The organism is Mycobacteroides saopaulense, from assembly GCF_001456355.1.
Lineage (GTDB): Bacteria > Actinomycetota > Actinomycetes > Mycobacteriales > Mycobacteriaceae > Mycobacterium > Mycobacterium saopaulense.
Genome location: NZ_CP010271.1, coordinates 3,404,584 through 3,460,912 on the forward strand (window position 1 = coordinate 3,404,584; position 56,329 = coordinate 3,460,912).

At 65.9% G+C, this 56,329-nt stretch carries 53 protein-coding genes and 1 riboswitch (1 of these 54 cut by a window edge); of the genes, 31 read left to right on the plus strand and 22 right to left on the minus strand.

Annotation, left to right across the window (positions count from 1 at the left end; all coding sequences use genetic code 11):
• The 6 genes from hglS to MYCSP_RS17085 all read left to right on the plus strand — a co-directional run.
• On the plus strand, nt 1–573 hold the 3' end of the coding sequence (gene hglS, locus MYCSP_RS17060; RefSeq protein WP_088414467.1) for a 2-oxoadipate dioxygenase/decarboxylase. 735 nt of this gene lie to the left of the window's left edge; the window shows 573 of its 1,308 coding nt (coding positions 736–1,308); its start codon lies beyond the left edge, outside the window; it ends in the stop codon at nt 571–573.
• Nucleotides 570–2,132, plus strand: a complete 1,563-nt coding sequence (gene amaB / locus MYCSP_RS17065; RefSeq protein WP_088414469.1) for an L-piperidine-6-carboxylate dehydrogenase — start codon at nt 570–572, stop codon at nt 2,130–2,132. The genes hglS and amaB overlap by 4 nt, the downstream gene beginning before the upstream one ends.
• 70 nt (nt 2,133–2,202) lie before the next feature.
• Nucleotides 2,203–2,883, plus strand: a complete 681-nt coding sequence (locus MYCSP_RS17070) for a TetR/AcrR family transcriptional regulator (RefSeq protein ID WP_070909516.1) — start codon at nt 2,203–2,205, stop codon at nt 2,881–2,883.
• Between the two features lie 36 nt (nt 2,884–2,919).
• Complete coding sequence (locus tag MYCSP_RS17075; RefSeq protein WP_088414471.1) at nt 2,920–7,467, plus strand: ATP-dependent helicase; 4,548 nt, start codon at nt 2,920–2,922, stop codon at nt 7,465–7,467.
• On the plus strand, nt 7,464–7,853 hold the full coding sequence (locus MYCSP_RS17080; RefSeq protein WP_268873092.1) for a VOC family protein: 390 nt from the start codon (nt 7,464–7,466) through the stop codon (nt 7,851–7,853). The genes MYCSP_RS17075 and MYCSP_RS17080 overlap by 4 nt, the downstream gene beginning before the upstream one ends.
• Complete coding sequence (locus MYCSP_RS17085) at nt 7,850–8,452, plus strand: pyridoxamine 5'-phosphate oxidase family protein (RefSeq protein ID WP_088414473.1); 603 nt, start codon at nt 7,850–7,852, stop codon at nt 8,450–8,452. Before MYCSP_RS17080 ends, MYCSP_RS17085 begins: the two co-directional genes overlap by 4 nt.
• Before the next feature lie 7 nt (nt 8,453–8,459).
• On the opposite strand, the gene MYCSP_RS17090 is transcribed toward MYCSP_RS17085, so the two are convergent.
• From MYCSP_RS17090 to MYCSP_RS17100, 3 genes are all read right to left on the minus strand, one after another.
• Entirely contained in the window at nt 8,460–9,353 is an 894-nt protein-coding gene (locus MYCSP_RS17090; protein WP_162266253.1) for a pseudouridine synthase, read from the minus strand.
• A 10-nt stretch (nt 9,354–9,363) separates the two neighbouring features.
• Nucleotides 9,364–11,133, minus strand: a complete 1,770-nt coding sequence (locus MYCSP_RS17095; protein WP_083016260.1) for a glycerol-3-phosphate dehydrogenase/oxidase — start codon at nt 11,131–11,133, stop codon at nt 9,364–9,366.
• A gap of 116 nt (nt 11,134–11,249) precedes the next feature.
• A complete protein-coding gene (locus MYCSP_RS17100; RefSeq protein ID WP_083016263.1) occupies nt 11,250–12,665 on the minus strand; it encodes an NAD(P)H-quinone dehydrogenase in 1,416 nt (471 codons plus the stop codon).
• Between the two features lie 104 nt (nt 12,666–12,769).
• On the opposite strand from MYCSP_RS17100, the gene MYCSP_RS17105 reads away from it, so the two are divergent.
• A complete protein-coding gene (locus tag MYCSP_RS17105; protein WP_070909509.1) occupies nt 12,770–13,246 on the plus strand; it encodes a gamma-glutamylcyclotransferase in 477 nt (158 codons plus the stop codon).
• A gap of 77 nt (nt 13,247–13,323) precedes the next feature.
• Here MYCSP_RS17105 and MYCSP_RS17110 read toward each other — a convergent pair whose 3' ends face one another.
• Together MYCSP_RS17110 and MYCSP_RS17115 are read right to left on the minus strand one after the other, a co-directional pair.
• A complete protein-coding gene (locus tag MYCSP_RS17110; RefSeq protein WP_070909508.1) occupies nt 13,324–14,496 on the minus strand; it encodes a M20 family metallopeptidase in 1,173 nt (390 codons plus the stop codon).
• On the minus strand, nt 14,493–15,698 hold the full coding sequence (locus MYCSP_RS17115; protein WP_083016267.1) for a M20 family metallopeptidase: 1,206 nt from the start codon (nt 15,696–15,698) through the stop codon (nt 14,493–14,495). Before MYCSP_RS17115 ends, MYCSP_RS17110 begins: the two co-directional genes overlap by 4 nt.
• Before the next feature lie 3 nt (nt 15,699–15,701).
• On the opposite strand from MYCSP_RS17115, the gene MYCSP_RS17120 reads away from it, so the two are divergent.
• Nucleotides 15,702–16,583 carry a purine-nucleoside phosphorylase gene (locus tag MYCSP_RS17120; protein ID WP_083016270.1) on the plus strand — a complete coding sequence of 294 codons (882 nt, stop codon included), beginning with the start codon at nt 15,702–15,704 and terminating at the stop codon, nt 16,581–16,583.
• Nucleotides 16,580–18,202: a phospho-sugar mutase gene (locus tag MYCSP_RS17125; RefSeq protein ID WP_083016273.1), complete on the plus strand. Its 1,623-nt coding sequence runs from the start codon at nt 16,580–16,582 to the stop codon at nt 18,200–18,202. Before MYCSP_RS17120 ends, MYCSP_RS17125 begins: the two co-directional genes overlap by 4 nt.
• Nucleotides 18,203–18,211: 9 nt before the next feature.
• On the opposite strand, the gene upp is transcribed toward MYCSP_RS17125, so the two are convergent.
• Nucleotides 18,212–18,853, minus strand: coding sequence for a uracil phosphoribosyltransferase (gene upp / locus MYCSP_RS17130; protein ID WP_083016277.1), 642 nt, complete (start codon nt 18,851–18,853; stop codon nt 18,212–18,214).
• A gap of 280 nt (nt 18,854–19,133) precedes the next feature.
• Here upp and MYCSP_RS17135 point away from each other — a divergent pair, with 280 nt between their 5' ends.
• Genes MYCSP_RS17135 through MYCSP_RS17150 form a run of 4 tightly spaced genes read left to right on the plus strand, consistent with a single transcriptional unit; the run spans nt 19,134 to nt 21,478 of the window.
• On the plus strand, nt 19,134–19,460 hold the full coding sequence (locus MYCSP_RS17135; RefSeq protein WP_083016281.1) for a hypothetical protein: 327 nt from the start codon (nt 19,134–19,136) through the stop codon (nt 19,458–19,460).
• A 2-nt stretch (nt 19,461–19,462) separates the two neighbouring features.
• Complete coding sequence (locus MYCSP_RS17140; protein WP_083016284.1) at nt 19,463–20,809, plus strand: C40 family peptidase; 1,347 nt, start codon at nt 19,463–19,465, stop codon at nt 20,807–20,809.
• Nucleotides 20,784–21,137, plus strand: a complete 354-nt coding sequence (locus tag MYCSP_RS17145) for a hypothetical protein (RefSeq protein ID WP_184119658.1) — start codon at nt 20,784–20,786, stop codon at nt 21,135–21,137. The genes MYCSP_RS17140 and MYCSP_RS17145 overlap by 26 nt, the downstream gene beginning before the upstream one ends.
• Nucleotides 21,137–21,478 carry a YbaB/EbfC family nucleoid-associated protein gene (locus MYCSP_RS17150; protein ID WP_005056134.1) on the plus strand — a complete coding sequence of 114 codons (342 nt, stop codon included), beginning with the start codon at nt 21,137–21,139 and terminating at the stop codon, nt 21,476–21,478. Before MYCSP_RS17145 ends, MYCSP_RS17150 begins: the two co-directional genes overlap by 1 nt.
• 11 nt (nt 21,479–21,489) lie before the next feature.
• Here MYCSP_RS17150 and MYCSP_RS17155 read toward each other — a convergent pair whose 3' ends face one another.
• On the minus strand, nt 21,490–22,233 hold the full coding sequence (locus MYCSP_RS17155) for an FkbM family methyltransferase (RefSeq protein WP_083016291.1): 744 nt from the start codon (nt 22,231–22,233) through the stop codon (nt 21,490–21,492).
• A gap of 377 nt (nt 22,234–22,610) precedes the next feature.
• Between MYCSP_RS17155 and MYCSP_RS17160 the strand changes: the two genes are divergently transcribed.
• From MYCSP_RS17160 to MYCSP_RS17170, 3 genes are all read left to right on the plus strand, one after another.
• The gene (locus tag MYCSP_RS17160; protein WP_088414477.1) at nt 22,611–23,585 is read left to right on the plus strand and encodes a GAF domain-containing protein; all 975 of its coding nucleotides are present in this window, start codon (nt 22,611–22,613) and stop codon (nt 23,583–23,585) included.
• Between the two features lie 61 nt (nt 23,586–23,646).
• The gene (locus MYCSP_RS17165; protein ID WP_088414479.1) at nt 23,647–24,645 is read left to right on the plus strand and encodes a GAF domain-containing protein; all 999 of its coding nucleotides are present in this window, start codon (nt 23,647–23,649) and stop codon (nt 24,643–24,645) included.
• Nucleotides 24,646–24,740: 95 nt separating this feature from the next.
• A complete protein-coding gene (locus tag MYCSP_RS17170; RefSeq protein WP_088414481.1) occupies nt 24,741–26,087 on the plus strand; it encodes a primosomal protein in 1,347 nt (448 codons plus the stop codon).
• Nucleotides 26,088–26,111: 24 nt separating this feature from the next.
• On the opposite strand, the gene MYCSP_RS17175 is transcribed toward MYCSP_RS17170, so the two are convergent.
• The 3 genes from MYCSP_RS17175 to MYCSP_RS17185 are packed head-to-tail and all read right to left on the minus strand — an operon-like array spanning nt 26,112 to nt 28,884.
• Nucleotides 26,112–27,200 (minus strand): adenosine deaminase, encoded by a 1,089-nt coding sequence (locus tag MYCSP_RS17175; protein ID WP_083016302.1) that lies wholly within the window; start codon nt 27,198–27,200, stop codon nt 26,112–26,114.
• Complete coding sequence (locus tag MYCSP_RS17180) at nt 27,197–28,486, minus strand: thymidine phosphorylase (protein ID WP_088414483.1); 1,290 nt, start codon at nt 28,484–28,486, stop codon at nt 27,197–27,199. Before MYCSP_RS17180 ends, MYCSP_RS17175 begins: the two co-directional genes overlap by 4 nt.
• Nucleotides 28,486–28,884: a cytidine deaminase gene (locus tag MYCSP_RS17185; protein ID WP_083016310.1), complete on the minus strand. Its 399-nt coding sequence runs from the start codon at nt 28,882–28,884 to the stop codon at nt 28,486–28,488. Before MYCSP_RS17185 ends, MYCSP_RS17180 begins: the two co-directional genes overlap by 1 nt.
• Before the next feature lie 322 nt (nt 28,885–29,206).
• Here MYCSP_RS17185 and sdhC point away from each other — a divergent pair, with 322 nt between their 5' ends.
• From sdhC to MYCSP_RS17210, 5 genes are all read left to right on the plus strand, one after another.
• On the plus strand, nt 29,207–29,545 hold the full coding sequence (sdhC, locus tag MYCSP_RS17190; protein WP_070909493.1) for a succinate dehydrogenase, cytochrome b556 subunit: 339 nt from the start codon (nt 29,207–29,209) through the stop codon (nt 29,543–29,545).
• An 80-nt stretch (nt 29,546–29,625) separates the two neighbouring features.
• Nucleotides 29,626–30,048: a succinate dehydrogenase hydrophobic membrane anchor subunit gene (locus MYCSP_RS17195; RefSeq protein ID WP_070909492.1), complete on the plus strand. Its 423-nt coding sequence runs from the start codon at nt 29,626–29,628 to the stop codon at nt 30,046–30,048.
• 47 nt (nt 30,049–30,095) lie between these two features.
• On the plus strand, nt 30,096–31,850 hold the full coding sequence (gene sdhA, locus MYCSP_RS17200) for a succinate dehydrogenase flavoprotein subunit (RefSeq protein ID WP_070909491.1): 1,755 nt from the start codon (nt 30,096–30,098) through the stop codon (nt 31,848–31,850).
• Nucleotide 31,851: 1 nt separating this feature from the next.
• A complete protein-coding gene (locus MYCSP_RS17205) occupies nt 31,852–32,634 on the plus strand; it encodes a succinate dehydrogenase iron-sulfur subunit (RefSeq protein ID WP_083016317.1) in 783 nt (260 codons plus the stop codon).
• A 110-nt stretch (nt 32,635–32,744) separates the two neighbouring features.
• Nucleotides 32,745–33,338 carry a carboxymuconolactone decarboxylase family protein gene (locus MYCSP_RS17210; RefSeq protein ID WP_083016321.1) on the plus strand — a complete coding sequence of 198 codons (594 nt, stop codon included), beginning with the start codon at nt 32,745–32,747 and terminating at the stop codon, nt 33,336–33,338.
• Here the strand turns inward: MYCSP_RS17210 and MYCSP_RS17215 are convergent.
• The gene (locus MYCSP_RS17215; RefSeq protein ID WP_088414487.1) at nt 33,335–34,243 is read right to left on the minus strand and encodes a sigma-70 family RNA polymerase sigma factor; all 909 of its coding nucleotides are present in this window, start codon (nt 34,241–34,243) and stop codon (nt 33,335–33,337) included. The genes MYCSP_RS17210 and MYCSP_RS17215 overlap by 4 nt on opposite strands.
• 34 nt (nt 34,244–34,277) lie before the next feature.
• Here MYCSP_RS17215 and MYCSP_RS17220 point away from each other — a divergent pair, with 34 nt between their 5' ends.
• Together MYCSP_RS17220 and MYCSP_RS17225 are read left to right on the plus strand one after the other, a co-directional pair.
• A complete protein-coding gene (locus MYCSP_RS17220) occupies nt 34,278–35,291 on the plus strand; it encodes an SMP-30/gluconolactonase/LRE family protein (RefSeq protein WP_083016329.1) in 1,014 nt (337 codons plus the stop codon).
• A gap of 112 nt (nt 35,292–35,403) precedes the next feature.
• Nucleotides 35,404–36,651 carry a D-alanyl-D-alanine carboxypeptidase family protein gene (locus MYCSP_RS17225; RefSeq protein ID WP_234809158.1) on the plus strand — a complete coding sequence of 416 codons (1,248 nt, stop codon included), beginning with the start codon at nt 35,404–35,406 and terminating at the stop codon, nt 36,649–36,651.
• On the opposite strand, the gene yhjD is transcribed toward MYCSP_RS17225, so the two are convergent.
• The 3 genes from yhjD to MYCSP_RS17240 are packed head-to-tail and all read right to left on the minus strand — an operon-like array spanning nt 36,648 to nt 39,609.
• On the minus strand, nt 36,648–37,676 hold the full coding sequence (gene yhjD, locus MYCSP_RS17230) for an inner membrane protein YhjD (RefSeq protein ID WP_070909485.1): 1,029 nt from the start codon (nt 37,674–37,676) through the stop codon (nt 36,648–36,650). The two genes, MYCSP_RS17225 and yhjD, sit on opposite strands and share 4 nt — an antisense overlap.
• A gap of 22 nt (nt 37,677–37,698) precedes the next feature.
• Nucleotides 37,699–38,721 carry a tryptophan--tRNA ligase gene (trpS, locus tag MYCSP_RS17235; RefSeq protein ID WP_083016337.1) on the minus strand — a complete coding sequence of 341 codons (1,023 nt, stop codon included), beginning with the start codon at nt 38,719–38,721 and terminating at the stop codon, nt 37,699–37,701.
• Between the two features lie 60 nt (nt 38,722–38,781).
• Nucleotides 38,782–39,609 carry an exodeoxyribonuclease III gene (locus MYCSP_RS17240; RefSeq protein ID WP_070909483.1) on the minus strand — a complete coding sequence of 276 codons (828 nt, stop codon included), beginning with the start codon at nt 39,607–39,609 and terminating at the stop codon, nt 38,782–38,784.
• Nucleotides 39,610–39,729: 120 nt separating this feature from the next.
• On the opposite strand from MYCSP_RS17240, the gene MYCSP_RS17245 reads away from it, so the two are divergent.
• Complete coding sequence (locus MYCSP_RS17245) at nt 39,730–40,608, plus strand: alpha/beta fold hydrolase (protein WP_070909482.1); 879 nt, start codon at nt 39,730–39,732, stop codon at nt 40,606–40,608.
• Between the two features lie 94 nt (nt 40,609–40,702).
• Here the strand turns inward: MYCSP_RS17245 and MYCSP_RS17250 are convergent, their stop codons facing one another.
• A complete protein-coding gene (locus MYCSP_RS17250; protein WP_083016459.1) occupies nt 40,703–42,949 on the minus strand; it encodes an NADP-dependent isocitrate dehydrogenase in 2,247 nt (748 codons plus the stop codon).
• A gap of 193 nt (nt 42,950–43,142) precedes the next feature.
• Nucleotides 43,143–43,292: riboswitch (SAM riboswitch) on the plus strand.
• Nucleotides 43,293–43,438: 146 nt separating this feature from the next.
• Here MYCSP_RS17250 and MYCSP_RS17255 point away from each other — a divergent pair.
• The 4 genes from MYCSP_RS17255 (at nt 43,439) to MYCSP_RS17270 (ending at nt 47,412) form a co-directional block, all read left to right on the plus strand.
• Nucleotides 43,439–44,764 (plus strand): bifunctional o-acetylhomoserine/o-acetylserine sulfhydrylase, encoded by a 1,326-nt coding sequence (locus tag MYCSP_RS17255; protein ID WP_083016341.1) that lies wholly within the window; start codon nt 43,439–43,441, stop codon nt 44,762–44,764.
• Entirely contained in the window at nt 44,761–45,915 is a 1,155-nt protein-coding gene (gene metX / locus MYCSP_RS17260) for a homoserine O-acetyltransferase MetX (RefSeq protein WP_088414489.1), read from the plus strand. The genes MYCSP_RS17255 and metX overlap by 4 nt, the downstream gene beginning before the upstream one ends.
• A gap of 23 nt (nt 45,916–45,938) precedes the next feature.
• Nucleotides 45,939–46,676: a class I SAM-dependent methyltransferase gene (locus tag MYCSP_RS17265; protein WP_070909479.1), complete on the plus strand. Its 738-nt coding sequence runs from the start codon at nt 45,939–45,941 to the stop codon at nt 46,674–46,676.
• A 67-nt stretch (nt 46,677–46,743) separates the two neighbouring features.
• The gene (locus MYCSP_RS17270) at nt 46,744–47,412 is read left to right on the plus strand and encodes a hypothetical protein (RefSeq protein WP_088414491.1); all 669 of its coding nucleotides are present in this window, start codon (nt 46,744–46,746) and stop codon (nt 47,410–47,412) included.
• A gap of 3 nt (nt 47,413–47,415) precedes the next feature.
• Here the strand turns inward: MYCSP_RS17270 and MYCSP_RS17275 are convergent, their stop codons facing one another.
• From MYCSP_RS17275 to MYCSP_RS17285, 3 genes are read right to left on the minus strand one after another with little or no spacing between them, the layout of a single operon-like run.
• Complete coding sequence (locus tag MYCSP_RS17275) at nt 47,416–47,745, minus strand: DUF3017 domain-containing protein (RefSeq protein WP_083016352.1); 330 nt, start codon at nt 47,743–47,745, stop codon at nt 47,416–47,418.
• Entirely contained in the window at nt 47,742–48,596 is an 855-nt protein-coding gene (locus MYCSP_RS17280) for a bifunctional methylenetetrahydrofolate dehydrogenase/methenyltetrahydrofolate cyclohydrolase (RefSeq protein ID WP_083016463.1), read from the minus strand. Before MYCSP_RS17280 ends, MYCSP_RS17275 begins: the two co-directional genes overlap by 4 nt.
• Nucleotides 48,597–48,618: 22 nt before the next feature.
• Nucleotides 48,619–49,269: a nitroreductase family protein gene (locus MYCSP_RS17285; protein ID WP_083016482.1), complete on the minus strand. Its 651-nt coding sequence runs from the start codon at nt 49,267–49,269 to the stop codon at nt 48,619–48,621.
• An 89-nt stretch (nt 49,270–49,358) separates the two neighbouring features.
• On the opposite strand from MYCSP_RS17285, the gene MYCSP_RS17290 reads away from it, so the two are divergent.
• Complete coding sequence (locus MYCSP_RS17290; RefSeq protein WP_088414493.1) at nt 49,359–50,537, plus strand: NADH:flavin oxidoreductase; 1,179 nt, start codon at nt 49,359–49,361, stop codon at nt 50,535–50,537.
• On the opposite strand, the gene MYCSP_RS17295 is transcribed toward MYCSP_RS17290, so the two are convergent.
• Complete coding sequence (locus MYCSP_RS17295; protein WP_070909476.1) at nt 50,509–50,931, minus strand: winged helix-turn-helix transcriptional regulator; 423 nt, start codon at nt 50,929–50,931, stop codon at nt 50,509–50,511. The genes MYCSP_RS17290 and MYCSP_RS17295 overlap by 29 nt on opposite strands.
• 88 nt (nt 50,932–51,019) lie before the next feature.
• Here MYCSP_RS17295 and MYCSP_RS17300 point away from each other — a divergent pair, with 88 nt between their 5' ends.
• Both MYCSP_RS17300 and MYCSP_RS17305 read left to right on the plus strand, forming a co-directional pair.
• The gene (locus tag MYCSP_RS17300) at nt 51,020–51,613 is read left to right on the plus strand and encodes an NAD(P)-dependent oxidoreductase (RefSeq protein ID WP_088414495.1); all 594 of its coding nucleotides are present in this window, start codon (nt 51,020–51,022) and stop codon (nt 51,611–51,613) included.
• 137 nt (nt 51,614–51,750) lie between these two features.
• Nucleotides 51,751–54,324 carry an ATP-binding cassette domain-containing protein gene (locus tag MYCSP_RS17305; protein ID WP_083016366.1) on the plus strand — a complete coding sequence of 858 codons (2,574 nt, stop codon included), beginning with the start codon at nt 51,751–51,753 and terminating at the stop codon, nt 54,322–54,324.
• A 16-nt stretch (nt 54,325–54,340) separates the two neighbouring features.
• Here MYCSP_RS17305 and MYCSP_RS17310 read toward each other — a convergent pair whose 3' ends face one another.
• Genes MYCSP_RS17310 through MYCSP_RS17320 form a run of 3 tightly spaced genes read right to left on the minus strand, consistent with a single transcriptional unit; the run spans nt 54,341 to nt 56,246 of the window.
• On the minus strand, nt 54,341–54,895 hold the full coding sequence (locus tag MYCSP_RS17310) for a pentapeptide repeat-containing protein (protein WP_083016484.1): 555 nt from the start codon (nt 54,893–54,895) through the stop codon (nt 54,341–54,343).
• Nucleotides 54,896–54,948: 53 nt separating this feature from the next.
• Nucleotides 54,949–55,299: a VOC family protein gene (locus MYCSP_RS17315; protein WP_088414497.1), complete on the minus strand. Its 351-nt coding sequence runs from the start codon at nt 55,297–55,299 to the stop codon at nt 54,949–54,951.
• Nucleotides 55,300–55,340: 41 nt separating this feature from the next.
• Nucleotides 55,341–56,246 (minus strand): helix-turn-helix domain-containing protein, encoded by a 906-nt coding sequence (locus MYCSP_RS17320; RefSeq protein ID WP_234809159.1) that lies wholly within the window; start codon nt 56,244–56,246, stop codon nt 55,341–55,343.
• Nucleotides 56,247–56,329: the final 83 nt, after the last annotated feature.

Below are 56,329 nucleotides of genomic sequence, written 5' to 3' on the forward strand. Positions count from 1 at the left end.
ATCGATGCGATCCAGGGCCCGCCCCGGTGGCATGGTCCCGATGTTCTTCTGCGGCAGACCTCATTCCGGGCGTTGGCCGAGCCACGCCGCTTCCGGACGAGTGATGGTTCTGTGCTCAGTGACACGCTGCGGGTCCGATTCGGTGAGGTCGAAGCGCGAGGCATAGCGCTCACCCCCGCGGGCCGTACCCGCTACGACAACGCGATGGCCGCCATCGACGGCGCCCAGGCAGATCCACAGCAGGCAGCGTCCATTTGGGCTGACCACTTTCCCGATACCGAAGCCGGACTGGCCGAGCAGGATCTGGCCTACTTCCGTACCGAGCTCGGTCCGCGCGGCGAGATCGTGACCAGGCCCGTCGTATACGAGGACTTCCTGCCCCGTTCTGCCGCCGGGATCTTCCGGTCCAACCTCGACGACGACGGTTCGTACGGCGACGGCGCCGACGATTGCGCCGCCGACTATTCGAAGGAATGGATGTCCGGCGCCATCGGCCGGGACATACATGATCCGTATTCGCTCTATGCCGCCATCGCCGCACAATCTGACCTCACGATAGGAGCCGATCGATGACCACCACCCTGCCCACCTCCTCTCCCGGTGTTCTGCCCTCGGCCGACGAGTTGCGCACACGAGCGCAGAACGCACTGCGCTGGATCGGCGCGGATGTGGAGCTCGACGCGGTGCCTGCGACCGGAGGTGAAGGCGTCACGGTCCGCACGCCGATTACCGGCGACGCCCTCTTCACGCTCCGAGCGAGCTCGAAGGAGGAGGTTGACAAAGCAATCACTGAAGCCGCCCAAGCATTTTCGCAATGGCGTACCACCCCGGCACCTGTGCGTGGAGCGCTGGTGGCCCGTCTCGGAGAGCTGCTGACGGAGCACAAGAAGGATCTGGCCGAACTGGTGACCATCGAGGCCGGAAAGATCGTCTCCGAGGCCCTCGGCGAGGTGCAGGAGATGATCGACATCTGTCAGTTCGCGGTCGGCTTGTCCCGGCAGTTGTACGGCAAGACCATGGCCTCCGAGCGTGCGGGGCATCGCCTCATGGAGTCCTGGCATCCCCTCGGCGTGGTCGGAGTCATCTCGGCATTCAACTTCCCGGTTGCCGTGTGGTCGTGGAACACCGCGATCGCCCTTGTCTGCGGCGACACCGTGGTGTGGAAGCCCTCCGAGCTCACGCCGCTGACTGCCGTTGCCTGCCAGGCACTTCTGGATCGCGCGGCCGCCGACGTGGGGGCGCCGCCGGAGGTCAGCCGATTGATCCAGGGTGGCCGCGAGGTTGGCGAACAACTCGTCGACGATCCGCGTATCGCGCTGGTGAGTGCGACCGGATCGGTACGGATGGGCCAGCAGGTGGGCCCGCGGGTGGCCGCCCGGTTCGGCCGGTCGCTGCTTGAATTGGGCGGCAACAACGCGGTGATCGTGACCCCCTCCGCCGACGTGGATCTGGCGGTACGGGGCATCGTGTTCTCTGCCGCGGGTACCGCGGGCCAGCGCTGTACCACCCTGCGGCGGTTGATCGTTCACCACACCATCGCCGACACGCTGGTCGAACGAATCGTCAATGCCTATGGCCAGCTGCCGGTGGGCGATCCCTTCGACGGACGCACGTTGGTGGGCCCGCTGATCAACGAGAAATCGTTCCGCGACATGCAGGACGCACTGGAAGCCGGCCGCGCGCAAGGCGGGACCGTCATCGGCGGCGAACGCCGCGAACTGGGTGACGGATCTTTCTATGTGACCCCGGCCGTGGTGCGGATGCCCACGCAAGGCGATGTGGTGCACCGCGAAACCTTCGCTCCCATCCTGTACGTGCTCGACTACGACGCCCTCGATGAGGCGATCGCACTGAACAACGCGGTTCCCCAGGGCCTTTCCTCGGCCATCTTCACGCTGGACATGCGCGAGGCCGAGCGCTTCCTGGCCGCCGACGGGTCCGATTGCGGAATCGCGAACGTGAACATCGGTACCTCGGGAGCCGAGATCGGTGGAGCGTTCGGTGGCGAGAAGGAAACAGGCGGTGGTCGCGAGTCGGGCTCCGACTCGTGGAAGGCCTACATGCGACGCGCCACCAACACCGTCAACTACTCGACGGAACTGCCCTTGGCCCAAGGTGTTCACTTCGGCTGATCGACGGGCTGATCGATCGGGCTAACCGATCTCGCCAAGTGATTCCGGGCCGGCTAGTAAAATTGGCAGGATGACCGACGACTCCGATGCAGTTCGCCCGAACGGCTCGTCGCCTCGTCGTCGGCTCACGCCCGAAGATCGGCGAGCCGAGCTCTTGGAGTTCGGGACTCAGTTGTTCGGCGAACGTCACTATGACGACGTGCGCATGGATGAGGTAGCTGAGCAGGCCGGCGTCTCGCGGGCGCTGCTGTACCGCTACTTCCCCGACAAGCGCTCCTTCTACACCGCGGTTATGCAGGCCGAGTACGACAGGCTCTACGACGCCACGATCTCGCTTGATATGGACCAGACGCTCTCGGGCTTCGAGCGGCTTCGGCGCACCCTCCTGGTATACCTGCACTACCAGGAGGACCACCCGTTCGCACCGGTGACGGTCTTCCGGATGATCGATTCGGCCGACCCCACTGTCATGGCGATCGAGCAGCAGGAATACGACAAACAGACCGACCGCATCATGGCCGTCGTCGATCATGTCGCGGGCGACGAGATGACTCCGGCCCTGGTGACTGATCTGAAGGTGGTCATCCGCGCCTGGCTGGCTTTCAACCAGGAATTGGCCCGGCAGCGCGCACTCAATCCCGACCTGGACGTCGATTGGCTCGCCGACACCTCCGCGCACGCCATGATCGACGCGGTACGCCGCGTATCGAACATCCCGCAAGCGGTGGTCGATCTCATGGGCGCCGACTAAATCCCCGATGTCGGTCCTTGTTGGCACGATGGCCCGATGAGCAGCGAGCCCGGTCCACTCGCCCGGTTCTCGGCACCCACGCGGGAATGGTTCACCGAATCGTTCCCGGCACCCACACAGGCCCAGTCCGGCGCGTGGCAGTCCATCGCCAACGGCGACAACACACTTGTCGTCGCGCCCACAGGCTCAGGTAAGACCCTCGCGGCATTTCTGTGGGCCATCGACACCCTGGTCGGCGCCGAGCCCGAGCTGAATGTCGCCGGCCGTGCAGCTTCGGCCCGGCACGGAACCCAGATCCTGTATGTCTCGCCTCTCAAGGCCCTCGCGGTCGACGTCGAGCGGAACCTACGCGCTCCCCTGGCCGGGATCGCCCGGACCACGACGCGGATGGGCCTACCCGAACCTTCCATCACGATCGGCGTGCGCTCGGGCGATACCCCCGCGCAGCGGCGCCGCGCGTTGATCTCGTCTCCACCGGACATTCTCATCACCACCCCCGAATCACTGTTCCTGATGCTGACCTCTGCCGCGCGCGAAACCCTGGACACGGTGCGGACGGTCATCGTCGATGAAGTGCACGCGGTGGCCGGTACCAAACGCGGTGCACATCTGGCGCTGTCACTGGAGCGGCTGGATGAGCGGCTTTCCCGGCCCGCACAGCGAATCGGTCTGTCGGCGACGGTCAAGCCCGCAGCCGAGGTGGCCCGATTTCTGGGCGGCCGCGCCCCTGCCACGGTCGTCGCCCCGGCCAGCCCCAAGACTTTCGACCTGTCGGTGGTGGTGCCTGTCTCGGACATGAGTGCCCCCGACACCTATCCAGACCCCGAGGCGACGAACGCCGGTACCAACACCATCTGGCCCCATGTCGAACAACGCATCGTCGACCTCATCGAGACACATCGATCCAGCATCGTCTTCGCCAACTCCCGCCGCCTCGCCGAGCGGCTCACCGCACGGTTCAACGAAATTCACGCCGAACGCCTGGGTGTGGACCTCACCCCCACATCCAATCCGGGGGTACCCGGCGGACCACCGGCACACATCATGGGCAGCGGACAGACCTACGGTGCGGAACCGCTCCTCGCCCGGGCACATCACGGCTCGGTCAGCAAGGAGCAACGCGCCGACATCGAGGACGATCTGAAGACCGGACGTCTCAAATGCGTGGTGGCCACCAGCAGCCTGGAGCTCGGAATCGATATGGGGGCTGTGGATCTGGTGGTCCAGGTGGAGGCACCGCCGTCGGTGGCCAGCGGATTGCAACGCATCGGCCGCGCCGGGCACCAGGTCGGCGAGGTGTCCCGGGGTGTGCTGTTTCCCAAACATCGCACCGATCTGTTGGGCTGCGCCGTCACGGTGCGGCGCATGCTTCGAGGAGACATCGAGACCCTCCGGGTACCCGCCAATCCGCTGGACATCCTCGCCCAGCACACGGTGGCCGCCTGCGCGCTGGACCCTCTGGACGTCGAGAAATGGTTCGACGTGGTCAGGCGCAGCGCTCCCTTCACGTCCCTGCCGCGCAGTGCATTTGACGCGGTGCTCGACTTGCTCAGCGGCAAGTACCCTTCCACCGATTTCGCGGAGCTGCGTCCGCGCGTCGTATACGACAGAGACGAGGGAACGCTCACGGGACGCCCCGGAGCACAACGGCTGGCCGTGACGTCCGGGGGCGCGATTCCGGACCGCGGCCTGTTCACGGTCTACATGTACGCCGGGGCCGAGGGAGAGAAGCCTTCCCGGGTGGGCGAACTCGACGAGGAGATGGTCTACGAGTCGCGGCCCGGCGACGTGATCTCGTTGGGCGCCACCAGTTGGCGTATCACCGAGATCACCCACGAACGGGTGGTCGTGGTCCCCGCCTTCGGCCAACCGGGTCGGCTGCCCTTCTGGCGCGGCGATTCAGTGGGTCGACCAGCAGAACTCGGCATGGCATTGGGACACCTGACCGGAGAACTGGCGGCCGCACGAGAAGCCGAGTTCGAGAAGCTCTGCACCGCTACGGGGTTCGACGAATACGCCATGGGGAACCTGCGTGCGCTGCTCACCGACCAGCTGCAGTCGACGGGCGCCGTGCCTACCGACACCACGCTGATTGTCGAGAGATTCCGCGACGAGCTCGGTGACTGGCGCATCGTGCTGCATTCACCCTATGGGCTGCGGGTCAACGGCCCGCTGGCGCTCGCCGTCGCCGACCGGCTTCAGCAGCGCTACGGTGTCAGCGAGTCCCCCACCGCCACCGACGACGGCATCGTGGTGCGGCTCCCCGATACCGACGACAGCCCACCCGGAGCAGGTCTTTTCGTCTTCGATGCCGCAGAGATCGAGACAATCGTGACGCGGGAGGTCGGCGGCTCCGCGTTGTTCGCGGCGCGGTTCCGCGAATGCGCGGCGCGGGCCCTGCTCTTACCGCGCCGAACCCCCGGCCGACGCTCGCCGCTGTGGCAGCAGCGCCAGCGTGCCGCACAACTGCTGGATGTCGCACGTAAGCACTCCGACTTCCCGATAGTCCTGGAGGCACTACGCGAATGCCTGCAGGACGTCTACGACATCGGAACCCTGGTGCGGTTGATGTCCGGCATCGAGCAGCGCCAGATCCGGATCGTGGAGGTGCAGACCGATGCACCCTCCCCGTTCGCGGCCGCCCAATTGTTCAGCTATATCGGCGGTTTCATGTACGACGAGGACCGCCCGCTGGCGGAGCGGCGCGCCGCCGCCCTCTCGCTGGACACCGGACTGCTCGCCGAGCTCATGGGCCGGGTGGAACTGCGAGAACTACTCGACCCGGCGGTCATCGAGGCGACCGAACGACAACTGCAGCATCTGGCCGACGAGCGCAGGGCGCGCGACTCGGAAGGCCTCGCCGATCTGTTCCGGCTCCTCGGCCCGCTTACCGCCGAAGAAATCACCGCGCGCTGCAGCGGCGTCGGCACCGTCTGGCTCAACGAGCTTGTCGCCGCGCGCAGAGTGGTCCAGACCCACTACGGGCAACGCACCTGGTGGGCCGCCGTCGAGGACGTGGCACGACTACGTGACGCACTCGGGGTCCCGGTACCGCCGGGTGTGCCCGCGGCCTTCACCGACATGACGGCCGATCCGCTCGGGGAGCTGCTGGGCCGATACGCCAGAACGCACGGCCCGTTCACCACCGGCCAGGCCGCCGAACGCTTCGGCATCGGCGTCCGCGTTGCCGCCGACACGCTCTCCGCGATGGCTGCGCGCGGCCAGCTGATACGCGGTGAGTTCACCTCTGATGCAACAGATTCCGAACAGTGGTGCGACGCCGAGGTCCTCCGCATTCTGCGCAGACGATCCCTGGCGGCACTGCGCGCGCAGGTGGAGCCCGTCAGCACATCCGCCTTCGCGCGATTCCTGCCCGACTGGCAGTACCTCGATTCGAGCCTGCGCGGGGTCGACGGTGTCGCCACGGTCATCGACCAACTCGCCGGCGTCCCGATACCCGCGTCCGCATGGGAGCCGCTGATCCTGGCCCGGCGCGTTCGCGACTACTCACCGCAGATGCTCGACGAACTGCTGGCCTCCGGGGAGACGGTGTGGTCGGGACACGGCTCGATCACCGCACAGGATGGCTGGATCGCCTTGCACCCGAGTGGGGTTGCACCGGCCACGCTCGCAGCCGCCGATCCCGTCGTGCTCGATGAGGCGCATCGCGCGATCCTGGACGGTCTTGCCGCTGGCGGAGGGTACTTCTTCCGCCAGTTCGGGGAGGGCGCCACCATGGCAGCGCTCTGGGACCTGGTGTGGGCCGGGCTGGTGACGGGCGACACCTTCGCTCCGGTCCGGGCGCTGCTGGGTACCAGCATCAAATCGCGCACCGCGCACCGGAACCGGCGAGCACCCAGATTGCGTGCCTACACCCCGATCCCCACCGCAGCGCCCGTGGACCCCGCGGTCGCCGGCCGCTGGTCGATGCTGCCCGAAAGGCTCGCAGACGGTACCGAGCGCTCGCACATGCAGGCCGAGCTGCTGCTCGGCAGGTACGGCGTGGTGACCAAGGGCAGCGTCGTCGCCGAGGGAGTCGCGGGCGGCTTCGCCTGGCTGTACAAGGTGCTCTCGACGTTCGAGGACAACGGACGCTGCCGCCGCGGCTATTTCGTCGAATCGCTGGGCGGCGCCCAGTTCGCCTCACCCACGACCGTCGACAGGCTGCGTGAGTACCTCGACACCGTCGACGACGGACGCAAGCCGTATCGGGCGACGGTGTTGGCGGCGACAGATCCAGCCAACCCCTACGGGGCGGCGTTGGTGTGGCCGAAGACGGTCTCTGACTCCGGCCACCGGCCTGGGAGGAAGGCAGGGGCCCTCGCTGTGCTTGTCGACGGCGATCTGACGCTCTACATCGAGCGGGGCGGCAAGTCGCTGCTGAGCTTCGTGACCGATCCCACGGTGCTGCATGCCGCCGCGTTGGGCACGATGGAGCTGGTACGCGACGGCGCGCTCGACGGTCTGGTGATCGAGCGGGTCGACGGCAGATCGGTCTTCGACATCGGGGAATCCGCCGTGATCGCGGCCCTGCTGGAGGCCGGTTTCGCGCGCACACCGAAAGGACTGAGGGTACGCAAGTGAAGGTGATCCGGTTCGACCACATCGTGATCAACTGCTCCGATGTGGAGACCATGGCCGCCTGGTACGAACGTGTGCTCGGCATGGCGCGAGAAACCTTCGGGCCCGCGGGCCGCACCGCCCTGACGTTCGGCAGGCAAAAGATCAATCTGCGGCCCATCACGGCGACTCAGGACGAATGGTTCACCGGCGTCGCCGTCGCACCGGGCTCCGATGATCTGTGTTTCGTCACCGATGCTTCTCCGACCGAGGTTCGCGAGCACCTCGCGGCCTGCGGGGTGGACATCGAGCAGGGGGCGGTGACCAAGTTCGGCGCGCTGGGCGAGATGACCTCGCATTACTGCCGTGACCCCGACGGGAACCTCATCGAGATCGCGGTATACCCGTGAGCAACAACCACTATCACTACCTCGCCTTCGGCCCCGAGGCGATCGCGCGGCAACGGGCCAACGGCAGCTACGTTGCCTACGGCACACACCTGGAGCGCCCGGACGACGGCCCCGATGATCTGGGAGCGCGGGAGTTACGAATGATCGCCGACGCGACACAGTTCTGCCTGAGCACCGTGACCCCGGCCGGATGGCCGTACCTGCAATACCGCAGCGGCCCTGCGGGATTCGTTGGCCACCTCGGCGGCAACACCCTTCGATTCGTCGATCTGCCCGGCAACAACCAATTCGTGACTCTGGGAAACCTCGCGGCCGACGATCGGTTGGCGATGTTCTTCGTCGACTATCCGCGCAAGCAGCGTCTCAAGGTGTTTGGCCGCGGCAGGGTGCATGAGGGTGAACGCCGGGAGATCGAAGTGGCGGTGGAGGCGTTCGACTGGAACTGCTCGCGCAGCATCATTCCCCGCTACGACCAGCAGTACCTCACCGAGCTCGGCAGGGCCTATCAGGAAAAGGCCGCCGCCAGGGAAGCCGAGCTGACCGCCGAAATCGAGCGGCTACGCGCGCGGGTCACCGAGCTCGAACAGCGGCCCAGCTGACAGTGCGCTACTGCCCCAGCACGCGCACCGACTCGTACCGAACATCCTTGCCGGTCAACGGGTCACGGAAGGCCAGCGAGCGCGCCAGCAGCTGCAGCGGACGGGTGAAGTCGTCCGCTGCCACGTCGACCACCGCCGGATAGAGCGGATCGTTGATGATCGGGACCCCCAGGCTGTTCATGTGTACCCGAAGCTGATGTGTCTGCCCCGTGTGCGGGATGAGCCGGTATCTACCCACCGTCTCCCGCTGGTCGATCAGCTCGATATGAGTCTCGGCGTTCGCCGGCCCCGGCTCCTCGCACGCCTGAAGTATGCTGCGTCGCTTGACGATTCTGCTACGCAAGGTCAGCGGAAGCGTGATGGCCGGATCGACGGGGGCCAACGCCTCATAAGTCTTGGACACCTGGCGGTGCGCGAACAACGCGTGATACGCCGAACGCACATCGCGGCGCACCGTGAACAACAACACCCCCGCAGTGAGCCGATCGAGGCGATGCGCGGGCGCCAACTCCGGCAGGTCCAACATCTTTCGCAGCCGTACCAGCGCCGTCTCGGTGACATGGCGCCCCCGCGGCATCGTGGATAGGAAATGCGGCTTATCGACCACCAGGACGTTCTCGTCCCAGTGCAATACGTCGATGGCGAACGGGACGGGAACCTCCACGGCCGGTTCGCGATACGTGTACACCAGCGAGCCTGCCGACAACCGGGTATCGGCGGTGACGGTGGTCCCCATGGCGTCGACAACATCGCCTCGACTCACCTGATCAGCGGCCGCGGAGCCGAAACGGGAGACCAGCTCGTCCAGCACGGGTCCGTCTCCCCGGAGCCGAATGCGCACCGGGCCCAAGCCGTCTCGCACCGGTAGTGGTGGATCGGGAGCCCGTCTTCTCGGGCTCATCGTCGGCGACCTACTTCGACGGCGACAGCACGTCGGTCACCGGTTCGACGATGAACGAACGTGCTTCCGGCGCGGCCACCCGCAACGCATCCGCAGAGGCATCGTCGGGCTGGCGCTGCGAACGCACCTCGGCATCGACCCGGGCCCGGTAGGTATCCACCTCGCGGACAATGTCTTCCGCGGACCAGCCGAGCACCGGGGCCACCAACTCGGCGACCTCCTGCGCGCAGTCCACGCCGCGGTGCGGGTATTCGATGGCGATGCGCATGCGTCGGGCGAGGATGTCCTCCAGATGCAGCGCGCCCTCGGCTGCCACGGCGTAGAGCGCCTCCACCTTCAAATACATCGGCGCCTTGGCGATCGGTTGCAGCAGGCTGTGATCCGCGCCCGCACAGGCAAGCACCTCGCCGATCAGTGAGCCGTACCGGTCCAGCAGATGGCGCACCCGGTACGGATGTAGGCCATAAGTCTCACCCACGTGCTCGGTCTGGTTGATCAGCGCGAAGTACCCGTCGGCGCCTAACAGCGGCACCTTCTCGGTGATCGAGGGCGCCACGCGCGCCGGAACGAATTCGCTTGCCATATCGATGGCATCGGCCGCCATCACACGATAAGTCGTGTACTTGCCGCCCGCGATGGCCACCAGACCCGGCGCCGCCACCGCCACGGCGTGCTCACGGGAAAGCTTCGAGGTGTCGTCGTCCTCCCCGGCCAACAGCGGGCGCAGGCCCGCATACACCCCGTCGATGTCGTTGTGCGTCAAGGGCGTTGCCAGCACCGTGTTGACCTTGTCCAGGATGTAGTCGATGTCCACCTTGGTGGCCGCTGGATGCGCCAGGTCGAGGTTCCACTCGGTGTCGGTGGTCCCGATGATCCAATGGTTGCCCCATGGGATCACGAACAGCACCGATTTTTCGGTGCGCAGGATGATCGCCACCTCGCTGACGATCCTGTCCCGCGGCACCACGATATGTACGCCCTTGGACGCGGTCACCCGGAACCGGCCGCGCGTACGCGACAATGCCTGGATCTCGTCGGTCCATACTCCGGTGGCATTGACCACGACGTGCCCGCGAACTTCGGTTTCGGCGCCGTTCTCGGTGTCGCGCACCACCACTCCGATGACGCGATCGCCCTCACGCAGCAGCGAGACCACCTGTGTGGAAGCCCGGACCACCGCGCCGTAGTGTGCGGCAGTACGGGCCACGTTCATGGTGTGACGAGCGTCGTCGACCACCGTGTCGTAATAGCGGATGCCGCCGATGAGTGAGTTGCGTTTAAGTCCCGGTGCCAGCCGCAGCGCACCCGCACGGGTGAGGTGTTTTTGCGCGGGAACGGATTTCGCACCGCCCATCTGGTCGTACAGGAAGATGCCGGCAGCCACATATGGCCGCTCCCACCAGCGGTTGGTCAGCGGGAACAGGAACGGCAACGGCTTGACCAGGTGCGGCGCCAGTGTCGACAGGGACAACTCCCGCTCACGCAATGCTTCCTGAACCAAACCGAACTCGAGCTGTTCCAGATAGCGCAGGCCGCCGTGGAACATTTTCGAGGAGCGGCTCGACGTTCCCGATGCGAAGTCACGCGCCTCGACCAGGGCGACCTTGAGCCCGCGCGTGGCCGCGTCGAGGGCCGATCCGGCGCCGACGACCCCGCCGCCGATGACGATGACGTCGAACTGCTCGGATCCCAGGCGCTCCCAGTTCAGCGAACGTGCCTGCGGTCCAAGGAACGTGTACGTAGGTCCACTCGATCCCGACGGGCTGGTTGCGTCACTCACGACTACTCCCTTCCACGCCCATTACCGGGCCCCGGAGTTCCTTCCAGTGAGCCACGTTACCGGCCAGTAGCGCTCCCGTCAGTGACGCACGCCGCTATCGCGCAAATCGCCGAAGGTCAGTCCAGGTCGTCGTGGGCAATCAACTGGCGCGCCGCCTCAGTCACCGAACCGGATAGGGACGGGTAGACCGACAGCGTCTGCGCCAGATCGTTCACCGAGAGCAGGTTCTGTACCGCGATGGCGATCGGCAGAATCAGTTCGGAGGCATTCGAGGCGACCACGACACCGCCGATCACCACACCGGTGGCCGGTCGGCAGAAGATCTTCACGAAACCGCGCTTGAGGCCGGACATCTTGGCACGCGGGTTCGTCTGCAGGGGCAGCGTGACCGTCCGCGCCGGCACCTCGCCATTGTCGATGGCGGCCTGGGATACGCCCACCGCGGCGATCTCGGGACGGGTAAAGACGGCCGCGGCAACAGTTTTCAGCTTGATGGGGCGCACCGCGTCGCCGAGCGCGTGATACATGGCGATGCGGCCCTGCATAGCCGCCACCGACGCCAGCGGCAGCAGGCCCGTGCAGTCGCCCGCGGCGTAGATGCCGGCCACCGAGGTGCGCGACACCCGGTCGACGGTCAGGTACCCGCCGGAGCCGAGGGTGATGCCGACCCGCTCCAGACCCAGGCCCGAGGTGTTCGGAACGGATCCGACCGTCATCAGCACATGGCTGCCCTCGACCACCCGGCCGTCGGCCATGGCAACCCGCACACCCGTGTCCGTTGTGGTGACCGAATCGGCCCGGGCATTCTTGACCAGCGTCACACCGCGCTCGGCCAGCGTGTCCTCCAGGACCAGGGCGGCATCCTCGTCCTCGTGCGGCAGCACTCGATCCCGGCTGGCCACCACGGTCACCTGAACGCCCAGCTCGGTGTAGGCGTGGACGAACTCGGCACCCGTGACACCCGACCCCACCACGACCAGGTGCTCGGGCAGTTCCTCCAGGTCATAGAGCTGGCGCCAGGTGAGGATTCGTTCGCCGTCAGGGCGCGCGTGGGGCAGCACACGCGGGCTGGCACCGGTGGCGATGAGCACCACATCGGCTTCCAGGATGGTGCTCGTCCCGTCTGATGCCGTTGCCTTGACCCGGTGAAATGCCATCCCGACCACGTGATCGACCAGCTCGGCACGTCCGGCGATCAAGCGCACCCCGGCGCTGCGCAGACGTTCGGCGATGTCGGCCGACTGCTCGGAGGCAAGGCGTTTGACGCGGCTGTGGATCTGCGGCAGCGAAATCTTGGCGTGCTCCACGTCGATGTCAAAGCCCAGGTTGGGCGCGCGCCGCAGGTCGGTGCGCACACCGGTGGACGCGATGAACGTCTTGGACGGCACACAGTCGAAGAGCACGCAGGCACCGCCGATACCGTCCGAGTCGATCACCGTGACCTCGGTGGTGCTTCGCTCGTGGGCGGCGGCCACGAGCGCCGCTTCGTATCCCGCTGGTCCTCCACCAATGATCACGATGCGCGTTGCCACGGGATCAAACCTACAAGTACCGACCCGCCGCGGCTTGCCATGGTGAAGGGAACTTGCCACCATCCCTGCCGTCAACCACAGCACGGGACCATTAGGCTTGCCCCGTGCCGCTCTACGCCGCCTATGGCTCCAACATGCATCCCGAGCAGATGTTGCAGCGCGCGCCGCACTCTCCCATGGCTGGCACCGGCTGGTTACACGGTTGGCGGCTGACCTTCGGCGGTGAGGACATCGGCTGGGAGGGTGCGCTGGCCACCGTCGTGCAGGACCCCCACTCCAAGGTTTTCGTCGTCCTCTACGACATGACCGGAGCAGACGAGAAGAATCTCGATCGCTGGGAGGGTTCGGAGCTCGGCATCCACACCAAGATCCGCTGCCGGATCGACCGCGAGTCCTCCGACACCACCACCGACCCGGTGCTGGCCTGGCTCTACGTCGTCAATGCGTACGAGGGTGGCCTACCGTCTGCCCGGTATCTCGGCGTGATGGCGGACGCAGCCGAAATTGCCGGTGCACCAGATGATTACGTACACGGCCTGCGCACCCGGGCCTCGCGCAACATAGGTCCGGGAACAGCATAACTTTCCGCCGACACTCCGGTTTCTGATGCATCGGCCGGGTGGCCGACTCCAGACATGACGTATCGCGGAAAAGGGTTCTAGAGTGCGCTTTGTTCGACGAGATTGACCAGCGTCCGCACCCCGACACCCAGTGCCCGTTCGTCGATGTCGAAGTTGGGCTGGTGGATATCGAGCTGGGGACCCGATCCCGACCAAACACCCAATCGTGCCATCGCGCCTGGCACCTCTTCCAGGTACCAGGAGAAATCCTCGCCACCGCCGGACTGCGTGGTCTCTGCGAGTGCGTCCAGCCCGATGTCCTGAATCGCGCGCACGAAGATGTGCGTCGAGTCGGCCTCGTTGATGACCGGCGGAACACCGCGCCGATAGTTGAGGGTGTAGTCGATGCGCAACGGTGCCAGCAGCCCCTGGATCACATCGCGCACGGTGTCCTCCAGCGTGATCCACACGTCACGGCTGCCGGTGCGCACCGTGCCCGCCAGCGAACCGATCTGCGGGATGGCGTTGGCGGCCTGACCCGCGTTGACGGCACCCCACACCATGACGGTGCCCGCCCTCGGGTCGATGCGTCGGCTCAGCACTCCCGGCAGACCGGTGATGATGGTGCCGAGCCCGTACACCAGGTCGGCCGTCAGATGCGGCCGCGAGGTGTGCCCACCCGGGGAATGCAGCGTGACCTCGACGGTGTCCGCGGCCGAGGTGATCGCACCGGCGCGGATCGCCACCTTGCCCACCTCCAGGCGCGGATCGCAGTGCAGCGCAAAAATTCTCGTAACACCGGCCATCGCCCCGGTGGCCACCACGTCGATGGCGCCGCCGGGCATGACCTCCTCGGCGGGCTGAAAGATCAGCCGCACGCCCGAGGGCAGAGAGGGCGCCGAATTCAGGGCCATCGCCGCACCCAGCAGGATCGCGGTGTGTGCGTCGTGCCCGCAGGCATGCGCGACATTCGGCACGGTCGAGGAATAGGCCGCGCCGGTGCGTTCCTGCATCGGCAGGGCGTCCATGTCCGCGCGCAGCGCCACCCGGGGCCCGTCCTCGGGACCGAAGTCGCAGGTGACTCCGGTGCCGCCGGGCAGCACCTTCGGATTGAGTCCGGCCTCGGCCAGCCGCGCGGCGACGTACTCGGTGGTGGCGTGCTCCTGGCGCGCCAACTCGGGATGCGCGTGGATGTGACGGCGCCACTGCACCAGCGAGTCCGTGTTCTCCGCGAGCCACTGCTGCGCTACGGCGGACAGCGATGCGCTCATACCGTCACCGCCCTGCGCGCCAACCGGTCCAGCACCCTGGATCGCTCCGTCTCATCCTCGGCCAGCCGTATCACGGTGCGCGCCAACATCTTCGCTCCCTCAACCACTGCCTTGTCGGCACCCGGTTCCCGGGCCGCCTTCTCGAAATCGGGCTGATGGATGACCGCCCCGCCCGAGTCGATGCCCACAACGGGGTGGATGCCGGGCAGCACCTGCGTCACATTGCCCATATCGGTACTGCCCAGGGGCACCGAGGCCTCGAACTCGGCGGGAACCGGCGTGCGGCCGAAGGACTCCATCTCCTGGCGGAAGACCTCCACCAGCCACGGATCCGGGGTCAACTCCAGGTAGGGCGGCGAAGACTCGACGAGTTCGTGGCTGCATCCGGTCGCCAACGCGCCCGCGGCGAAGCAGGCATACACCTTCTCCTCCAGCGCGCGCAGGGAAGCCGACTCGACGGCGCGCATCGTGTACTGCATCGCCGCCCGGCCCGGGATGATGTTGGCCGCCTCTCCCCCTTCGGTGACGATGCCGTGGATCAGCTGCCCGGGAGAAAGATGCTGACGCAGCAGACCGATCGATACCTGGGCGACGGTGACCGCGTCGGCGGCGTTGATTCCGAGGTGCGGCGCGACCGCGGCGTGCGACTCCTTGCCGTGATAGGTGACCATCACATCGGTCAGCGCGAGCGAGCGGGCACCGGCGATATCGATCGGCCCGGGGTGCAGCATCACCGCCGTCGCGATGTCGTCGAAGGCGCCCGCCTTGAGGAGAAGTGCCTTGCCGCCGCCGTACTCCTCGGCCGGCGTACCGATAACCACCACGGTGAGTCCGAGGGCATCGGCGACTTCGGCGAGCCCCAGCCCGGTGCCCACCGCGGAGGCCGCGATGATGTTGTGCCCGCAGGCGTGGCCGATCCCGGGCAACGCGTCGTACTCGGCGCAAACACCGATGACCAGCGGTCCGTCGCCGTAGGTGGCGCGAAATGCGGTGTCCATACCGCCCTGACCGGTGACGATCTCGAATCCACGCTCGGCGAGCAGGCGCTGGGTCTTCAGGGCACTGCGAACCTCGTGGAACGCCAGCTCGGGCTCGGCGTGGATGTCGTGCGACAACGCCACCAGATCCGTCGCTGCGGTATCGACGACAGCGCAGGCGGCCTCGGCATGCGCGGCGGACGACGCTCCGGTGGTCAAGGGCATTAGATGAGTATCCCATCATGGCTAGGCTCCGTAGCTGTGACCGATGAGCGGCTTACGCGAAGAGGCGACAACACCGATGAGCCTCTGGCTCCGGACAACGCAGCGGCTCTCGCGGCCGCGGAGATCGCGACCCGCACCGGTGTCGCGGCCCACCGTGTCGCGGTGGTTCTCGGGTCGGGCTGGGCCCCGGCCGCCGCGGAACTCGGAGATCCCACCTCCACGATTCCGATGGCCGAGCTACCGGGATTCAGTCCACCGAGTGCGGCCGGACACGGCGGTTCGGTGCTGTCTGTGCCGATCGCCGGATCCAGCACGGACCGGATGCTGGTGCTGCTGGGCAGGATCCACGCCTACGAGGGACACGACCTGCGCCACGTCGTCCACCCCGTGCGCACGGCGTGCGCCGCCGGTGCGCGGACGGTCATCCTGACCAACGCCGCCGGGGGGCTGCGCGAGGAGTACGTCGTGGGCCAACCGGTGCTCATCGGCGACCATCTCAACCTGACGGCCCGATCGCCGCTGGTCGGCGCGCAGTTCGTCGACCTCGTCGAGGCGTACTCGCCGCGATTACGAGCGCTGGCCCGCGAGATCGATGCCGACCTCGCCGAGGGGGTGTACGCGGGCCTGCCCGGTCCGCATTACGAGACCCCCGCGGAGATCCGGATGCTGCGCATCCTGGGCGCGGACCTCGTGGGCATGTCGACGGTGCACGAAACCATCGCGGCACGCGCAGCCGGAGCCGAGGTGCTGGGGCTGTCCCTGGTGACCAACCTCGCGGCCGGAATGACTGGGGAATCCCTCAACCATGAGGAGGTGCTGGCCGCCGGACGGGCGTCGGCAACCCGCATGGGCCACCTTCTGAGCTCGGTGATTGGTCGGTTATGACTGAGTCTTCCCTGGCGGCGCAGACGATTCAGAACTGGATCGACCACGACCCGGACCCCGAAACCGCCGCGGAGTTGCGCGCCTGTTCCGAAGAGGAGCTAGCGCAGCGCTTCTCCGAACCGTTGGTGTTCGGCACGGCCGGCCTGCGCGGCCCCGTGCGGGGCGGCCCCAACGGGATGAACCTGGCCGTGGTGCTGCGCACCACCTGTGCGGTGGCCAAGGTACTCAAAGACAGGTGCCTGGGCGGCTCGACCGTGGTGGTGGGGCGCGACGCCCGGCACGGGTCCGAGAAGTTCGCGCAGGGTGCGGCCGAAGTCCTGGCGGCCGAAGGGTTCAAGGTCATCCTGTTGCCTCGCCCATTACCGACGCCGGTACTGGCCTTCGCGGTGCGACATGTCGATGCGGCGGCCGGCATACAAATCACCGCATCCCACAACCCGCCCGCCGACAACGGATACAAGGTGTACTGGTCGGGCGGCGCGCAGATCATCTCACCCACCGATCGCGATATCGAATCAACAACAACCGCAGTGCCTTTCGCCGACCAGATTCCCCGAACTCCCGTGACCCCCGCCGATGACTCGCTGGTCGATGCCTACATCCAACGTGCCGCAACCGTGCGCCGCGGCTCCGGAGGTCTGCGTGTGGCTCTCACCGCGCTGCACGGAGTCGGCGGAGCCACCGCGCTGGCCGCCCTCAACGCAGCGGGTATCACCGACATCCACGTGGTCGAGGATCAATTCCAACCCGATCCGGACTTCCCCACCGTCGCGTTTCCCAATCCGGAAGAGCCGGGAGCCTCCGATGCGGTGTTGGCCCGGGCGGCCGAGGTCGACGCGGATCTGGCCATCGCGCTCGATCCGGATGCGGACCGGTGTGCCATCGGCGTCCCCACCACGACCGGCTGGCGCATGCTATCCGGCGACGAAACCGGTTGGCTGTTGGGCGATTACATCCTCTCTACACAGCCACCTTCATCCACGCCGCCGGTGGTGGCCAGCACGGTGGTCTCCTCCCGCATGCTGGCACGCATCGCGGCCTCGCTCGGCGCCCGGCATGTGGAGACCCTCACAGGGTTCAAATGGCTGGTCCGGGCAGCAGATTTCGACCTCGTCTATGCATACGAGGAAGCCATCGGGCATTGCGTGGACCCGGCGGCCGTACGCGACAAGGACGGTATCTCCGCGGCGATACTCGCCTGCGACCTGGTGACGCACCTGCGCGAGCTCGGCACCACCGTGGAGGAAAAACTCGAGAATCTGGCGATCCGGCATGGGATCCACGTGACCTCGCAGGTGTCTCGGCGCACGGAATCAGTCGACGAGATCGCGGCGATGATGACTCGCCTACGCCAGAACCTGCCCGCGGCGTTGTCGGGATTCCCGGTCACTGCAGAAGATCTACTGCAGCAGCGCGGTCAACAGCGCACCGATGCGGTGATTCTGTCCGGTGAGATCGGCGGATCGTCCATCCGGCTGGTCATCCGCCCGTCGGGAACTGAGCCGAAGGTCAAGTGCTACATCGAGGTTCGCGAACCCGTGATCACCGACGCCACTGTCGCACGGATCTGGGCGGGCGTGGTGGTCTCCGAGTTGGAGGCATACGCCCACAATATTTAGTGGGCAGAGTTACCTGGGACCGAATTGGCGGTCGCCCGCATCGCCCAGACCGGGCACGATGTAGGCGTCCTCGTTGAGGCCCTCGTCGATCGTGGCCGTAAACAGACGCACCGACGCCGTCCGGCCGTACCGCGCGGAACACTCCTGAACCGCCGCAACCCCCTGCGGCGCCGCGACCACACACAAAATGGTGATGTCGACAGCTCCCCGCGCACGCAACAGATCGAGCGTGTAAACCATCGAACCCCCGGTGGCAAGCATCGGATCCAGGACGAACACCGGCTGCGTGGACAGGTCGGCCGGCAGGGACTCCAGGTAAGGAGTGGGTTGCCACGTCTCTTCGTCGCGAGCCATTCCCACGAATCCGACCCGCGCCTCGGGGATGAGTGCGTGCGCCTGATCCACCATGCCCAGCCCCGCCCGAAGAACCGGAACCAGCAACGGAGGGCTGGCCAAGCGGAAACCCGCCGTCTCGGCGACCGGGGTGCGCACCACCGACGACTCCACCGGAGCCGACCGAGTCGCCTCGTAGACGAGCATCAGCGTCAGATCCCGCAGCGCAGCGCGGAAAGCCGCGTTATCGGTGCCGGCATCACGCAGAGTGGTCAACCGGGCCGCGGCAAGCGGGTGCTCGACTACGTCCACATGCATGAAGAAACCCTAAGGCAGCAAGCACGAATCCCCACGTTCCCAGGTGTGACGGGCGTCACTCTCTTCGTGACAGGGCGTTGTGCATCGGTACCGTTCCTGGCAAAGCCGATCCAGCTATGCTGAACAGGTAATACGACGGGGTGGCCACGTTGCCAAAAAATCTTTCAAAAAATTTGAGAAAGATGGAACCGAATCGCGACTACCCCCGTCGTATCCAATTACAAGGCAGAAACTGCCCGAAACCGGGTGAGTAGCCGACCACCGAAGAGATGGAGGGGACATGGCAGACGGATTAGCAGCCGACACAGACATTCTGCGTGGCGTTGGCGGAGCTCAGCTGGGGATGGGCGGAACGCTCGCCGCCGTGGGCACCGCAGTCAGCATTTTTCCGGTCGCCGCACTGGCGCCGATCTTCGGTCCGATTGGCGCGCACTACCTCGGCGCATTCGCCGCGACCTCCGCCAAGCAAGGGATGGACGTCGGTCAGCTCGCCATGAGCGTCACCGAGTCCGGTGTCACCACCAATGTGGCGAGCAAGGGCTACGACGACGATGACGACAACATCGGCAAGAACATCAGCGCCACCGTCGAGGGAATCGAGGCGTAACCATGGTTGAGACAAGCCCAATCTCGCCCAGCCGTTTGTCCGAGGCTGTCAATACGAACTACCCGAGCTTCGAGAACAACCCGTTCTCCGCGGGGCTGATCGGGCCGGCCATGGACATGGCAGGCACCGTCGGTAACGGCCAGTTCAAAGAGGGCCAGGACCCCAGCAAGATGCTGGAGGGTGGCATGCAGGTGATGCAGCAGGTCATGCAGCAGGGCATGCAGGCGGGAAGCCAACTCATCGGCACCTTCGCCGGTGCAGCGGCCCAGGCTCTGGGACAGTTCGCCGGCATGGCCGGACAGGCGCTCAGCAGCATGGCCACCCGCAGCGGCGCCATGGGCGCCAATGTCGGACAGGCATCCGAGTCCACCTCGCGGGCCAGCGCCCTGATCGGTGAAGCCCTCCAGGAGTTCCAACACACGTCCGAGGCGTTGACACCGTTGCTCTGGGTTCCGGGTGTTGCCGCGGAGCTGGCGGAAGCCGCCAGCCGCTGCACAGCGCGAGTCGCCGAGCACACCGCGCAGCTTGAAGGAGAACTGGCCGGACAAGCCGGCGAACTCACCGGCATGGCGGGTGCCGACATGGGCAACCCGTCCACCCCCGCCTCCGGGAGTGTCCAGCCCGCGATGTCGGCCATGCAGGGCGGCCTCCAGGCCGGCACTCAGGCGATGTCCGGTGTCGCGAGCGGTGTCACCCAGACCATGAGCTCCATGGGTCAGGGCCTCGGCCAGATCCCCCAGGCCCTGACCGGCCTGCTCAGCGGTGGCGGCAGCGGTTCTGCCAGTGCGCTGGCGGGTGGCTCGGGCATGAGCGGCATCGCTGCCGGTGCGCTGGCCAACCCGTTCGGTGCGGGTAGCGGACACGCCTCCAGCACCGCGGGCGGCACCTCCTCCGGACTGGGCAGCTCCAACGCCAGTGCTGCCAAGATGCTGCTTGACCCACGCAGCATGGGCAAGGGCGCGCAGCTGTTCCTCCCGGATGGCAGCACCAGCCAGGCCCCGAACGCCGCCGCGGCGGAAGCCGTGCGCAAGGCGCTCAGCCAGGTCGGTGTGCCCTACGAGTGGGGTGGCACCAAGCCCGGTGTCGGTCTGGACTGCAGTGGCTTGACCCAGTGGGCCTATGGCGAGTCCGGCGTCGACATCCCCCGCCTCGCGCAGGAGCAGGGCGTGGGCATCAAGGTGGACCAAGGATCTGTCATGCCAGGTGACCTTGCGGTGTGGGATGGCCACGTCGCCATGGTGATCGGCAACGGCATGATGGTCGAGGCCGGTGATCCGGTGCAGATCTCCCCGATCCGCACCACCAACGCCGGGCAGGGATTCCATGGATTCTACCGACCCACTTCCTAGTTCAGGAGTGCCGCGGCCCGAGCCGCGTGCGAGCATCGATATGACCAATCGTGCTCGCACGCTGCGGGTCAAGGTTTCAGAATTCGGGCTGCCGCTTGAGGTTCACATCGAACCCGACATGCTCAGTCGCGGCGCGTCGGCACTGGCACAGGAGATCAAGAACCTGTGCGAACTCGGTGCTGCGCGCTGCGGCGCAGCACGGCGCGAGGAGCTTGCCGAAAGCGGCATCCCCGACTACCTCCTCGACAAGATCGGTCTGGCGACGCCCGCCCAAGTCGCCGACATCGAGCTGCGGCAGTCCGAAGAGCAGATGGAACGGAGATCCTGATGACCGAGCCTGACCTCACCTTCTTCCGGGCACTCGAACAGCAGTACCAAGAGACCATGACGCGGGCCCGTGCCGGGGGCCACATTCTGAACAGCGCCGTCGAGGAGTTGAAAGGCCTTCGCGGATGGGCTCGTTCGGCGCAGGGGCATGTCGAGGCGGAAGCCAACGGCAATGGTGCGCTGACCAACCTGCGACTGGACGATTCGGTCACCAAGCTGTCGCCGAAGATCGTCGGGCAGATCGTGGTGGCCACCGCAGCCGCGGCCGCGGGTCAGGCATTCGATCACCGTGAACGCGTGCTGGCGCAACTCCTGGTGGATTTGAAGAATCCGCAGCCGTAACCCATTTCGGGCTACAGACTCGCGCGGTCGCGATGTGAATCGGTAAGAAACACTGTGTTTTTGGCGTCGCGCCAGTCGTGACCAAGTTGACCGTCGCGATACGTGTACGGTGCCAAACCTGCTGGCTGCAATAGCGAAATCACCTCATCGGACGGGGTCTCGATGATCATCACCGGCCGCGACGCGGTGATGGTGGCGAGGCCTCCACGGATCACCGCGGCCTCCATCCCCTGCACATCGATCTTGATCACCTGAGGATCCAGGCCGAAGTCGTCGAGCCGGCGAACCGGCACCGGGTGGCGTTCGATCGTCAACTTGGATTCGTCGAATCCCGCCATGGTCTCCGGGTTGAGCCAACCGCGCGCTTCCTTTTCGTCAAGCGAGGCCAGACCGTCGTAGACGAAGCTGCGGTATCGCGGAACAAAGAGGTCAAAGGTACCGTCCGCATCGGAGAGCCCGCAGCCGTGTACGCGCACGGCATCACTTTCGTATCTGCGCTTAAGCCGTTGGGCAAGAACGGCATTGGGCTCGAAGCTGACAATCAGCTCCGGCGATGCCGTGCGTTGCAGCGCACAAATGCTCTGCCCCCAATTGCCTCCGATATCGACCGCCTGCGATATGGGTCCGATCCGGCTCAGCAGGTGGAATTCGGGGTCGATGCGCCATCCGAACAGACGGGTGCCCATGTTGTATGCACCGAATTTGAGAGGCCGCAGGAACGGCAGATAGGTTTGCGCCAATCTCAGCGCTGGCATGCCCACGTGGGCACCCTAGTCGAACCTCGATGCCCCGCCGCACCAACAGCCGGGTACCCGGACCAGTGTCTTGAGGTGCGTCGCGAATCTTCTAGAGCCGCAGTCGCACCTACCGACCCCTCGTATGCGCATCAGTAGGTGCTCGCGGCGACCAAGACGATGCGCTTGTTTGCGGCCGGGTGGCCGCGGACATAGCGCATCCACACTGCGGGCACGGCCCGAAGACACAGGGTCCGTACTTAGCCCGCCGATCGCGGGAGCGAGCCGAAAATATCGCGTCTGACCTGCTCTTCGCAACCTTTTCGGGATACTCGACACAATGCTGCACACCCTCGGCAAACCGATTGCCGCGCACACGCCGCTGATAGCATCCGAATGTGGCACGCGAGTGGCTTCTCCTGGAAACCCTCGGCAACGAGCCAACGGTGATTGCCTCGGGCAATCAGCCGCGGAACATGGTTCCGCTCAGCGCATTCCTTCGCCGCAATCGGAACCTCGGCCTGATTCGCAGGGTTATCGCCGCGGCGACAAAGGCAAACAAGGCAGCCACCATCGGTCCACCTGATTCGGACTCGGTGATCGACGTACGTCCCGTCGCCATGCCCGACGGGCGAGTGCACGGGGTATGGCTTTGGGCAGGAGCAACGCACCCACCCGCCGATCCTCCCGCCGAGGGCGGTGCGGTGGTCCTCAACGCCGATACCGGGGCCCTGCACATGAGCGACGGTGCCGCCCTGGCCATGGGGATGGGCGCCAACGAGCCGCACGCCGAAATCAGCATGCCCGAGCTGTACCGCTATCTCTCGCCCAACCCGGGCGAAACGGACGTCCTGGGGCTCATCGTCACCGCGACGGAAGGCATGACGTACAGCGCCACGTGGCCCGGCGTGGACAGCGACGGCACTCCCACGCTGTGTCACTTCGCAAGCCGACTAGTTCTAGAACCCAACGGGGACGGTGTCCCCGAGCGCCTGGGGCGCGCGATCAACCTCCGCGTGGGCAGGCCAGCACCGCCGGTTCCCCTACTGGAGCAACAGGTCCTGGAGGCCGCCGCCGAACCGGGCGCCTATCGTGCGTTGGTCATGATCGCGTCGCGCAAGTTGATCAAATGGATCGATCCGCCCGCCCCGGAATGGCATTGGGAGTTCGATCCCTTGGGCCGCCCCAAGATTCACCCGGACGACCAAGCGAATCTGAACTTCATGATCGATAATTCCGTGTTCGGCACCACCGAGGCGGTGATCAGGTTTCGCTGCCATGACGACAGCTGGGAATCGTTGCACTGCTCCACCCAAGTGGTCCGGCTCAACGAGAACGCGACCGTCGCACTCGTCACCCATCGGCGTCGCTAGCCGCCCCATCCAGGGTGGGACGAGGCCCCGCGAGTTCGCCCAAAATTGCTAACATCCGCGGATGTCGCGCGATTGGATGCTGCTAGAGACCTTGGGCGAGGAACCCACGGTGATAGCCATCGGATTGCAGGCACGCAACATGGCGCCGCTCGAATCCGTGCTGCGCCGCAATCGACACCGGCCCCTGATCGAGGCGGCGATCGCCGACTGCCGACGCACGGGTGAGGCCACGGTGGCCTTCACACCAGCACGCGACCGCGTGGTGCACGTGCATCCGATATCCATGGGGCGCGCGCATATCCACGGCGTCCAGGTGTGGTTCGGACCGGCAGACGCCGAGCCGCCCCGACGGCCCGTCGCCGGGGCGTGCCTGGGCAACCTGGATACATCGATCACGACGCTCACCCCGGGGTACTTCGAGGTGATGGGTTTCGATCCGCACAACAGATCCGAAAAACAAGCCATTGCCGAAGGCCTTGCTCCGGTGTTGCCGAGTCCGAGCAATGCCGAATTGATGGCCAACGTGGTGAACCCCGAACTTGAGTCGACTTTTTGTGGCACATGTCTGGCCGCCGACTATCAGGGAAACACCCTGCAAGTTCACTACGCCGGACGAGCGTCCAAGGAAACCGATGCAGCGGGAGCGGTGGCCCGTATCAACCGAGTCCTGTGCACTCGCGTGGAGAACAGTCCCCACCAACCTCAAGTCGGATTGGCACAGCAGATCCTGGAGGCTGTCACCACCCCCGGCGTACACCGGTTACTGATCAATGTCGACACCTTCGCCGTCCTCAAATGGATTGACGAGCCGTTCCCCGACCTGGCGTGGCATTACGACCCCGATCGGCCCGAGAGCGTCCATCCCGAGGATGCGGCCGTGGCGAAGAACATGCGCGAGGAACTGCGGGCGGGATCAACTGCCGGAACCCTGCGGCTGCGCGCCGTTTCCGGCGGATGGCTGCGGCTGCATGCCAGCGGCACGAAATTTGCCTTGCGCGACAACGCCTTTGCCGCTCTGGTCAGGCTCACTGCAGCCCCGGAAACGGATGCCGACTCGTAGGCCGCCGCAACATGACCGGCTTGTGTTGCCACGCTCACGCCGATTCTGGCGGTGGGTCTTTCCCTCGGGCGGTGCCTTCTGGCTAGGCTTGCCGCATGGCTGCTGACATCGTTCCCATCGAACTCGGGCTCACAGAGGGTGACGTGGTCACCCTGTGGGCCCCTCGGTGGCGCGACGCCGGAGACGAGTGGGAGGCGTTCCTCGGCAAGGACGACGATCTGTATGTGTTCGAGTCGGTCGCCGATCTGGTGGCCTTCGTGCGGACCGACAACGACAACGACCTGGTCGATCACCCTGCATGGTCGACGCTCGGTGCGCTGTCGGCCGACGAGCTCGAGCCGGACGACGACAATCGCTACGACTTGATCGGCGTACCCGAGCTGGTTGCCGACAAACCCACCGAGGACGCCGTCGACACCCTGCGCGCCACCCTGGCGATCGTGGCCTCCATCGGCGCGGTCTGCGAGTTGGCACCGATCAACAAGCTCATCAACGGCAACCCGGTGCTGGGCACACTGTCGGCCGGGGCCGAAAGCTTCACGGGTAAAGATGGATTGAAGCGGTGGAACCAGATCGGTGCCATCGTCGGCAAGTCCTGGGACTCGGTGGTCGACGCCATCGACGAGATCGCCGCGACACCGGATGTCGATGAAGAGCTCTCCGCGGCAGCCGACGCCGAGCTGCTTGCCGCCGCCGAGAATGCCGTCGACAACGAGGACGACATCGAGGACGACGACGAACTGGATCTCCTCGACGAGCAGTCCGACAACGAAGCCTCCGAGGACGACGCGGACGACGCGGACGAGTCCGACGATGAAGATGAAGATGAAGACGAGGACGACGCCGAAGGCGAGGATGAGGACGCAGCGGACGACGATCTGGTTCTCGGCGGTGACGAAGATTTCTGGCTGGAGGTCGGTATCGACCCGATCCAGATGATCACCAACTCGGGAACGTTCTACACGCTGCGCTGCTACCTCAACGACGAGCCGATCTTCTTGGGGCGCAACGGAAGAATCAGCGTGTTCGGCTCCGAGCGGGCACTGGCCCGATACCTTGCAGACGAGCACGATCACGACCTCGCCGACCTGAGCACCTATGACGACATCCGTACCGCCGCCACCGACGGCTCGCTGCGGATCGACATCACCGACGACAACATCTACGTGTTCACCGGACTCGCCGACGACCTGGAAGACGGCATCGACGAGGTGGACCGCGACCAGCTGGAGCTGGCGGTGGAGCTGCTCACCGACGTCGCCGAATACTCCGAGGACGACAGCGTCGACGCGGAGTTGGACAGCGATACCCCGCTGGGCAAGTTGGTCGGGCATCTCCTCGAACCGGACAAGCACGACGAGCCACAGGGCCCGTTCGCGGATGCCGCCGAACGCTGGCGGAATCTGGAGCGCGCGATGGAGGCACGGCTGCGGCGCGAGTAGTGCCGCCGGCCGTCGCCCACACCGCTAGCCGATCAGCACCGCGTAACCGGGCTTGATCACGTCGTCGATGATCTCCAACCGCTCGTTGAACGGGATGAAGGCCGATTTCATGGCGTTGATGGTGAATCGCTGCAGATCGCTCCAGCCGTAGCCGAACGCCTCGACGAGGCGCAGCATCTCCTGGCTCATCGAGGTGTCGCTCATCAGCCGGTTGTCGGTGTTGACCGTCACCCGGAACCGCAGCCGCGCCAGTAGGTCAAAGGGATGGTCGGCGATGCTGTCGACCGCGCCCGTCTGCACATTCGAACTCGGGCACAGCTCCAGCGGCACGCGCTTGTCGCGCAGTAGTGAGGACAGTCGCCCAAGATGCGCCGAGCCGTCGGGATCGATGTCGATATCGTCGACAATGCGCACCCCGTGGCCCAGCCGGTCGGCGCCGCAAAAGGCGATCGCCTCGTGGATAGAGGGCAACCCGAATCCCTCACCTGCATGGATGGTGAACCGGGCGTTGGCATTCCGCATGTACTCGAAGGCGTCCAGGTGGCGGCTCGGCGGATAGCCGGCCTCGGCTCCGGCGATGTCGAACCCGACGGCGCCGCGGTCGCGGAACTTCACGGCGATTTCGGCGATCTCCCGTGACCGTGCGGCATGCCGCATCGCGGTGACCAGGGTGCGTACCTTGATGCGCTTGCCCGCGGCGCTGGCCTGCCGCTCCCCGTCTGCGAATCCGGCCAGCACGGCGTCCATGACGTCGTCGAGGGTCAGTCCCGCGTCGATGTGCAGCTCGGGCGCGAAACGCACCTCGGCGTACACCACACCGTCGGCGGCAAGATCCTCGACACATTCGGCCGCCACGCGGTGCAGCGCGGAGGCCGTCTGCATGACCCCCACGGTGTGCGCGAAGGTCTCCAGGTACTGCTCTAGGGAGCCACTGTCGGCGGCGGTGCGGAACCACGACGCCAGCGCCGCCTCGTCTTCGGCCGGCAGGTTCTCGTACCCGGATTCGCGGGCAAGCTCAAGAACGGTGCCGGGTCGCAGACCTCCGTCCAGATGGTCATGCAGAAGCGCCTTGGGAGCCTGGGTGATTGACACCAAATCAAGTTCGGCCGTCACACCGGAAGTCTATCGATGATCAGTGGCCTGGCGGTGGGTGCCGCACCGACAGCCCATCCGCCGTCCAGCGCAGCGAGCGCGGCGGGCATACGTTCGGGCGTGTCGGTGTACAGCGTGAACAGTGGTTCGCCTGCGACAACCGGCTCGCCCGGCCGCCGGTGAATGCGCACCCCGGCACCGTGCTGCACGACTTCTCCGGGACGGCTACGTCCGGCGCCGAGGCGCCACGCGGCGACCCCGACAGGCATCGCGTCGATGCGGTGCATGACGCCGCTGACGGGCGCGAGCACGGTCTCCTGACACCGCCCGAGACGCAGCGGTACCGAAAGGTCGCCGCCCTGCGCGTGGATCATCGCGCGGAACACATCCATCGCCGTGCCGTCGGTCAACGTCGCGACCGGGTCCTTGCCGTCGATGCCGGCCGCGGCCAGCATGTCGCGGGCCAGAGCCACGGTGAGTCCGACAACGTCATCGGGCCCGCCACCCGCCAGCACCTCGAGCGATTCCTGCACCTCGACCGCGTTTCCCGCGGTGGCGCCCAGCGGCGTATCCATCGCGGTCAGCAGGGCGCTGGTGGTGACGCCGTGCGCGGTACCCAGATCGACCATCGCCGAGGCCAATTCGCGCGCCTGCTGTTCGGACTTCATGAAGGCACCCGCGCCCACCTTGACGTCCAGAACCAGTGCGGCCGTCCCCTCGGCCAGCTTCTTGCTCATGATCGAGCCCGCGATGAGCGGTATCGATTCGACGGTGCCGGTGATGTCCCGCAGGGCATACAGCTTTCGATCAGCGGGTGCCAACGACGCTCCCGCGGCACAGATCACCGCCCCGACCTCGGAAAGCTGCTGACGTATCTCGTCATTGCTCAGGTCGACACGGATTCCCGCGATGGACTCGAGCTTGTCGAGGGTGCCGCCGGTGTGCCCGAGACCGCGGCCGGACAGCTGGGGAACCGCCGCCCCGCAGGCGGCTACGACGGCGACCAACGGCAGGCTGATCTTGTCCCCCACTCCGCCCGTGGAGTGTTTGTCGACGGTGGGGCGGGCCAGACCGCTCAAGTCCAGCCGTTCGCCGGAGGCCAGGATCGCCGCGGTCCACGCCGACGTCTCGCCGGTGTTCATGCCCCGCAGGTAGATGGCCATCAGCAGGGCTGCCACCTGCTCCTCCCCGATGTCACCGCGGGTGTACTCCCCGATCAGCCATTCGATGGCGCCCGGGCTCAGCTCTCCGCCGTCACGCTTGGTGGCGATGATCGAGGGCATGTCGAACGAGTATGTGTTTGCCATCAGATGCGCCCCCGGTCCAAGTCGTCGGGACCGAAGGCTTCCGGCAGCAGCTCCGTAAGACGTCGTGGGGCCTCGCGATGATCGATGAGTAGGTCAGGCCCACCGTGCTCAAGAAGTAGCTGGCGACATCGGCCGCACGGCATCAGGGGCTCACCGCGGGAATCGACACAGGACAGCGCCACCAACCGCCCGCCCCCGGTGGAGACCAGGGCACAGACCACAGAACACTCCGCGCAGAGACCTAGGCCATATGAGACATTCTCCACATTGCAGCCGACGACCACCCGACCGTCGTCGACAAGCGCGGCGGCACCCACCGGATACTTCGAATACGGCGCATAGGCGTGCTTGGTCACCGCATATGCCTTGTCCCGCAGGTCATTCCATGCGATTGTCATGATCCGGAGACCTCCTTGTCGACCCCATGAGAGTCACATCGGCTCGCCATTTGCTCGTGCAAGGTTTACCTAACTTACTTTGGAGTACGGCGCATTTCGACGCTTTTTCACCCTCACGCGATTTCGGCGCCACCTCGGAATGGGTTTAGAGTTCGCATGACGGTTCGCCGACCACCGTTGGGCCATCGGTTGCGCGTCATGGACGCCCCCATTCACCGCGCCGTGTGGCCCCAGTCCACCATTGGTGTTGGAGGCCAGCTTGACAAGCGTGACAGGCGAAAGTAATCGCCTCAAGCGATCGCTATACCGTGGTGATCCAGGAATGTGGTCCTGGGTCCTGCATCGCATTACCGGTGCCACGATCTTCTTCTTCCTTTTTGTCCACGTCTTGGATACCGCTCTCGTCCGGGTGAGCCCCGAGGCCTACAACTCGGTGATCGAGACCTATAAGACCCCGATCGTCGGGCTGATGGAACTCGGCCTGGTAGCCGCGGTTCTGTACCACGCGCTCAACGGCGTCCGGGTCATCCTCGTCGATTTCTGGTCCAAGGGCCCGCGCTATCAGCGACTCATGCTGTGGATCATCGCCGGCGTCTGGTTCGTGGTGATGGTTCCCGCAGTGACCCGGATCCTCATGCACATGGCGGAGCGTTTCCTATGAGCGACCCTAAGACTTCCTCTAAGACATCGGCACAAACCGGCCCCAACGCGAGCGCCCGGGCCAGCGGCCGCCCCGCCCCCGTGCTGGAGCGCAACTACGACCGACCTGCCGCACTGGACAATCCACGTGCACCCCGGCGTGGATCGGGTATGCCCAACTTCGAGAAGTACGCATGGATTTTCATGCGGTTGTCGGGCATCGTCCTGATCTTCCTGGCCCTGGGCCACCTCTTCATCATGCTGATGTGGGACAACGGCGTGTACCGCCTCGACTTCAACTTCGTGGCGCAGCGCTGGGCGAGCCCGTTCTGGCAGACCTGGGACCTGCTGATGCTGTGGCTGGCGCAACTGCACGGCGGTAACGGCATGCGCACGATCATCGCCGACTACAGCCGCAAGGATTCGACTCGGTTCTGGCTCAATTGCCTACTGGCACTATCGATCATCTTCACGGTCGTGCTCGGCACCTACGTCCTGCTGACCTTCAACCCGAACATCGGTTAGGGGCGATTTCCACAATGACTGAAAGTCTTCGCGCAAGCGGCTCATCCATGATTCAGGAACACCGGTACGACGTTGTCATCATCGGCGCGGGCGGAGCGGGTATGCGCGCCGCCGTGGAGTCCGGGCCCCGGGTTCGCACCGCGGTGCTGACCAAGCTGTACCCGACGCGCAGCCACACCGGCGCCGCCCAGGGCGGCATGTGCGCCGCGCTGGCCAATGTCGAGGAAGACAACTGGGAGTGGCACACCTTCGACACCGTCAAGGGCGGCGACTACCTCGCCGACCAGGACGCGGTGGAGATCATGTGCAAGGAGGCCATCGACGCCGTCCTCGATCTCGAGAAAATGGGTATGCCGTTCAACCGGACACCCCAGGGCCGAATCGACCAGCGGCGCTTCGGTGGTCACACCCGCGACCACGGTAAGGCCCCGGTGCGCCGAGCCTGCTATGCCGCGGACCGCACCGGGCACATGATCCTGCAGACGCTGTACCAAAACTGCGTCAAGCATGATGTCGAGTTCTTCAACGAGTTCTATGCGCTGGACATCGCACTCACCGAGACGCCTAACGGCCCGGTGGCCACCGGTGTCGTCGCCTACGAGCTGGCGACCGGCGATATCCACGTGTTCCATGCCAAGGCAATCGTTTTCGCCACCGGCGGCTCGGGACGCATGTACAAGACCACCTCCAACGCACACACCCTGACCGGTGACGGCCTGGGCATCGTGTTCCGCAAGGGACTTCCCTTGGAGGACATGGAGTTCCACCAGTTCCACCCGACAGGTCTGGCCGGGCTCGGGATTCTGATCTCCGAAGCCGTGCGTGGCGAGGGCGGCCGTCTACTCAACGCCGACGGCGAGCGGTTCATGGAGCGCTACGCCCCCACCATCGTCGACCTGGCACCTCGCGACATCGTCGCGCGGTCAATGGTTCTCGAGGTGCTCGAAGGCCGCGGCGCCGGGCCGAACAAGGACTACGTCTACATCGACGTGCGCCACCTCGGTGCCGACGTCCTGGAAGCCAAGCTGCCGGACATCACCGAATTCGCGCGTACCTACCTGGGTGTGGACCCGGTCACCGAGCTGGTTCCGGTGTACCCCACCTGCCATTACGTGATGGGCGGCATTCCGACCAACATCAAGGGACAGGTGCTGCGCGACAACGACAACGTTGTCCCCGGCCTCTACGCCGCCGGCGAGTGCGCCTGCGTCTCGGTGCATGGCGCGAACCGCCTGGGCACGAACTCGCTGCTGGACATCAACGTGTTCGGTCGCCGAGCCGGTATCGCCGCGGCCGAGTACGCCGAGGCCCACGACTTCATCGACCTGCCGGAGACCCCGGCGACGATGGTCACCGAGTGGGTGGCGGACATCCTCTCCGAGCACGGCGACGAGCGGGTGGCCGACATCCGTACCGAGCTGCAGCAGTCGATGGACAACAACGCCGCGGTGTTCCGCACCGAGGACACCCTCAAGCAGGCCCTCACCGATATCCACGCACTCAAGGAGCGGTACAGCCGAATCACGGTGCACGACAAGGGCAAGCGCTACAACAGCGACCTGCTCGAGGCCATCGAGCTGGGCTTCCTACTTGAACTCGCCGAGGTGACAGTGGTGGGTGCGCTCAACCGCAAGGAATCGCGTGGCGGACATGCGCGCGAGGACTATCCCAACCGCGACGACACCAACTACATGCGACACACCATGGCGTACAAGCAGGGTGCTGAGCTGCTGTCCGACATCCGGCTGGACTACAAGCCCGTTGTCCAGACCCGGTACGAGCCGATGGAACGGAAGTACTGAGATGACTGCGGTTATCGAGAAAGCCGAAGCGGGCGACCCGCCGCTGCCTCCGATCCCCGAGGGCGCGGTCATGGTCGATCTGAAGATCCAGCGGTTCAACCCCGAGGACCCCGACGCCGCGGGCTGGCAGACCTTCCGGGTGCCCTGCCTGTCGACGGACCGGCTGCTGAACCTGCTGCTGTACGTGAAGGGCTACCTGGACGGCACGTTGACCTTCCGCCGGTCCTGCGCACACGGCGTGTGCGGTTCGGACGCCATGCGGATCAACGGCGTGAACCGGCTGGCCTGCAAGGTTCTGATGCGCGATCTGCTGCCCAAGAACCCCAAGAAGACGCTCACCATCACCATCGAGCCCATCCGCGGCCTCCCCGTGGAGAAGGACCTCGTGGTCAACATGGAGCCCTTCTTCGACGCGTACCGCGCCGTGAAGCCCTTCATGATCACCAGCGGCAACCAGCCGACCCGCGAGTACATCCAGAGCCAGACCGACCGCGCACGCTTCGACGACACCACCAAGTGCATCCTGTGTGCGTGCTGCACCACCAGCTGCCCGGTGTTCTGGAGCGACGGAAGCTACTTCGGTCCTGCGGCGATCGTCAATGCGCACCGGTTCATCTTCGACAGCCGCGACGAGGCTGCCGCCGAGCGTTTGGACATCCTCAACGACGTCGACGGGGTGTGGCGCTGCCGTACCACGTTTAACTGCACGGACGCCTGCCCTCGGGGTATCGAGGTCACCAAGGCCATCCAAGAGGTCAAGCGCGCCCTGATGTTCGCGCGCTAGAACGCACTGCCTACACCGCCGGGTGTGAGCACCAATGCTCGCGCCCGGCGGTTTTTTCTATGCCCGCGCGCGCTCTGTCACACATCCGAGTGCTGCCTCGTCATACGGATATGACCACATCACGTATCGAGCCCGTCCCCCCGCAACACGCCTCACTGCTCACCCGGGTCATGTACCGGATGACCAAGCGTCGTTTCGGTCAAGTGCCCGAGCCCTTTACCGTCATCGCCCACCATCGCAAGCTGATGGTCGCCGCGGCGCTGCACGAGCAGATGCTGGGCAGCGCATCCACCGTCCTGCCGGCCAACGTGCGGGAACTCGCGGTGTTCTGGACCGCCCGCACGGTCGGCTGCTCATGGTGCGTCGACTTCGGCTCCATGCTCCAGCGTCTGGACGGCTTGGATGTCGAGCGCCTCAAGGCCATCGACGACTATGCGACCTCACCGCTGTACACCGATGACGAGCGCGCCGCCATCGCCTACGCCGACGCCATGACCGGAAATCCGCACGACATCACCGACGAGCAGGTCGAAGATCTGCGGCAGCGATTCGGCGACGCCGGGGTGATCGAGCTGTCCTATCAGATCGGCGTCGAGAACATGCGCGCCCGCACCTATGCGGCGCTCGGCATCACCGAGCAGGGCTTCAATTCCGGTGACGCCTGCCGGGTTCCGTGGGCCACCGAGGACGCGTCGGACGTCTAGGCGCTGCGCAGCGGCGTGCCGGCGAACTTGTCGGGATTGCTCACATCCCAGACCGCCAGCACCTGCCCGTCGCGCACGGTGAACGCGCTCACCCGGGGCAGCACCGGTCTGAAATTCGGATCGGTGTCTGTCTCGGTCAGGTACATGCCGAACTGCCCGTTCACCAGCGCCGGATTGATCGCCTGCGTCATCTGTGGGCCGTAACGCTCCATCAGCCCCAGCAGGAAACGCGCCACCTTGTCGGGGCCGTGGATGACCCGTACCGCCGTCGGCGCCTTGCCGTCGGAATCTCCGGTCATCGTCACCTCCGGATGCAGCAGCCGCACAACGGCTTCCACACTTCCGGACATGAGGGCCTCCAGCAGCTTGCCCACCACCTCGTTGTGTTCGCCATCGGCCACCGGTTCCGGGGTAGCGGTCACCGCGCGGCGCGCACGCGAAGCGAGTTGCCGAGCGGCCGCGTCGTTGATGCCGAGAATCTCGGCAATCTGTTTGAACGGCACCGAGAATCCGTCGTGCAGGACGAAGGCCACGCGCTGATCGGGTGCCAGTCGGTCCAGCACCACCATGGCGGCGAAGCGGGCGTCCTCGCTGGCCACCAGCGCGGCAAGCGGGTCACTGCCATCCAGTCCGGTGACGACCGGCTCCGGAAGCCATTCCCCCACATAGGTTTCCCTGCGATATACGGCCGATCGCAACCGATCCAGCCCGAGCCTGGACACCACGGTGGTGAGCCAGGCCGGCAAGTCCTCGATCTCCCCGGACGCGGAATGCCAGCGCAGCCAGGCGTCCTGGACGATGTCCTCGGCGTCGGCGACGCTACCGGTGAGCCGATAGGCCACGGCTTGCAGACGCGGGCGCAACGCCTCGAACTCATCGGTACGCTCCCGGACCTGGCCTGCCATCACTTCAGCCTATGCCTGCCCCTAGGGTGAGCCTATGGCCAAGCCGTCGATCGATCCCGTCCGCTGGCAGCCTCCCGGTATACGGCCGCTATCCCTGAATCCGCAGCCACTGCCACCGCTGAGCATCGTGGCGTTGCCCGGTCACGCCCCCGAGGACGTGGTGGCCGACGCTGCCGGGAACATCTGGGCGGGCGTGGCGGACGGCAAGATCCTGCGCATCACGCCCGATGGATCTGAGGTGGCGCATGTCGCCACCACCGAGCACCCGCCCCTGGGCCTGCACATCGCACGCGACGGCCGAGTGCTGATCTGCAGCCGCGACAAGCTGCTGGCCCTGGACCCTGCGTCGGCGGATATCGAGCCACTGGTCACCAAGGTGGATGGGCCGCCGCTCGTCTTCTGCTCGAATGTCACCGAATCTGCCGATGGCACAATCTATTTCAGCGAGTCGACGGCGCGTTTCCCGTTCGAGCTGTTCATGGCCGCGATCCTGGAGGGGCGCCCCACCGGACGAGTGTTCCGCCGCGATCCGGACGGGACCGTGACGACCATTGCCACGGGACTGGCGTTCACCAACGGGGTCACCCTGACCGCCGACGAGTCCGCTCTGATCATCGCCGAGACAGTCGGCCGCAAGGTGAGCAGGTACGCGCTCACCGGCCCCGATGCCGGCGCCCTGACGCCGATCCTGGAAGAGATTCCGGGCATGCCCGACAACATCAGCACCGGCGCCGACGGCCGCATCTGGGTCACCCTGGCCAGCCCGCGCAATGCGCTCGCCGAATGGCTGCTCCCCCGCACTCCGGCGATTCGGAAGGTCCTGTGGCAGCTGCCCGACGCTCTGCTTCCGAGTACCGACACCGATCCGTGGGTCATCGCGGTGAACCCGGAGACCGGCAGCGTGGTGGCCAACATCCGCGGCAAATCCCGGGATCTGCGCACCGTCACCGGCGTCGTGGAGTCAGGTGGCCGTCTCTGGTTCGGATGCATCGGATCATCGGCCGTCGGGCACATCAGCCTGGCCGATATCGCCCCCTCGGGTCATTGAACTAGCAAGTCACATCCGACACAGCCGTAACATCCCCCAGTTCAGGGCGGCATTCGCTTACTGTGACGAAGCGATGACCACCCGGACTTCAGTGCCACAGTGCCGCCAGGCCATGCGATCAGCCGCGACTCGTCTCGCCGCTGCCACCGCCGCCGGGCTGATCGTCGCCGCCCTCCCGCTGAGCACGCCGCCCGCCAGCGCCGAGCCCGGATTCACCCCGCCGGACACCAGCGGCTGCCCGTACAAGGTGGTCACCCCGCCGGCGGTCGACACCTCCGAGGTCCCCAAGGCCGGTGGCGACCCACCCGCGCCCCTCCCGGTGCCCGCCAAGCCCATCGGCGGCCAGATGCTGGGCAGCTGCGACGTGATCACCCCCGACGGCGCCGGACCGGTACCGGGCGACATTTCCGCGGAATCCTGGATGATCGCCGATCTCAACACCGGAAACGTCGTGGCCGCCAAGGACCCTCACGCCCGGCATCGGCCCGCCAGCGTCATCAAGGTGCTGATCGCCATGGAATCCATCAACAACCTGAACCTGAACCAGGCGGTGGTGGGCACCCAGGACGACGCGAACAGCGAAGGCACCAGGGTCGGCGTCGACGTCGGCGGGACCTACACGGTCCGGCAGCTGCTCACCGGTCTGCTGATGAACTCGGGCAACGACGCTGCGCACGCGCTGGCGGTTCAGCTCGGCGGTATGGACGAGACCGTCGCCAAGCTCAACGACATGGCGCAGAAACTGGGCGCGCGGGACACCCGCGTGGCCACCCCCTCCGGCCTGGATGGCCCCGGCATGAGCACCTCCGCCTATGACCTCGGCCTGTTCTACAAATACGCGTTCGCCGACCCCACCTTCGCCGACCTGGTATCGGCTCCCAAGGCCACCTTTCCCGGACACCCCGCCAAACCCGGTGAGCCCGACGATCATCCGCCGTACGAGATGACGAACGACAACAAGCTGCTCTACAACTACCCCGGCGCGCTCGGCGGCAAGACCGGATACACCGACGACGCGCAGCAGACCTTTGTCGGTGCCGCCGAACGCGACGGCCGCCGGCTGGTGGTCACCATGCTGCGCGGTACACGTCTACCGATCGCTCCCTGGGAACAGGCTGCCCACTTGCTGGACTACGGATTCTCCACTCCCCGCGACGCCTCGATCGGCAAGCTCGTCGACCCCGACCCGTCGCTGTTGACCAAGCCGCATGCCGACAACACGGGCACTCCGCAGGCCGCGGGCCTCACCGCCGACGCGGTGAACAGCGTCCCGGTCCGAGTGGGTGTCACGATCATCGGCGCGATGATCGTGTTCGGCCTCATCCTCGCGGCACGGTCACTCAATCGCCGCCAGGCTTAATCGCCGCCACGCCCCAGCCACGAAATACCGATCGCACCAAGGGCTCCCGCCCCAAAGGCGGCGAGAACACCCAGTTTCGATGGACGCTCGACGGTCTCGACGCGCGTGGTGATGACCACCGGCTCGGGCGGCGGCACGTACACGAACGGCCTGTTCTCGTCGGACGTGGCGGCCCAGGCTGTGGCGTACAGCAGCAGCCGGGCAGTGATGTAGGCGAACACCATGATGCCGAGCACCGGACCGAACGTGGAGCCCGCCGGGCCATGCATGATCACGCTCAAATAGATCGAAGCGACCTGCTTGAACAGTTCGAACCCGACCGCCGCGATCAGCCCGGCGCGCACCGCACTCGAGAAGGGCAGCCGCTCCCTGGGTAGTCGCGCGATCATCCAGGTGAACAGTGCCCACGACAACACGGTCGCTATCGCTATCGTCACGACCTTGAGCAGAACCGCCGGCACCGAGACGTCATGCAGGCCGATCCACCCCAATATTCGCAGGATGGTTTTCTCGTTACCGACGGCGGTCACCGCGATGGTGAGGGCCAGCGCCACGAAGGTCGAGCCCAATGCCAGCAGATCCGACAGCTTGCCCTGTACGAAACCTTCCGACTCGTTTGGCGGCTGCTCCCACATGGCAGAGAGCGCCGCCCGCACATTCGCCATCCAGCCCAGCCCGGCCCACGCCGCGGTCGCCAGACCGGCGATGCCCAGGCTGGTACGCGAAGCAATGGCCGTGTCCATCAAATTGATTAGCTGGTTACCCACCTCGCCCGAGATGGCGCCACTGATCCGGCCGCGTAGCTCCGCAATTGTGTCCGGCCGCCTGGACAACACAAAACCCATGACCGCGAACGCGACCATCATGAGCGGAAACAGCGCAAAGACGGTGAAATAGGTGATTCCGGCGGCGAAGAAGTTGCCGTTTACCTTCTGGTAGCGCTCCTGCATCCGCATGATGTGGTCGAACCAGGGAAATCGTGCACGATAGCGGTCAAGAATTCCGGGCTTGTCGTCTTCGGCCACTCTTCACCACCTCAGTTGTTCGCTACCTCGCGGGCCGGACAAACCCTATCCGGTCATAGACCTCGGTGAGAGTCTTCTCCGCCAGCTCCTTGGCGCGCGCCGCACCGGAAGCAAGGATGTCGTCGAGGGCCGCGGTATCGGTGAGCAGCTCATTCGTCCGATCGCGCACCGGCGTGACGAACTCGACCAGCGCCTCGGCCGTGTCCTTCTTCAGATCTCCGTAGCCGCGCCCGGCGTACCCGTCGACAAGCGTGCCGATGTCAGTGCCGGTGAGTGCGGACTGGATGCTCAGCAGGTTCGACACACCTGGCTTGGCATCGCGATCGAACCGGATCTCCCGGTCGCTGTCGGTCTGCGCCGACTTGATCTTCTTGGCCGAGGCCGCCGGATCGTCGAGCAGGTTGATCAACCCGGTCGGAGTCGAGGCGGACTTGCTCATCTTCACCGTGGGGTCCTGCAGGTCGTAGATGCGTGCCGCGTTCTTCGGCACGAATGTCTCCGGCAGCACGAATGTCTGGCCGTACCGACCGTTGAATCGCTGCGCCACATCACGAGTCAATTCCAGGTGCTGACGCTGATCGTCGCCCACCGGGACAACGTTGGTTTGGTACAGCAGGATGTCGGCGGCCATCAGCACGGGGTAGGTGAACAGGCCGACGGTGGTGGCGTCGGTCCCCTGCTTCGCGGACTTGTCCTTGAACTGCGTCATGCGCGACGCCTCGCCGAAGCCGGTCAAACAACCCAGCACCCAGGCCAATTCGGTATGTGCCGGCACGTGACTTTGTACGAAGATGGCGCTCTCGCCCGGGTCCACGCCCAACGCGACGTACTGCGCGACCACGGCGCGGGTACGCCGACGCAGCTCCTCCGGATCCTGCGCGACGGTGATCGCATGCAGATCGACGACGCAGAAGAGGGCCTCGTACTCGCGCTGCAACCGCACCCACTGCTGCACAGCACCCAACACGTTTCCGAGATGAAGCGAATCGGCAGTGGGTTGGATCCCGGAGAACAGCCGTCCCCGGGGCGCAGTGTCAGCAGTCATGGTGCGTCCATCCTGGCATGAACGGTCAACGCCATTTACCGCAGCAGGCCGCTCAATCGGCTAGTGCAGCCGGTACTCGACGGTCACCGGCGCGTGGTCGGACCAGCGGAGCGCATAGGCATCGGCCCGCTCCACCCGCGCCGCGTGCGCGCGCCGCCCGAGATCACCGGTGGCCAGGTGATAGTCGATGCGCCAGCCCGCGTCGTTGTCGAAGGCCTTACCGCGCCACGACCACCAACTGTATGGCCCGTCGACATCCGGATGCAGCAACCGGAAACTGTCGACCCAGCCGGCCTCCAGCAGCGAGGCGACCCATGCTCGCTCCTCCGGCAAGAACCCTGCCTTTTTCTGATTCGCCTTCCACGCCTTGATGTCTCGCTCGGTGTGTCCGATGTTCCAATCGCCGCAGATCACCGTGTCGCGCCCACTGGCAGCGAGCGCGGCCATCCGGGTACCCACGGCCGCCATGAAACGCTCCTTCTCCAGCTGGCGCTCGGTACCCGCCTCACCGGTGGGCAGATAGATGCTCGCCACCGTCAGGTCGCCGATCTCGGCCTCCAGATACCGGCCGGATTCGTCGAACTCGCCACCGTCGGCCTCCAACGCCGACCTGTTCGATGCGGTAGGGACCCGGCTGAGGATCCCCACGCCGTTGCGCCCCTTCACACTCGATGAGGCGCTCACCACATGCCACCCCGCGGTAAGCGCCGGGGCCAGCGCCTCCAGCAGCTGCTCCTCCTCCGCGCGGACCTCCTGCAGACACACGATGTCGGCGCTCGTCTGCTCCAGCCAGGGCAACAGTCCGCGGTTCTCCGCGGAGCGTTCCTTGACGGCGGCACGAATGCCGTTGACGTTGATGGTGGTGACGGTGATCTTCTTCGCGCTCATCGATCGCCGACGATAGCCGAGCGGTGTGACAGAGCCGCTGGGGAGAAGAGTGCCGACACTGCTAAGTTGACGCAAAAGTCGGTAATGTCAACGCCGCTGTTGACGCAATGAGGAGGACCCATGTTGGAAGCCGTCTTGTCGAAGTCGTCGAGCAGGCGCGCCCCCATCGAGATGGGTGAGGGCGAGCCCGTTCTGCTCCTCCATCCGTTCATGCTGTCGCAGTCGGTCTGGGAGACCGTCGCCGAGCAGCTCGCCGATGCCGGATACGAGGTGTTCGCGCCGACGTACCCCGGCCACAACGGCGGTGGCCCGATGCCCAAGTTGCCGCCGTTCTCGCAGCGCTCGGTCGACGTGTACCTCGATCAGGTCGAGCAGATCATGGACCAAAAGGGCTGGGAGACAGCGCACCTGGTGGGCAACTCGCTCGGCGGATGGATCGCCCTGGGCCTGGCGCAGCGTGGCCGCGCCCGCAGCGTCACGGCCATCGCCCCGGCCGGCGGCTGGACCAAGTACTCGCTGTTGAAGGCCGAGATCGTGGTGAAGTTCGCGGCCATGCTTCCCTGGTTGGCATTCTCGAGGCTCCTGGGCCGTCGCGCGGCGGGCCTACCGTTCGTGAAATTCGCCACCGCCCGCACCCTGTGCGGCGAGACCGAGGCACTGAGCCTGCCGGACTTCCACAGCATCTTCGAGGACATCACGCACTGCCCTGCCTATTTCGCGTCGCTGACGTCGATCCTGCCGGCGCCGGGCCTGGAGAACCTGAACACCATCTCGGTGCCCGCACAGTTGGTGTTGTGTGAGAAGGACGAGATCGTGCCGCCGGGCCGGTTCGGCAAGCTCATCGGCCAGGGCCTGCCCGCCGACGCACGACGGATCACCTTGGCGGGCATGGGACATGTGCCCATGCTGGAGGCGCCGGGCCAAGTCACCGAGGTGATCACCGACCTGATCGATCCGCTGGTCGCGGCCAAGCGCAGCGCGGCCTCCGACGCCGTCTAGACCCCTCGACAACGTCGACACGCCACGTTCTGCGCGTCCCTCTCGGGAAACGCGTCAGAACGCGGCGTGTCGGTTGAGGTGAAATCGAGGCGCGCTAGACCTCTACGGACGCCAGCACGGAGTTGAAGGTCGCACTCGGGCGCATTGCCGCGCTGGTCTTCTCCGGATCCGGCTGGTAATACCCGCCGATGTCGACCGGGCCACCCTGCACCGCGTTGAGCTCGGCGACGATCGTGTCCTCGTTCTCGACCAGCTGCTTGGCCAGCGGCGCGAACAGCTCGGCCAGCTCGGTGTCCTCGGTCTGCGCGGCAAGTTCGGCCGCCCAGTACAGCGCGAGGTAGAACTGGCTGCCGCGGTTGTCGAGCTCGCCGGTCTTGCGCGACGGGCTCTTGTCGTTCTCCAGCAGCTTGCCGGTCGCGGCATCCAGCGTGGTGGCCAGGATCTTGGCGCGGGCGTTCCCGGTCTTGATGCCCAGATCCTCCAGGCTGACGGCCAGGGCCAGGAACTCACCCAGCGAATCCCATCGCAGGTGGTTCTCCTCGACCAGCTGGCTGACGTGCTTGGGTGCCGAACCACCGGCACCCGTCTCATACAGCCCGCCGCCGGCCATCAGCGGCACGATCGACAGCATCTTGGCGCTGGTGCCCAGCTCCAAGATCGGGAACAGGTCCGTCAGGTAGTCGCGCAGGATGTTGCCGGTCGCCGCGATGGTGTCCTTGCCGCGAATCAGCCGCTCCAGCGTGTACCGCATGGCCCACACCTGCGGAACGATCTGGATCTTGAGGCCCTCGGTGTCGTGGTCCTCCAGGTAGGTCTTCACCTTGTTGCGCAGCTCGACCTCGTGGGGACGCTCGGTGTCCAGCCAGAAGACCACGTTCATGCCGGACTCACGTCCGCGCGTGACGGCGAGCTTGACCCAGTCCTGGATGGCGGCATCGGTGACGACCGGCATGCGCCAGATATCGCCTGCCTCGACGTTCTGGCTCAGCAGCACCTCGCCGGTCTCGACGTCGACGATGTCGGCGACACCTGCCTCGGCGATCTCGAACGTCTTGTCGTGGCTGCCGTACTCCTCGGCCTTCTGCGCCATGAGACCAACGTTGGGAACGGTGCCCATCGTGGTCGGGTCGAACTGGCCGTGGGTCTTGCAGAAGTTGATCATCTCCTGGTAGATCCGGGAGAAGGTCGACTCCGGGTTGACGGCCTTGGTGTCCTTGAGCTTGCCGTCGGCGCCGTACATCTTGCCGCCGGCGCGGATCATCGCGGGCATCGAGGCGTCGACGATCACGTCGCTGGGCGAGTGGAAGTTCGAGATGCCCTTGGCCGAATCCACCATGGCCAGCTCGGGCCGGTGCTCGTGGCACGCGTGCAGGTCGCGGATGATCTCCTCGTGCTGCGAGGCGGGCAGCGCCTCGATCTTGCTGTAGAGATCGGACATGCCGTTGTTGACGTTGACGCCCAGCTCGTCGAACAGCTTCTGGTGCTTTTCGAAGGCGTCCTTGTAGAAGATCTTGACCGCGTGTCCGAAGACGATGGGATGGCTGACGCGCATCATGGTGGCCTTGACGTGCAAGGACAGCATCACGCCGGTCTTGTAGGCGTCCTCGATCTGCTCCTCGTAGAAGTCGCAGAGCGCCTTCTTGCTCATGAACATGCTGTCGATGATGTCGCCCTTGCCCAGCTTGACCTCGGGCTTGAGTACTACGGCCTCGCTGGCCTCGCGGCCAGCGGGCGTGAGCACCATCTTGACCTTGCGGTCGCGGTCCAGGGTCAGCGACTTCTCACCGTGGTAGAAGTCGCCCTCCTTCATGGTCGCGACGTGGGTACGTGATGCCTGCGACCACTCGCCCATGCTGTGCGGGTGCTTGCGCGCGTACTCCTTCACCGCGCGCGGTGCACGGCGGTCCGAGTTACCTTCGCGTAGAACGGGGTTCACGGCGCTGCCAAGACACTTGGTGTAGCGCGTCTTGATGGCCTCTTCTTCCTCGTTCTTCGGATCGCCGGGGTACTCGGGCAGCTTGTAACCCTTGCCCTGCAGTTCCTTGATGGCGGCGAGCAGCTGAGGCACGGAGGCGCTGATGTTGGGCAGCTTGATGATGTTCGTGTCCGGCAGTTGGGTCAGCCGGCCCAGCTCGGCCAGATTGTCCGGAACCTGCTGGTCTTCGGGGAGGTAGTCGGCGAACTCGGAAAGGATTCGGGCGGCAACAGAGATATCGCTGGTTCGGACGTCGATGCCGGCTGGTCCGGCGAAGGCACGGATGATCGGCAAGAAGGAGTACGTCGCGAGCAGCGGCGCCTCGTCTGTCAGCGTGTAGATGATGGTCGGCTGCTGCGCACTCATGGTCACTCCCGGCATCGTTGATCGGACTTGTTGGTCGGTCAAAATTTCAGGTACCCCGTGGGTCACACGGATGCCCTATTCAGTATCACGTCGCCTCCGAGCCTAGGCGGGCGGACGGCGTGTGATCGCGCTCCCATATGCGCTTGGACTACCTGGTGGCAACCATTCGGTGAATTGCGATACGCTGCTAAGCGGTCATGAGTACCAGCGTCAAGCCCCGGCTCGCTGGTCGGCAACCCTCCAACCGCGGTGGGGTGCCCCGGGTGATTGACCAGGTTGAGTAGCCGACTGAATCGTCGACAGGTTGTCGACGGAGCAATCGGCCACACGGCAAGCGCGGGTCCGATGGCGGGCCCCGAGAAGACAGGTTGGCCCGATGAAGTATTCGTCACCCGGGGGTAAGTCCCTGCGTTCCTGTTGTCGGCACTGTCACTGTCGCTGTTGTCCCCAGCCCTGACTGCCGTACCCGACTACCCCCAGGAGAGCCCCATGACCGATATCGACCCCACACAGTGGACCTTCGAGACCAAGCAGATCCACGCGGGCCAGTCCGCCGATGCCTCGACCAATGCCCGAGCCTTGCCGATCTACCAGACCACCTCCTACGTCTTCGACGACACGGCGCATGCCGCGGCGCTCTTCGGACTGTCCGAAGAGGGCAACATCTACACCCGCATCGGTAACCCCACTCAGGACGTTGTGGAGCAGCGCATCGCCGCCCTGGAGGGTGGTGTGGCCGCGCTGCTGCTGGCCTCCGGACAGGCGGCGGCGACGCTGGCCATCGTGAACATCGCGGAGGCCGGCGACAACATCGTGTCGAGCCCGCGCCTGTATGGCGGCACGTACAACCTGCTGCACTACACACTGCCGCGCCTGGGTATTTCGACCACCTTCGTCGAAGATCCCGATGATCTCGAGTCCTGGCGCCGAGCCATCACTCCGCAGACCAAGGCGATCTTCGCCGAGTCGATCTCCAACCCCCAGAACGACATTCTCGACATCGCGGGCATCTCGGAGATCGCACACGCGGCAGGCATCCCGCTCATCGTCGACAACACCGTCGCCACGCCCTATTTGATCCAGCCGCTGGCTCACGGTGCCGACATCGTGGTGCACTCGGCCACCAAATACCTTGGCGGGCATGGCAATGCAATCGGCGGCGTGATCATCGACGGCGGCACCTTCGACTGGACACAGGGTCGGCATCCGGGCTTCACCACACCCGACCCGAGCTACCACGGGGTGGTCTTCGCCGACCTGGGCGCACCGGCCTATGCACTCAAGGCCCGCGTTCAGCTGTTGCGCGACCTCGGCCCTGCCATCTCACCGTTCAACGCATTCCTCATCGCGCAGGGTCTGGAGACGCTGAGCCTGCGCGTGCAACGCCACGTAGAGAACGCACAGCGCGTGGCCGAATACCTCGTGGCCCAGCCGGAGGTCACCCGCGTCAACTACGCCGGTCTGCCCACCTCGCCCTGGTACGAGCGCGCGAAGGCACTGGCACCCAAGGGCGCCGGGGCCGTCCTGGCCTTCGAATTGGACGGAGGAGCCGAGGCGGCGACGACCTTCATCGATGCACTGACCCTGCACAGCCATGTCGCCAACATCGGCGACGTGCGCTCGCTCGTCATCCACCCCGCGACCACGACGCACGCACAGCTCGCCCCCGCCGAGCAGGTGGCCTCGGGCGTCACCCCCGGGCTGGTCCGGCTGGCCGTCGGCATCGAGGGCATCGACGACATCCTGGCCGATCTCGACGCCGGATTTGCCGCCGTACGTCGCCTCAAACAGCCCGCGGCGGTGGCATCATCGTGACCATCGAACAGCAGCTTCCGGCTCCGAACGTCGCCCTCCCCCAGGGCGACGAGATCGCCTATGTACCAATAGGTTCGATCACGCTGGAAAGCGGTGCTGTCATCGACGACGCGATCGTCGCGGTACAGAGCTGGGGGGAGCTCTCGCCGCGTCGCGACAATGTGGTGTTCGTCTGCCACGCACTGACTGCCGACTCCCACGTGGTCGGCGAAGCGGGCCCCGACCACATCACCGGCGGCTGGTGGGAAGGAATCATCGGTCCGGGCGCGGCGATCGACACCGACCAGTGGTGCGCCATCGCCACCAACGTCCTGGGCGGCTGCCGGGGCACAACCGGTCCCACTTCCCTTGCCTGCGACGGAAAGCCCTGGGGTTCACGATTCCCCGAGGTCTCGGTGCGCGACCAGGTGAACGCCGACGTCGCCGCGCTCGCGCAACTGGGCATCACCGAGGTCGCCGCCGTACTGGGCGGGTCGATGGGTGGCGCACGCGCTCTGGAATGGGCTGTGATGCACCCGGATTCGGTGAACGCGGCACTGGTGCTGGCGGTTGGCGCGCGCGCCACCGGCGACCAGATCGGCACCCAGAGCACGCAGATCGCCGCCATTCAGGCCGATCCCGACTGGCAGGGTGGCGACTACCACGGCAGCGGACGCAGCCCCGAAAAGGGACTGAACCTCGCCCGACGCATCGCGCACCTGACCTACCGCGGCGAGGTCGAGCTGGACACCCGGTTCGGCAACGACCCCCAGGTCGGCCCGGAAGGCCCCGAGGATCCGTGGGCGGATGGCCGATACGCGGTGCAGAGCTACCTGGAACATCAGGGCAGCAAGTTCATTCGGCGCTTCGACGCCGGCAGCTACGTCATCTTGACCGAGTCACTCAACCGGCACGACGTCGGTCGCGGCCGCGGCGGCGTCGAGAAGGCGCTGCGCGGCTGCCCGGTCCCGGTTGTCGTCGGCGGCATCACCTCCGACCGGCTGTACCCGCTGCGACTGCAAGAGGAATTAGCAGACCTGCTTCCCGGTTGTACCGGCTTGCGGGTGGTCGAGTCCGTGCACGGTCATGACGCGTTCCTCATCGAATTCGATGCGGTCAGCGAGTTGGTGCGGGAAACGCTGGCACTGGCCAAGGCAACACAGGCTTCGTAAACACCGAACCTAGAGGAGCGCGAATGCCGGAGGCACAAGCAGAGCCGTCGCTTTCGTTTGGTTCACAGGCCGCGGCCTACGAGCGGGGCCGCCCCTCCTATCCGCCGGAGGCAATCGACTGGCTGCTGCCGCCCGGGGCACACGATGTCCTGGATCTGGGTGCCGGCACCGGAAAGCTGACCACCCGCCTGGTGGAGCGCGGGCTCAACGTCATCGCGGTGGATCCGCTCGCGGAAATGCTTGAAGTGTTGAGCACGTCGCTCCCCGACACCCCCGCGCTGCTGGGGACCGCCGAGGAGATACCGCTACCCGACAACAGCGTCGATGCCGTCCTGGTGGCGCAGGCCTGGCATTGGGTGGATCCCGAACGCGCCATTCCGGAGGTCGCCCGGGTGCTGCGGCCCGGCGGGCGGCTGGGGCTGGTGTGGAACGTCCGCGACGAACGCCTGGGCTGGGTATCGGACCTGGGGCACATCATCGGCCACGAGAACGCATCGGATTCGGCCGACGTCGGTGCGCTGCCCGCACCGTTCACCGGGCAAGAACGCCACCAGGTCGAGTGGACGAGTTACCTTACCCCGCAAGCACTTCTGGATATGGTGGCCTCACGCAGCTACTGCATCACCGCCCCCGAAGCCGCCCGCAAGAAGACGCTGCAGCAGGTCCGCGACCTGCTGGCCACCCACCCGGCACTGGCGCAGTCGACGGGCCTGGCGCTGCCGTACGTCACCGTGAGTATTCGCGCGACGCTGAACCAATAGGCATAGCCCCAGATCGGGTGCCTCAATTCACAGAGACGAACATGCCCGGTGCCGCTACGGTGTACCCGTGCATACGGATCGCCGCCTCCTGGCTGCCCTCTTTGTCACCACCACACTCCTGGCCCCGGCACTCACCGGCTGCGGATCCGGTGGGCCGTCGTCGGACACCAAGAGCGAGTCCGAGTCCACCGCCACCGGGGCGCCGGCCGAGCGGCATACCCGGCAGTTCATTCCCGAGCTGGGCATCTACATCACCCTCCCGCATGACTGGGTGGCCTTCGCCGACGGGGTGCACAACAACAAGGGACTGGTGACCTACCAGGTGCGGCCCAAGTGGGAGTCGTCCGAATTCGCCCAGTACGTGCGCATCCGCAAGTTGACACCGTCCGACGACGCCCCCGAAGTGAAGGGCTGGTTGGCCGGGTCCAACGCCGACGCAGTGAGCGAGTTCGTCAAGACTCGTCAATCGAAAGTCACTGCGGACAAACGAGACTCATGGGATGGCCCCAACCTGGCCGGGGCCTCGGCAAGCCTGGAACTGGAGAAGCCGGTGGCCGCTGAAGGCAAGCCTCCGGCGGCCACCACACCGAAAATCTATGTGGCGTTCGTCGGGCAGGGCGATCAGCGCTGGCAGATCGCCACGAGCAACACCGGCAGCCCCAGCGGTGAACCGTCGGAGCAGTTCTTCGGCGAGCAGGCCGACGCTATCGCGCGCTCGGCGCAGCTGCTCAAATAGCGCCTACCCGGTGCCCAGCGGATCGATCGTCAACGCCAGGTAGACCATCGTCGCGGCGACGGCACTGAGGGCACCGACATCAAAGCTCTTGCTGCGCACCGCCAATAGCCCCGCGGTCTCATCGGTGAGCACCAGCCGCAGCGCGGCCGCGACACCCACGGCGATTCCCACGACCAGTGCGCCGCGTCGCCAGCGATCGGCGATCACCAATCCCAGCGCCACCAGGAACACGGCCGACACCACCAGGATCGGCCACTGCGCGCGGGCGAAGCGGCGGACGGCATCGAGCGCGGCCGTAAGAAGGCCGCGTGACTCCGGCTGCAGGGCTGTCACGAACGTTCCGCTCGCTCGATCACGTTGGTGAGCAAGAAGGCTCGGGTCAACGGGCCGACCCCACCGGGATTCGGCGACACATACCCTGCGACATCCCAGACGTCCTCGGCCACGTCACCGGTCAGCTTGTCGTCGACGCGGCTGACACCCACGTCGATGACCGCCGCGCCCGGTTTGACCATGTCCGCGGTCACCATATGGGGCACGCCGGCAGCCGCGACGATGATGTCGGCCTGCCGGGTCAGGGCGGCCAGATCACGGGTTCCGGTGTGGCACAGGGTGACTGTCGCGTTCTCCGAACGCCGGGTCAGTAGCAGTCCGAGGGGACGCCCCACCGTGACGCCGCGCCCGATCACCACGACGTGTGCCCCGTCGAGCTTGACGTCGTAGCGGCGCAGCAGATACACGATCCCGCGGGGCGTGCAGGGAAGCGGAGCCTCCTTGCCGAGCACCAGCCGGCCCAGGTTCGTCGGGTGCAGACCGTCGGCGTCCTTGTCGGGATCGATGCGCTCCAGCGCCTCGTTCTCGTCGAGATGCTTGGGCAACGGCAGCTGCACGATGTATCCGGTGCAGTCCGGGTTGGCGTTCAGCTCGTCGATGGTGGCGCAAAGGGTGGCCTGATCGATGTCGGCGGGCAGGTCACGGCGAATCGAGTTGATGCCGACCTTGGCGCAGTCGGCGTGCTTGCCACGGACGTAGGCGTGCGAGCCTGGGTCATCCCCCACCAGGATGGTGCCCAGGCCCGGTGTCTTGCCCGCCGCCGTCAGCGCAGCGGCACGAGTGGCCAGCTCCACAAAGATCTCGTCGCGGGTGGCCTTACCGTCAAGTCGAGTCGCCGTTGCCGAAGTCACCGAGTCAGTATCCACCACGTGATCACCAAGTGTCCCAGTGCAGGACGTCGGCGAGCGGCTGACGCTTGGCGAGCCGGAAGTCGGTGCCAACGGTGTAGGCGATGGGGAACAAACCACCCTGAGTCACCTTCTCGAAGGGGATGCCCAGAATGTCGGCGGTGCGCTGCTCGCCGTCGTCCATGAGGTGCAACGTGGTCCAGGCCGATCCCAAACCACGGTTGCGGGCCGCGAGCATGAAGCTCCACACCGCGGGCAGCAGCGATCCCCACGACGACGCCCCACCGACCACCGGCAGGTTGTCCAGGCGACCTTCGATGCACGGGATGAGGAAGAGTGGCGCCCGCTCGAAGTTCTCGGCGAGGTAGCCGGCCGAATCCACGACCTTCTCCTTGCGCTCTGCCCGGGTATCGCCCTCGGCGTAGGTGGCGCCCGCGCCCTTGGCGTACTTGTTCCAGCCCTCGCGGTAGATGTCGGCGATGGCCTTCTTCTTCTCGGCGTCCTCCACGATCACCCAGTGCCAGCCCTGATGGTTGGAGCCCGTCGGCGCCTGCATGGCGATGTTCAGGCATTCCTCGACAACCGCACGCTCGACGGGCTTGTCGAAGTCGAGGCGCTTGCGCACCGAACGGGTGGTAGTCAGAACTTCGTCGGCCGACAGATTCAGGGAGGTCATGAAACGAACGTACATCCACCCGGTTGACCGAAAAGTAGGAGTCCGCATCCAGAATTCGCGGCCCGATGTCGCGGCGTAATCTCCCGCCCATGGGCAGTGACGCCGCTGGAGTTCCCGATGTGCTGGCGCCTGCGCGGCTCGGCCCCATCACGCTGCGCAACCGGACGATCAAGGCGGCGACCTTCGAGGCCGCCTCCCCCGACGCCTTCGTCACCGACGATCTCATCGAGTATCACCGCAGGCCTGCCCTGGGTGGGGTCGGCATGACAACCGTCGCCTACTGCGCGGTGGCTCCCGAGGGACGCACCGAGTACGGCCAGGTCTGGATGCGCGAGGAGGCCATTCCCGGGCTGCGACGCCTCACCGATGCCATCCACGACACCGGCGCCGCGGTGTCGGCCCAGATCGGCCACGCCGGCCCGGTGGCCAACGCCCGATCCAACGGATCACCTGCCCTCTCCCCGATCCGGTTCTTCAATCCGCTGGGCATGAAGTTCGCACGCCAGGCCAGCGCCTCCGACATCGAGGGCGTCATCGCGGCACATGCGAACGCGGCCCGACTGGCCATCGAGGCCGGGTTCGACGCCGTCGAAATCCATCTGGGCCATGGATATTTCGTGAGCTCGTTCTTGAGCCCGCTATTCAACCGGCGGGGGGACGAATACGGCGGCTCTTTGGCCAACCGCGCCAAGGTGGCACGCGCGGTGGTTCAGGCAGTACGCGAGGTAGCCGGTAACCGGCTCGCCGTGACCGCGAAGCTGACCATGACCGACGGCATTCGCGGTGGCATCCCCATCGAAGAATCGCTGCAGACGGCCACCTGGTTACAGGAGGACGGCGGGCTTGACGCCCTGGAGCTGACCGCGGGCAGCTCCCTAGTCAATCCCATGTACTTGTTCCGTGGCGACGTGCCGATCCGTGAGCTCGCCAAGGGCTTCCCCAAACCGATGGGGTGGGGCGTGCGCCTGACCGGAAAGAAGTTCTTCCGGTCGTACCCCTACCGCGACGCGTTCTTGCTCGACGATGCCCGCCGCTTCCGTGCCGAACTGGACATGCCGCTGATTCTGCTGGGCGGCATCACCGGCGGCGAGTCGATGGATCTGGCGATGGCCGAGGGATTCGAGTTCGTCGCCATGGGCCGCGCGCTGTTGGCAGATCCCGACCTGGTGAATCGAGTGGCGGCCGATCGGGAGGCTCATTCACGGTGCACCCACTGCAATCAATGCATGGCAACAATATTCAGCAAAACTCACTGCGTGCTGACCTAGGCTGCGGCGCCGGCGGCTGACCAGCATCGTGTGTGTCTCGGTTGCGCACGATGTGCGCGACGTGGCGCTCGGCCCACAACCTCAACTCGTCAATGGGCTGACGCAGCGAACTCCCCAAATCGGTCAGTTCGTATTCCACCTTCGGCGGCACAGTCGCGTACGCCGTGCGTACCACCAGCCCGTCACGCAGCATCGACCGCAACGTCGAGGTGAGCACCTTGCCGGTGATGCCGCCGATCCGCTCACGCAGCACGGTGAACCGCAGCGGGCCATCAGCAAGCGCCGCCACCACCAACACCGTCCACTTGTCCCCAATCCGGTCCAGCACGATCCGGGTGGGGCAATCCGGATCGAGTGCGTTTCCCACCCAGGCGGGCTGTGATGAGTCATACATGAGAACACTCCATTAGTTACTTTGAGGTACCAAGTTACCAATAGATATTTTTGGGGAGTTCACACCGTTGGAGGAAGGACCGATTCTCATGAAGATCGCAATATTTGGTGCCACCGGCATGGTCGGGTCACGTATCGCCGCCGAGCTGCGCGCCCGCGGGCATGCGGTGACGGGGTACAGCCGGCGGGGCGGCGAGCAGACCCAGCCGGGGACGCTTGCCGATGCCACCCTGGTCGAGGACGTGGCTGCCGGGCATGACGCCGTCGTGTCCGCGATAGGCCCGAGCCGCTCCGGGGGCGCCCCCAGCGAGTTCGTCGACGCGATCACCACCGCCGCCGCGAATGTGCACGGCACGCGGCTCTTCGTCGTTGGTGGTGCAGGCTCACTGCTGGACGACGGGAAGCGCCTGGTCGATTCACCGGAGTTCCCCGATTCATACCGTGCCGAGGCCCTCGCTCACGCCTCCGCTCTGGAATCCCTCGAACTGTCCGACCAGGATGTCGACTGGGTCTACCTTTCACCCGCGCCGCTGATCGAACCGGGCGAGCGCACGGGTTCCTATCGCGTGGCCGGCGATTCCCCGGCAGGTCCATCCATCTCTGCCGAGGATTTCGCCGTGGCCGTGGCCGACGAACTCGAACGACCCACGCACCGACGGGTGCGGTTCACGGTCGCCAACTGACACGGAGACGCCGTGGCCCTCCCGCGGCGTCTCGCCAGTGTTTCTACTGCATAACCTGTGAACTTCTGCCCCGGCACCTGTGAACCTCCGGCGCGGGAGGGCCGACCGCCCGCCGCGACCCGATACAGTCGGTGGCGATGACTGGTCGGGAAGCACCCACTCTCACCGTGGTATTCGATGGTGACGAACGAAAGTTCGCACCCGGGCACGACATCCATATCGGCCGCGATATCCACGCCGATGTACGCATCACGCACCCGTTGGTGTCGCGTATTCACCTGATAATCAGGTTTGTCGACGGCAAATGGATCGCCGAAGACCAGCGCAGCCTCAACGGCATCTTCGTCAACGGCCGCCAGGTCGGTTGGGTCGAGGTCCGCGATGACACCGTGATCAACCTGGGTGATCCAGGCGGTCCGCGGCTGACGTTCGCGCTCGGCGGGCTGGGTGGCGAGACACAGCTCGGGATCGCTCCCCCGACTATGCGCGGTTACCTGTCCGGACCGCAGCAGGTGCAACAGACCGGTGTGCAGCAGCCGTATCAAAGCGCACAGCAGCACTACCCCACCGGCGGCTACCAGTCTGCTCCGCAGACATACAGTCAGCCGCCCAGCCAGCAGCATCCGTACGGAGCTCCGCCCTCGGGCCCGCCGACCTATGGGACGCCCAGTACCTCGGGACCCACCCGGCCGCGTCAGCAGTACCCGTCAGGACCCACTCCGGTGCCCGCGTCCTACTCCAACGAGCCGGTGGAACCCTTCGGTACCCGTGCGATGCGCGCGCTCGGCATCGGTGGCGCACCGAAGCCGAGCCCCGGGGCGATCACCGTCGGCCGCGCCCCCGACAACACCATCGTCGTCAATGACGTGCTGGCCTCCCGTCACCACGCATTGTTGCTCCCGACCGCCGGTGGCCTGGAGATCCAGGACCTGCACACCATCAACGGCACCTTCGTCAACGGTGTCCAGGTCGAGCAGTCGTTGCTCCACGAGGGCGACACCGTCACCATCGGTAACGTCGACCTCGTTGTCCAGGACGGGACGCTCGTCAAACCCACGACGGCCACCCGGGTCGGTGGCCTTGAGGTGCAGGGCATCGACTTCACCGTCGAGGGCGGCAAGAAACTGCTCGACGACATCAGCTTCTCGGCCGGGCCCGGCTCGCTGACCGCCGTGATCGGCCCTTCGGGCGCCGGCAAGTCCACGCTGGCCCGCCTGATCGTCGGCAACACCCAGCCGTCGGCCGGCAAGGTGTCGTTCGAAGGGCACGGCGTGCACGCCGAGTACGCCGTGATGCGAAACCGCATCGGCATGGTGCCCCAGGACGATGTGGTGCACCCGCAGCTGACCGTCAGCCAGGCCTTGCATTACGCCGCCGAGCTGCGACTACCGCCGGATACCACCAAGGAAGACCGCGAGCAGGTGGTGTCCCGGGTTCTTGAGGAACTCGAGATGACCAAGCACGCCGAGACCCGGGTCGACAAGCTGTCCGGCGGACAGCGCAAGCGCGCCTCGGTCGCGATGGAGCTGCTGACCGGGCCGTCCCTGCTGATCCTCGACGAGCCCACGTCCGGTTTGGATCCCGCGCTGGACCGTCAGGTGATGAGCCTGATGCGCCAACTCGCCGATGCGGGCCGCGTGGTTGTGGTGGTGACGCACTCGCTGACCTATCTGAGCTACTGCGACCAGGTGCTGCTGCTGGCCCCCGGCGGCAAGACGGCCTACTGCGGCCCGCCCCGCAGCATCGGTCAGGAGATGGGCACCACCGACTGGGCCGACATCTTCGCCAACGCCGCGGCCGATCCGGATGGCGTGCACCAGGCGTATCTGTCACGGCATCCCGCCGCGAACAAACCCGTCACCGCGGCGACCCCGCCAGGCGATCTGGGCAAGCCGCCCAAGACCAGCCTGCTACGGCAGGTCTCCACGGTGGCACGCCGCCAAGGGCGGCTGATCCTGGCGGACCGCGGGTACTTCATCTTCCTGGCGCTACTGCCGTTTGTCCTTGCCGGACTGGTGTTGTCGGTACCCGGCAGCGCCGGTTTCAATGTGGCACTGCCCGACAACCCGAACGAACCAGGGCTGCTGCTGGCGCTGACCAACCTGGGCGCGAGCTTCCTGGGTCTGGCGCTGACCATCCGCGACCTGATCGGCGAACGGGTGATCTTCCGCCGAGAACAGGCGGTGGGCCTCTCGGCCACGGCCTATCTGCTGGCCAAGATCATCACCTACTGCGGGGCTGCCATCGTGCAGTCGGCCATCATGACCGCCGTCATCGTGATCATTCGCGGCGGACCCACACAGGGTGCGGTGCTACTGGGCAGCGCCAACTTCGAACTGTGGGTGGCCGTCGCGGCGACCGCTTGCGCGGCCACCGTGCTGGGTTTGGTGCTGTCCTCGCTGGCCACCTCGGCCGAGCAGGTGATGCCGATGCTGGTGATCGCCACCATGACGCAGATCGTGTTCAGCGGTGGCCTCATCCCGGTGACGGGACGGGCCGGGCTGGAACAACTTTCGTTCCTGTTCCCGTCTCGCTGGGGCTTCGCCGCAACGGCCGCCACCTGCGACCTACGCAAGCTGGTGCCGGTGGGCCCGCAAGACGAGCTGTGGAACCACGATGCCGGAACCTGGCTGTTCGACATGGGCATCCTGGCGCTGCTCTCGCTGGTGATGGCCGGGTTCGTGCGCTGGCGCATCCGCCTCAAGGGCTGATTTTCCCGGGCTGGGCCTAGCCTCCGTGCACGTCCAACCCATGAGCGGCGGCGAATGCGATGGCCTGGGGCAGATCGACTTTCGCGGCGATCAGGGCGGCGGTGGTCCATAACGTCGGGTCGACCCGGGCACCGCGCAGATCGGCGCCGTCAAGCTTGAGGTTCTGGGTGCGGGCGCCGGTGAAGTCGGCACCGTGCAGGTTGGCCTTACGCATGTCGGTGCCCACCAGGTTGGCCTCGCGGAAACGGCAATCCGACAGGTCCATCTCGCGCAGATCGAGCCCGCCGAGCGACGACAGCGTGAAGTCGGTTTCGGTGAACTTCGACGGGCGCACCCGGCAATCGGTGAGTGTCGAACCGAGCAAGCTGCACTGCCGGAACTCCGAATGCCACAGCGAGGTGCGCCGGAAGGTGCAGTTACGGAAGGCCGAGCCGACATGCAGCGACTCCGTGAGATTGGCTCCGCTGAAGTCACACTCGGTGAAAACCACACGCTCGGTGTGCAGTTCGCGGAGGTCCTCGTCGTAGAAGGTCTCTGCCGTGATCTCTCGGTCAGTCCAGTGCTCGGCCATGACTGCCATCATGCCGCTCGGGTGCGACGGGTGGCCGTGCGCGTGCGGGTCGCTCAGGCGAAGCTGCCGGAGCGCTGGTGCAGCCCGAATCGCACGCCTTGATCGTCCTTGCAGAAGACGAAGCGTCCGAAGCCCGGCTCCTCCGGCCCGGGATCCTCCGCCTCACCGCCGAGTTCACGAACGGTCAGGACGGCCGCGTCAATGTCGGGCACCCCGAAGAACATGTCGATCCGGCGGTCCTCGTCGTCACCGTGCAGTCCGCCGTTGATACCACCCGTTTCGAGCCAGGCCTGCCCACCCTCGCCCATCGCGTGTGGCGCCCAGGCCAGGAGCCCCTGGTAGAACTTCTGTGCACGTACCGCATCGGGCACTCCGATCTCGAAGAAGGTCGGTTCGCCGGTCATCGTGAATTCCTCTCTGCCGAATGTGTGTGACGGCAGCGACGTTAGGCCCGCGATGTGCCCTCGTCTTGTACAAATGTTTCGCAAATACCCGGATCGTGTATGCCAGGAAGGTCCGCGTACCGCAGCGCGGCCAACTCCGTCGGTGAGCACCCCGCGAACATCCTGAAATCGCGGTTGAAGTGCGCCTGATCGAAATAGCCGCACGCCAATGCGATCGAGGCGAGCGATCGATGACCCGGCGCGGCCAGCAGCGTCATCGCCCGACCAAAGCGAAGCACACGTGCGGCCGCCTTGGGAGTCAGACCGACTTGGCCGCAGAAGCGCTTCGCCAATCGAGCGCGACTCCAACCGGTCTCGGCCACTATCTCGCCGACAGACGCCGTTCCATGGGTTTGGCTCAGCAGTCGCCACGCCCAGGCCACCTCGGGGTCGGGCTCTGGGCCATTTGCCGCCGCGCGCGCCAACATCGAATCCAGCAGATCGAATCGGAGAGACCAATCATTTTGCGCCGCAAGTCGTTCGGGTAGGTGCCGACCCTCGTCGCCGAACAGGTCTTCGAGACTGACCGCACGATTGCTGATATCGCTCATCGGCAGACCGGTCATCCGGTACATCCCCAGCGGCGTCAACCGCACTTCAAGGCAGTGTTGCATTCCCGAATGCAAGGTAGCAGTGGGCCCCTGACACGCACCGGCACCGAATGACTGCCACATCCGCGGAGACTGCGTGTCCGCGGCATCGGTGACCAGCAGCGGATCGCCGAACTCGATAATGAGCACCGGGTCGACACCGGCAACCTCGCGACGGTCGACGGGTTTGTCGGAGTACTCGCGGAACTCGGTGTATTCGTGCACAATCCCGGCCAGTGTGGCGTCGACCGATCGGGTCACCGACTCCCACCCCACATCACCGGCAGCCCCGCACTGGTATGTCACCGGGCTGCCCATGGCTCCATCGTGCCCCAACCGCAGGGGCAGGGAAACCGTGATCTGTGTTCCGAGTCGGACATCCCTTCCCTCCGAATGGGATC

Bases quoted from the DNA above. Each gene is read 5' to 3' on its own strand.
- MYCSP_RS17070 (WP_070909516.1), top strand. From the start codon at position 2,203: ATGACCGACGACTCCGATGCAGTTCGCCCGAACGGCTCGTCGCCTCGT.
- MYCSP_RS17305 (WP_083016366.1), top strand. From the start codon at position 51,751: ATGACTGGTCGGGAAGCACCCACTCTCACCGTGGTATTCGATGGTGAC.
- MYCSP_RS17120 (WP_083016270.1), top strand. From the start codon at position 15,702: ATGAGTATCCCATCATGGCTAGGCTCCGTAGCTGTGACCGATGAGCGG.
- MYCSP_RS17145 (WP_184119658.1), top strand. From the start codon at position 20,784: ATGGATTCTACCGACCCACTTCCTAGTTCAGGAGTGCCGCGGCCCGAG.
- sdhA (WP_070909491.1), top strand. From the start codon at position 30,096: ATGATTCAGGAACACCGGTACGACGTTGTCATCATCGGCGCGGGCGGA.
- MYCSP_RS17140 (WP_083016284.1), top strand. From the start codon at position 19,463: ATGGTTGAGACAAGCCCAATCTCGCCCAGCCGTTTGTCCGAGGCTGTC.
- MYCSP_RS17220 (WP_083016329.1), top strand. From the start codon at position 34,278: ATGGCCAAGCCGTCGATCGATCCCGTCCGCTGGCAGCCTCCCGGTATA.
- MYCSP_RS17110 (WP_070909508.1), bottom strand. From the start codon at position 14,496: ATGAGCGCATCGCTGTCCGCCGTAGCGCAGCAGTGGCTCGCGGAGAAC.
- amaB (WP_088414469.1), top strand. From the start codon at position 570: ATGACCACCACCCTGCCCACCTCCTCTCCCGGTGTTCTGCCCTCGGCC.
- MYCSP_RS17205 (WP_083016317.1), top strand. From the start codon at position 31,852: ATGACTGCGGTTATCGAGAAAGCCGAAGCGGGCGACCCGCCGCTGCCT.
- MYCSP_RS17300 (WP_088414495.1), top strand. From the start codon at position 51,020: ATGAAGATCGCAATATTTGGTGCCACCGGCATGGTCGGGTCACGTATC.
- upp (WP_083016277.1), bottom strand. From the start codon at position 18,853: ATGCATGTGGACGTAGTCGAGCACCCGCTTGCCGCGGCCCGGTTGACC.
- MYCSP_RS17150 (WP_005056134.1), top strand. From the start codon at position 21,137: ATGACCGAGCCTGACCTCACCTTCTTCCGGGCACTCGAACAGCAGTAC.
- MYCSP_RS17295 (WP_070909476.1), bottom strand. From the start codon at position 50,931: ATGTATGACTCATCACAGCCCGCCTGGGTGGGAAACGCACTCGATCCG.
- trpS (WP_083016337.1), bottom strand. From the start codon at position 38,721: ATGACTGCTGACACTGCGCCCCGGGGACGGCTGTTCTCCGGGATCCAA.
- MYCSP_RS17170 (WP_088414481.1), top strand. From the start codon at position 24,741: ATGGCTGCTGACATCGTTCCCATCGAACTCGGGCTCACAGAGGGTGAC.
- MYCSP_RS17210 (WP_083016321.1), top strand. From the start codon at position 32,745: ATGACCACATCACGTATCGAGCCCGTCCCCCCGCAACACGCCTCACTG.
- MYCSP_RS17115 (WP_083016267.1), bottom strand. From the start codon at position 15,698: ATGCCCTTGACCACCGGAGCGTCGTCCGCCGCGCATGCCGAGGCCGCC.
- MYCSP_RS17245 (WP_070909482.1), top strand. From the start codon at position 39,730: ATGTTGGAAGCCGTCTTGTCGAAGTCGTCGAGCAGGCGCGCCCCCATC.
- MYCSP_RS17265 (WP_070909479.1), top strand. From the start codon at position 45,939: ATGCCGGAGGCACAAGCAGAGCCGTCGCTTTCGTTTGGTTCACAGGCC.
- MYCSP_RS17310 (WP_083016484.1), bottom strand. From the start codon at position 54,895: ATGGCCGAGCACTGGACTGACCGAGAGATCACGGCAGAGACCTTCTAC.
- MYCSP_RS17185 (WP_083016310.1), bottom strand. From the start codon at position 28,884: ATGACAATCGCATGGAATGACCTGCGGGACAAGGCATATGCGGTGACC.
- MYCSP_RS17135 (WP_083016281.1), top strand. From the start codon at position 19,134: ATGGCAGACGGATTAGCAGCCGACACAGACATTCTGCGTGGCGTTGGC.
- MYCSP_RS17090 (WP_162266253.1), bottom strand. From the start codon at position 9,353: ATGAGCCCGAGAAGACGGGCTCCCGATCCACCACTACCGGTGCGAGAC.
- MYCSP_RS17250 (WP_083016459.1), bottom strand. From the start codon at position 42,949: ATGAGTGCGCAGCAGCCGACCATCATCTACACGCTGACAGACGAGGCG.
- MYCSP_RS17255 (WP_083016341.1), top strand. From the start codon at position 43,439: ATGACCGATATCGACCCCACACAGTGGACCTTCGAGACCAAGCAGATC.
- sdhC (WP_070909493.1), top strand. From the start codon at position 29,207: ATGTGGTCCTGGGTCCTGCATCGCATTACCGGTGCCACGATCTTCTTC.
- MYCSP_RS17165 (WP_088414479.1), top strand. From the start codon at position 23,647: ATGTCGCGCGATTGGATGCTGCTAGAGACCTTGGGCGAGGAACCCACG.
- MYCSP_RS17320 (WP_234809159.1), bottom strand. From the start codon at position 56,246: ATGGGCAGCCCGGTGACATACCAGTGCGGGGCTGCCGGTGATGTGGGG.
- MYCSP_RS17215 (WP_088414487.1), bottom strand. From the start codon at position 34,243: ATGGCAGGCCAGGTCCGGGAGCGTACCGATGAGTTCGAGGCGTTGCGC.
- MYCSP_RS17155 (WP_083016291.1), bottom strand. From the start codon at position 22,233: ATGCCAGCGCTGAGATTGGCGCAAACCTATCTGCCGTTCCTGCGGCCT.
- MYCSP_RS17290 (WP_088414493.1), top strand. From the start codon at position 49,359: ATGGGCAGTGACGCCGCTGGAGTTCCCGATGTGCTGGCGCCTGCGCGG.
- MYCSP_RS17285 (WP_083016482.1), bottom strand. From the start codon at position 49,269: ATGACCTCCCTGAATCTGTCGGCCGACGAAGTTCTGACTACCACCCGT.
- MYCSP_RS17125 (WP_083016273.1), top strand. From the start codon at position 16,580: ATGACTGAGTCTTCCCTGGCGGCGCAGACGATTCAGAACTGGATCGAC.
- MYCSP_RS17180 (WP_088414483.1), bottom strand. From the start codon at position 28,486: ATGGCAAACACATACTCGTTCGACATGCCCTCGATCATCGCCACCAAG.
- MYCSP_RS17075 (WP_088414471.1), top strand. From the start codon at position 2,920: ATGAGCAGCGAGCCCGGTCCACTCGCCCGGTTCTCGGCACCCACGCGG.
- MYCSP_RS17315 (WP_088414497.1), bottom strand. From the start codon at position 55,299: ATGACCGGCGAACCGACCTTCTTCGAGATCGGAGTGCCCGATGCGGTA.
- MYCSP_RS17240 (WP_070909483.1), bottom strand. From the start codon at position 39,609: ATGAGCGCGAAGAAGATCACCGTCACCACCATCAACGTCAACGGCATT.
- MYCSP_RS17225 (WP_234809158.1), top strand. From the start codon at position 35,404: ATGCGATCAGCCGCGACTCGTCTCGCCGCTGCCACCGCCGCCGGGCTG.